This is a genomic window from Polynucleobacter sp. (genome assembly GCF_030693775.1).
In the GTDB taxonomy this organism is placed as follows: Bacteria; Pseudomonadota; Gammaproteobacteria; order Burkholderiales; family Burkholderiaceae; genus Polynucleobacter.
In genome coordinates, this window is record NZ_JAUXZY010000004.1 from 112,782 (window position 1) to 168,637 (window position 55,856).

59 protein-coding genes and 2 pseudogenes (2 of these 61 cut by a window edge) are annotated in these 55,856 nt (G+C 49.9%); 40 read left to right on the forward strand and 21 right to left on the reverse strand.

Annotated features, from left to right (window positions below):
• Positions 1-520, forward strand: the 3' portion of a protein-coding gene (locus Q8M75_RS03330) for a complex I NDUFA9 subunit family protein (RefSeq protein WP_305486155.1). 392 nt of this gene lie to the left of the window's left edge; 520 of the gene's 912 nt are visible here — the last part of the coding sequence; its start codon lies beyond the left edge, outside the window; the stop codon is at positions 518-520.
• Positions 517-1,650 carry a polynucleotide adenylyltransferase gene (locus tag Q8M75_RS03335; RefSeq protein ID WP_305486158.1) on the forward strand — a complete coding sequence of 378 codons (1,134 nt, stop codon included), beginning with the start codon at positions 517-519 and terminating at the stop codon, positions 1,648-1,650. The genes Q8M75_RS03330 and Q8M75_RS03335 overlap by 4 nt, the downstream gene beginning before the upstream one ends.
• On the opposite strand, the gene Q8M75_RS03340 is transcribed toward Q8M75_RS03335, so the two are convergent.
• Entirely contained in the window at positions 1,618-2,790 is a 1,173-nt protein-coding gene (locus Q8M75_RS03340) for a class I SAM-dependent methyltransferase (RefSeq protein ID WP_305486160.1), read from the reverse strand. The genes Q8M75_RS03335 and Q8M75_RS03340 overlap by 33 nt on opposite strands.
• A gap of 36 nt (positions 2,791-2,826) precedes the next feature.
• On the opposite strand from Q8M75_RS03340, the gene Q8M75_RS03345 reads away from it, so the two are divergent.
• The 8 genes from Q8M75_RS03345 (at position 2,827) to Q8M75_RS03380 (ending at position 14,321) form a co-directional block, all read left to right on the forward strand.
• The gene (locus Q8M75_RS03345; RefSeq protein ID WP_305486163.1) at positions 2,827-3,648 is read left to right on the forward strand and encodes an SDR family oxidoreductase; all 822 of its coding nucleotides are present in this window, start codon (positions 2,827-2,829) and stop codon (positions 3,646-3,648) included.
• A gap of 10 nt (positions 3,649-3,658) precedes the next feature.
• Positions 3,659-4,060, forward strand: a complete 402-nt coding sequence (locus Q8M75_RS03350; protein WP_108469872.1) for a dihydroneopterin aldolase — start codon at positions 3,659-3,661, stop codon at positions 4,058-4,060.
• 9 nt (positions 4,061-4,069) lie between these two features.
• Positions 4,070-4,981, forward strand: coding sequence for a tRNA 2-thiocytidine(32) synthetase TtcA (ttcA, locus tag Q8M75_RS03355; RefSeq protein ID WP_305486166.1), 912 nt, complete (start codon positions 4,070-4,072; stop codon positions 4,979-4,981).
• 4 nt (positions 4,982-4,985) lie between these two features.
• Positions 4,986-6,458 (forward strand): bifunctional UDP-N-acetylglucosamine diphosphorylase/glucosamine-1-phosphate N-acetyltransferase GlmU, encoded by a 1,473-nt coding sequence (gene glmU / locus Q8M75_RS03360; protein WP_305486169.1) that lies wholly within the window; start codon positions 4,986-4,988, stop codon positions 6,456-6,458.
• Complete coding sequence (glmS, locus tag Q8M75_RS03365) at positions 6,458-8,290, forward strand: glutamine--fructose-6-phosphate transaminase (isomerizing) (RefSeq protein WP_305486172.1); 1,833 nt, start codon at positions 6,458-6,460, stop codon at positions 8,288-8,290. The genes glmU and glmS overlap by 1 nt, the downstream gene beginning before the upstream one ends.
• A 119-nt stretch (positions 8,291-8,409) precedes the next feature.
• Positions 8,410-9,948: an efflux transporter outer membrane subunit gene (locus tag Q8M75_RS03370; RefSeq protein ID WP_305486174.1), complete on the forward strand. Its 1,539-nt coding sequence runs from the start codon at positions 8,410-8,412 to the stop codon at positions 9,946-9,948.
• A 164-nt stretch (positions 9,949-10,112) separates the two neighbouring features.
• On the forward strand, positions 10,113-11,264 hold the full coding sequence (locus Q8M75_RS03375) for an efflux RND transporter periplasmic adaptor subunit (protein ID WP_371131768.1): 1,152 nt from the start codon (positions 10,113-10,115) through the stop codon (positions 11,262-11,264).
• Positions 11,265-11,285: 21 nt separating this feature from the next.
• Positions 11,286-14,321, forward strand: coding sequence for an efflux RND transporter permease subunit (locus Q8M75_RS03380; RefSeq protein WP_305486176.1), 3,036 nt, complete (start codon positions 11,286-11,288; stop codon positions 14,319-14,321).
• A gap of 21 nt (positions 14,322-14,342) precedes the next feature.
• On the opposite strand, the gene Q8M75_RS03385 is transcribed toward Q8M75_RS03380, so the two are convergent.
• From Q8M75_RS03385 to Q8M75_RS03395, 3 genes are read right to left on the reverse strand one after another with little or no spacing between them, the layout of a single operon-like run.
• Positions 14,343-14,981 (reverse strand): glutathione S-transferase family protein, encoded by a 639-nt coding sequence (locus Q8M75_RS03385; protein WP_305486178.1) that lies wholly within the window; start codon positions 14,979-14,981, stop codon positions 14,343-14,345.
• Between the two features lie 10 nt (positions 14,982-14,991).
• Entirely contained in the window at positions 14,992-15,495 is a 504-nt protein-coding gene (locus Q8M75_RS03390; RefSeq protein ID WP_305486180.1) for a flavin reductase family protein, read from the reverse strand.
• 20 nt (positions 15,496-15,515) lie between these two features.
• Entirely contained in the window at positions 15,516-15,797 is a 282-nt protein-coding gene (locus Q8M75_RS03395) for a hypothetical protein (RefSeq protein ID WP_305486182.1), read from the reverse strand.
• A 94-nt stretch (positions 15,798-15,891) separates the two neighbouring features.
• On the opposite strand from Q8M75_RS03395, the gene Q8M75_RS03400 reads away from it, so the two are divergent.
• Positions 15,892-16,875 (forward strand): MDR family oxidoreductase, encoded by a 984-nt coding sequence (locus Q8M75_RS03400; protein WP_305486184.1) that lies wholly within the window; start codon positions 15,892-15,894, stop codon positions 16,873-16,875.
• Here Q8M75_RS03400 and Q8M75_RS03405 read toward each other — a convergent pair.
• The gene (locus Q8M75_RS03405; RefSeq protein ID WP_305486185.1) at positions 16,872-17,066 is read right to left on the reverse strand and encodes a DUF1289 domain-containing protein; all 195 of its coding nucleotides are present in this window, start codon (positions 17,064-17,066) and stop codon (positions 16,872-16,874) included. The two genes, Q8M75_RS03400 and Q8M75_RS03405, sit on opposite strands and share 4 nt — an antisense overlap.
• 31 nt (positions 17,067-17,097) lie before the next feature.
• On the opposite strand from Q8M75_RS03405, the gene Q8M75_RS03410 reads away from it, so the two are divergent.
• On the forward strand, positions 17,098-18,189 hold the full coding sequence (locus Q8M75_RS03410; protein WP_305486188.1) for an MBL fold metallo-hydrolase: 1,092 nt from the start codon (positions 17,098-17,100) through the stop codon (positions 18,187-18,189).
• On the opposite strand, the gene Q8M75_RS03415 is transcribed toward Q8M75_RS03410, so the two are convergent.
• Complete coding sequence (locus Q8M75_RS03415; protein WP_305486191.1) at positions 18,113-18,541, reverse strand: PhaM family polyhydroxyalkanoate granule multifunctional regulatory protein; 429 nt, start codon at positions 18,539-18,541, stop codon at positions 18,113-18,115. The two genes, Q8M75_RS03410 and Q8M75_RS03415, sit on opposite strands and share 77 nt — an antisense overlap.
• Before the next feature lie 77 nt (positions 18,542-18,618).
• On the opposite strand from Q8M75_RS03415, the gene Q8M75_RS03420 reads away from it, so the two are divergent.
• Entirely contained in the window at positions 18,619-19,686 is a 1,068-nt protein-coding gene (locus Q8M75_RS03420) for a homocysteine S-methyltransferase family protein (protein WP_305486192.1), read from the forward strand.
• Complete coding sequence (gene metH / locus Q8M75_RS03425; RefSeq protein WP_305486194.1) at positions 19,683-22,424, forward strand: methionine synthase; 2,742 nt, start codon at positions 19,683-19,685, stop codon at positions 22,422-22,424. Before Q8M75_RS03420 ends, metH begins: the two co-directional genes overlap by 4 nt.
• 31 nt (positions 22,425-22,455) lie before the next feature.
• On the opposite strand, the gene Q8M75_RS03430 is transcribed toward metH, so the two are convergent.
• Entirely contained in the window at positions 22,456-22,773 is a 318-nt protein-coding gene (locus Q8M75_RS03430; protein ID WP_305486197.1) for a DUF1840 domain-containing protein, read from the reverse strand.
• Positions 22,774-22,842: 69 nt separating this feature from the next.
• On the opposite strand from Q8M75_RS03430, the gene argS reads away from it, so the two are divergent.
• The 3 genes from argS to Q8M75_RS03445 are packed head-to-tail and all read left to right on the forward strand — an operon-like array spanning position 22,843 to position 25,872.
• Complete coding sequence (gene argS / locus Q8M75_RS03435) at positions 22,843-24,576, forward strand: arginine--tRNA ligase (protein ID WP_305486200.1); 1,734 nt, start codon at positions 22,843-22,845, stop codon at positions 24,574-24,576.
• A 10-nt stretch (positions 24,577-24,586) separates the two neighbouring features.
• A complete protein-coding gene (locus Q8M75_RS03440; RefSeq protein ID WP_305486202.1) occupies positions 24,587-25,216 on the forward strand; it encodes an SPOR domain-containing protein in 630 nt (209 codons plus the stop codon).
• A gap of 11 nt (positions 25,217-25,227) precedes the next feature.
• Entirely contained in the window at positions 25,228-25,872 is a 645-nt protein-coding gene (locus Q8M75_RS03445) for a thiol:disulfide interchange protein DsbA/DsbL (RefSeq protein ID WP_305486204.1), read from the forward strand.
• Between the two features lie 23 nt (positions 25,873-25,895).
• On the opposite strand, the gene Q8M75_RS03450 is transcribed toward Q8M75_RS03445, so the two are convergent.
• From Q8M75_RS03450 to Q8M75_RS03470, 5 genes are read right to left on the reverse strand one after another with little or no spacing between them, the layout of a single operon-like run.
• A complete protein-coding gene (locus Q8M75_RS03450) occupies positions 25,896-26,672 on the reverse strand; it encodes an SDR family oxidoreductase (RefSeq protein ID WP_305486207.1) in 777 nt (258 codons plus the stop codon).
• Positions 26,669-27,937: a cyclopropane-fatty-acyl-phospholipid synthase family protein gene (locus Q8M75_RS03455; protein ID WP_305486209.1), complete on the reverse strand. Its 1,269-nt coding sequence runs from the start codon at positions 27,935-27,937 to the stop codon at positions 26,669-26,671. The genes Q8M75_RS03450 and Q8M75_RS03455 overlap by 4 nt, the downstream gene beginning before the upstream one ends.
• Entirely contained in the window at positions 27,934-28,731 is a 798-nt protein-coding gene (locus Q8M75_RS03460; protein WP_305486211.1) for a DUF1365 domain-containing protein, read from the reverse strand. Before Q8M75_RS03460 ends, Q8M75_RS03455 begins: the two co-directional genes overlap by 4 nt.
• Complete coding sequence (locus Q8M75_RS03465; RefSeq protein ID WP_305486213.1) at positions 28,718-30,112, reverse strand: NAD(P)/FAD-dependent oxidoreductase; 1,395 nt, start codon at positions 30,110-30,112, stop codon at positions 28,718-28,720. The genes Q8M75_RS03460 and Q8M75_RS03465 overlap by 14 nt, the downstream gene beginning before the upstream one ends.
• Positions 30,112-30,681, reverse strand: a complete 570-nt coding sequence (locus Q8M75_RS03470; protein ID WP_305486214.1) for a glutathione peroxidase — start codon at positions 30,679-30,681, stop codon at positions 30,112-30,114. The genes Q8M75_RS03465 and Q8M75_RS03470 overlap by 1 nt, the downstream gene beginning before the upstream one ends.
• A 61-nt stretch (positions 30,682-30,742) precedes the next feature.
• Here Q8M75_RS03470 and Q8M75_RS03475 point away from each other — a divergent pair, with 61 nt between their 5' ends.
• A complete protein-coding gene (locus tag Q8M75_RS03475; RefSeq protein WP_305486216.1) occupies positions 30,743-32,326 on the forward strand; it encodes a cryptochrome/photolyase family protein in 1,584 nt (527 codons plus the stop codon).
• A 17-nt stretch (positions 32,327-32,343) separates the two neighbouring features.
• The gene (rfaE2, locus tag Q8M75_RS03480) at positions 32,344-32,835 is read left to right on the forward strand and encodes a D-glycero-beta-D-manno-heptose 1-phosphate adenylyltransferase (protein ID WP_305486218.1); all 492 of its coding nucleotides are present in this window, start codon (positions 32,344-32,346) and stop codon (positions 32,833-32,835) included.
• Position 32,836: 1 nt separating this feature from the next.
• Here rfaE2 and Q8M75_RS03485 read toward each other — a convergent pair whose 3' ends face one another.
• Both Q8M75_RS03485 and Q8M75_RS03490 read right to left on the reverse strand, forming a co-directional pair.
• Positions 32,837-33,652, reverse strand: a complete 816-nt coding sequence (locus Q8M75_RS03485) for a type III pantothenate kinase (RefSeq protein WP_305486220.1) — start codon at positions 33,650-33,652, stop codon at positions 32,837-32,839.
• Entirely contained in the window at positions 33,649-34,449 is an 801-nt protein-coding gene (locus tag Q8M75_RS03490; RefSeq protein ID WP_305486222.1) for a biotin--[acetyl-CoA-carboxylase] ligase, read from the reverse strand. The genes Q8M75_RS03485 and Q8M75_RS03490 overlap by 4 nt, the downstream gene beginning before the upstream one ends.
• 37 nt (positions 34,450-34,486) lie before the next feature.
• Between Q8M75_RS03490 and Q8M75_RS03495 the strand changes: the two genes are divergently transcribed.
• Genes Q8M75_RS03495 through Q8M75_RS03530 form a run of 8 tightly spaced genes read left to right on the forward strand, consistent with a single transcriptional unit; the run spans position 34,487 to position 40,531 of the window.
• Positions 34,487-35,596: a VanZ family protein gene (locus tag Q8M75_RS03495; protein WP_305486224.1), complete on the forward strand. Its 1,110-nt coding sequence runs from the start codon at positions 34,487-34,489 to the stop codon at positions 35,594-35,596.
• Positions 35,597-35,603: 7 nt separating this feature from the next.
• Positions 35,604-35,912 carry a ferredoxin gene (locus Q8M75_RS03500; protein ID WP_305486226.1) on the forward strand — a complete coding sequence of 103 codons (309 nt, stop codon included), beginning with the start codon at positions 35,604-35,606 and terminating at the stop codon, positions 35,910-35,912.
• 27 nt (positions 35,913-35,939) lie between these two features.
• Positions 35,940-36,659: an alpha/beta hydrolase gene (locus Q8M75_RS03505; RefSeq protein WP_305486228.1), complete on the forward strand. Its 720-nt coding sequence runs from the start codon at positions 35,940-35,942 to the stop codon at positions 36,657-36,659.
• Positions 36,660-36,664: 5 nt separating this feature from the next.
• On the forward strand, positions 36,665-36,928 hold the full coding sequence (locus Q8M75_RS03510) for a DUF493 family protein (protein ID WP_305486229.1): 264 nt from the start codon (positions 36,665-36,667) through the stop codon (positions 36,926-36,928).
• A gap of 10 nt (positions 36,929-36,938) precedes the next feature.
• Positions 36,939-37,586 carry a lipoyl(octanoyl) transferase LipB gene (lipB, locus tag Q8M75_RS03515; protein WP_305486231.1) on the forward strand — a complete coding sequence of 216 codons (648 nt, stop codon included), beginning with the start codon at positions 36,939-36,941 and terminating at the stop codon, positions 37,584-37,586.
• 22 nt (positions 37,587-37,608) lie between these two features.
• A complete protein-coding gene (lipA, locus tag Q8M75_RS03520; RefSeq protein WP_305486233.1) occupies positions 37,609-38,607 on the forward strand; it encodes a lipoyl synthase in 999 nt (332 codons plus the stop codon).
• Complete coding sequence (locus Q8M75_RS03525; RefSeq protein ID WP_305486236.1) at positions 38,600-39,223, forward strand: hypothetical protein; 624 nt, start codon at positions 38,600-38,602, stop codon at positions 39,221-39,223. The genes lipA and Q8M75_RS03525 overlap by 8 nt, the downstream gene beginning before the upstream one ends.
• Positions 39,224-40,531, forward strand: a complete 1,308-nt coding sequence (locus Q8M75_RS03530; RefSeq protein WP_305486238.1) for an MFS transporter — start codon at positions 39,224-39,226, stop codon at positions 40,529-40,531.
• Positions 40,532-40,533: 2 nt separating this feature from the next.
• Here Q8M75_RS03530 and Q8M75_RS03535 read toward each other — a convergent pair whose 3' ends face one another.
• Positions 40,534-40,794, reverse strand: coding sequence for an accessory factor UbiK family protein (locus Q8M75_RS03535; protein ID WP_305486240.1), 261 nt, complete (start codon positions 40,792-40,794; stop codon positions 40,534-40,536).
• A 287-nt stretch (positions 40,795-41,081) separates the two neighbouring features.
• Between Q8M75_RS03535 and Q8M75_RS03540 the strand changes: the two genes are divergently transcribed.
• The 6 genes and pseudogenes from Q8M75_RS03540 to Q8M75_RS03565 form a co-directional block, all read left to right on the forward strand.
• Complete coding sequence (locus Q8M75_RS03540; RefSeq protein ID WP_305486242.1) at positions 41,082-41,912, forward strand: TorF family putative porin; 831 nt, start codon at positions 41,082-41,084, stop codon at positions 41,910-41,912.
• 24 nt (positions 41,913-41,936) lie between these two features.
• Positions 41,937-42,275 carry a P-II family nitrogen regulator gene (locus Q8M75_RS03545; protein ID WP_305486245.1) on the forward strand — a complete coding sequence of 113 codons (339 nt, stop codon included), beginning with the start codon at positions 41,937-41,939 and terminating at the stop codon, positions 42,273-42,275.
• Positions 42,276-42,288: 13 nt separating this feature from the next.
• Positions 42,289-43,740, forward strand: a complete 1,452-nt coding sequence (locus Q8M75_RS03550) for an ammonium transporter (RefSeq protein ID WP_305486247.1) — start codon at positions 42,289-42,291, stop codon at positions 43,738-43,740.
• A 105-nt stretch (positions 43,741-43,845) separates the two neighbouring features.
• Positions 43,846-45,144 (forward strand): glutamate--cysteine ligase, encoded by a 1,299-nt coding sequence (gene gshA, locus Q8M75_RS03555; protein WP_305486248.1) that lies wholly within the window; start codon positions 43,846-43,848, stop codon positions 45,142-45,144.
• Between the two features lie 22 nt (positions 45,145-45,166).
• A complete protein-coding gene (gene gshB / locus Q8M75_RS03560) occupies positions 45,167-46,108 on the forward strand; it encodes a glutathione synthase (RefSeq protein WP_305486250.1) in 942 nt (313 codons plus the stop codon).
• Position 46,109: 1 nt separating this feature from the next.
• Positions 46,110-46,442: pseudogene (locus tag Q8M75_RS03565) on the forward strand (PTS sugar transporter subunit IIA); the annotation flags it as partial.
• Here Q8M75_RS03565 and Q8M75_RS10110 read toward each other — a convergent pair.
• Positions 46,434-46,490 (reverse strand): annotated as a pseudogene (locus tag Q8M75_RS10110) (hypothetical protein); the annotation flags it as partial. The pseudogenes Q8M75_RS03565 and Q8M75_RS10110 sit on opposite strands and share 9 nt — an antisense overlap.
• Positions 46,491-46,552: 62 nt before the next feature.
• On the opposite strand from Q8M75_RS10110, the gene Q8M75_RS03570 reads away from it, so the two are divergent.
• Together Q8M75_RS03570 and ptsP are read left to right on the forward strand one after the other, a co-directional pair.
• Positions 46,553-46,822, forward strand: a complete 270-nt coding sequence (locus Q8M75_RS03570; RefSeq protein ID WP_305486254.1) for an HPr family phosphocarrier protein — start codon at positions 46,553-46,555, stop codon at positions 46,820-46,822.
• A 3-nt stretch (positions 46,823-46,825) separates the two neighbouring features.
• Positions 46,826-48,580 carry a phosphoenolpyruvate--protein phosphotransferase gene (gene ptsP, locus Q8M75_RS03575; protein WP_305486256.1) on the forward strand — a complete coding sequence of 585 codons (1,755 nt, stop codon included), beginning with the start codon at positions 46,826-46,828 and terminating at the stop codon, positions 48,578-48,580.
• Positions 48,581-48,592: 12 nt separating this feature from the next.
• Here ptsP and Q8M75_RS03580 read toward each other — a convergent pair whose 3' ends face one another.
• From Q8M75_RS03580 to gpmA, 3 genes are read right to left on the reverse strand one after another with little or no spacing between them, the layout of a single operon-like run.
• Positions 48,593-49,351 carry a HesA/MoeB/ThiF family protein gene (locus tag Q8M75_RS03580; RefSeq protein WP_305486259.1) on the reverse strand — a complete coding sequence of 253 codons (759 nt, stop codon included), beginning with the start codon at positions 49,349-49,351 and terminating at the stop codon, positions 48,593-48,595.
• Positions 49,352-49,360: 9 nt separating this feature from the next.
• Positions 49,361-50,797 carry a S41 family peptidase gene (locus Q8M75_RS03585; protein WP_305486260.1) on the reverse strand — a complete coding sequence of 479 codons (1,437 nt, stop codon included), beginning with the start codon at positions 50,795-50,797 and terminating at the stop codon, positions 49,361-49,363.
• Between the two features lie 53 nt (positions 50,798-50,850).
• Entirely contained in the window at positions 50,851-51,540 is a 690-nt protein-coding gene (gene gpmA / locus Q8M75_RS03590; RefSeq protein ID WP_305486262.1) for a 2,3-diphosphoglycerate-dependent phosphoglycerate mutase, read from the reverse strand.
• Positions 51,541-51,562: 22 nt separating this feature from the next.
• Here gpmA and Q8M75_RS03595 point away from each other — a divergent pair, with 22 nt between their 5' ends.
• Genes Q8M75_RS03595 through Q8M75_RS03610 form a run of 4 tightly spaced genes read left to right on the forward strand, consistent with a single transcriptional unit; the run spans position 51,563 to position 53,837 of the window.
• Positions 51,563-51,979, forward strand: coding sequence for a rhodanese-like domain-containing protein (locus Q8M75_RS03595; RefSeq protein ID WP_305486263.1), 417 nt, complete (start codon positions 51,563-51,565; stop codon positions 51,977-51,979).
• Between the two features lie 3 nt (positions 51,980-51,982).
• Entirely contained in the window at positions 51,983-52,246 is a 264-nt protein-coding gene (grxC, locus tag Q8M75_RS03600; RefSeq protein ID WP_305486265.1) for a glutaredoxin 3, read from the forward strand.
• A gap of 22 nt (positions 52,247-52,268) precedes the next feature.
• Positions 52,269-52,793, forward strand: a complete 525-nt coding sequence (gene secB, locus Q8M75_RS03605; RefSeq protein ID WP_305486268.1) for a protein-export chaperone SecB — start codon at positions 52,269-52,271, stop codon at positions 52,791-52,793.
• A 21-nt stretch (positions 52,794-52,814) separates the two neighbouring features.
• Positions 52,815-53,837, forward strand: a complete 1,023-nt coding sequence (locus tag Q8M75_RS03610) for an NAD(P)H-dependent glycerol-3-phosphate dehydrogenase (protein WP_305486270.1) — start codon at positions 52,815-52,817, stop codon at positions 53,835-53,837.
• 9 nt (positions 53,838-53,846) lie between these two features.
• Here Q8M75_RS03610 and trmL read toward each other — a convergent pair whose 3' ends face one another.
• Positions 53,847-54,317, reverse strand: a complete 471-nt coding sequence (gene trmL / locus Q8M75_RS03615) for a tRNA (uridine(34)/cytosine(34)/5-carboxymethylaminomethyluridine(34)-2'-O)-methyltransferase TrmL (RefSeq protein ID WP_305486273.1) — start codon at positions 54,315-54,317, stop codon at positions 53,847-53,849.
• Positions 54,318-54,319: 2 nt separating this feature from the next.
• Positions 54,320-55,075 carry a ComF family protein gene (locus Q8M75_RS03620; RefSeq protein WP_305486275.1) on the reverse strand — a complete coding sequence of 252 codons (756 nt, stop codon included), beginning with the start codon at positions 55,073-55,075 and terminating at the stop codon, positions 54,320-54,322.
• A 23-nt stretch (positions 55,076-55,098) separates the two neighbouring features.
• On the opposite strand from Q8M75_RS03620, the gene Q8M75_RS03625 reads away from it, so the two are divergent.
• Positions 55,099-55,856, forward strand: the 5' portion of a protein-coding gene (locus Q8M75_RS03625) for a class I SAM-dependent methyltransferase (protein ID WP_305486278.1). It continues 40 nt past the right edge of the window; the window shows 758 of its 798 coding nt (coding positions 1-758); its start codon is at positions 55,099-55,101; its stop codon lies beyond the right edge, outside the window.

A 55,856-nucleotide genomic window follows, 5' to 3' on the forward strand; every position in this document is an offset into this window, starting at 1 on the left:
GTACCAACGCAGCAAAGGCGATGGTGAAGCTGCTGTCCGGGCCAGCGGATTGGATTGGACTATTTTTAGACCTTCGGTTATTTTTGGACAAGAGGATCAATTCATCAATCTGTTTGCTAACCTAGCAAAAGTGTTTCCAGTGATTCCCTTGGCAAATTCGCAGGCGCTGTTTCAGCCGGTGAGTGTGAATGATGTGGCTGCTGCCTTTGTTGCCTCCATCACGATGAAGCAAACCATTCACCAAACCTATTCTTTGGTTGGACCTGAAGTGCTTAGCATGGCAGAGCTGGTTCGTTTTGCCGCCTTAAAAGCACAAACCACGACGCGGGTTATTCCAATGCCAGCCATCGTTGGTTATCTACAGGCGTTGATGTTCGAATTCTTGCCCGTGCCCACCTTGATGTCGCGAGACAACATTGCATCCATGCAGTTACCCAATGTATTGCCGCCGACAGCAGCAGATGATCTGATCACGACCTTTGGCATATCGCGCCAATCCATTCGGAGTCTGTTGGCTTGAACATATACGCCGTTGGCGGAGCAATACGGGATGCGGTAATGGGTATCCCGGTGAACGACATTGATTATGTGGTGGTTGGAAGCAGTGCAGAGGAAATGATTGCGCTGGGCTACCAGCCGGTTGGCAAAGACTTCCCTGTCTTTTTACATCCCCAGACCCATGCCGAATATGCCTTGGCTCGGACCGAACGAAAGACAGGCATCGGTTACCAGGGATTTCATTTTTATGCCGACCCTTCGGTCACCTTAGAACAAGATTTACAACGGCGCGACCTCACCATTAATGCCATGGCCCAGCGCGTCGATGACACTGGCGCGGGAGTAGGCCCCATCATCGATCCCTATGGCGGTCAAAAGGATATTCAAGCCAAGGTATTCCGCCATGTTTCCGCTGCATTTGCAGAAGACCCGCTGCGTTTATTGCGCATTGCTCGGTTTGCTGCGCGCTTTCCAAACTTTACGATTGCAGCTGAAACACAAGAGGCGCTGCGCGCCATTGTGCAGTCGGGTGAGTTGTCGGCTCTATCACTGGAGCGGGTATGGCAAGAACTCGATCGCGGTATGCGTTCAGCTGAGCCGCTGCGCATGCTTGAAGTGCTTTTGGAGACCGGCGCTGCAGAGCAATTCTTGCCGCAGCCCTTGATTGCAGTTTGCAAGAGTCCACAACTCAAAAAACAATTGGCGAATGACTTTGATTTGTTAGCAGCAAACAAAGTAGCAGACGTCGATTCCGTTTGTGCCGTGCTATTGGCCGATCTCAGTGAAGACGCTATTCGGCAATGGTCCGAAACCACCCGTATGCCACATGGCACCCGCGATTTTGCTGAGCTATTCTCAGCGCTGAAAAAACGCGTGACACAACAAGACTATAGCGCAGGTGACATTATGGCTTGGTTTAACCGAGCCGATGCGTGGCGTAAGCCCGAGCGTGCAGAAAAATTAATCGCACTGGCTGGTGTTTTGGGTTTTCAGGTACAGCGGATTAAAGCTGGCCTAGGAGCAGCGCTGGCCATCGATAGCCAAGCTGTTATTCAGCGCCTTTCGGCAACAGAGCAACAACAAGGTGAACGCATTCGCTCCGCAATTGATGCCGCACGATTACAGGCTGTGGAAGCGATTACGGCCACCTAACCCTGGAAGCATATCTAGCGAGAGTCCGAGCAGATTTTTTTTGAATGCAAAGACTTTAAATAGCTCACCCATCTCTGCTTCTGATAACAATTTTTGTAAGGCATTGGAGACCGGTAAAAAAGCAGTCGCGTTAGCCGGATCCATTTTTTCTAAAACTAAATCACCAATACCTGCTTCTAATAAGAAGTTACCTTGATTGTTGAAATAGATTTCGTCCGCTCCAGCAGTAAGGGCTGCGCTCGAAATGGATGACCACTCCACATGACTCGTTAGGTCGCATAGACCCGGCATATAGAGTGGATCTGTAATGGTATGGTGGCGGTGGTGGGCCATCAATGTCCCTTGCTCACGCTGCGGGTGAAAAAACTCGCTCGCCGGAAATCCGTAATCCAGCGTAATAAAGAGACCACTCCTTAGCGTCTGCGTTAAGGCCCTAATCCAAGCCACACTTTGTGGGTTGATTTCGGTGGTGTAGCCTTCAGCGAAGGGGTGGGTCAGGAGATAGTCTGGTAATAATTGCCGATCGACTACGGACCCGATCTCTAAAGCAAGGGCGCCATTACTAATGACTACCCCTTGTTGGTGCCATTCTCCGTTTTGGTAAACAATGCGTTCGCACGGTATTGCATCAAGCACTTCATTTGCAATGATGACGCCCTCAAATTCACTTGGAAGGGCGCTGAGCCAGTCGATTGCGGTTAAGCACTGCAGATCGTTTTTTGTTTCTTCTAACAAGGTGCGCTGGCGCTGCGCTAAATCGGGAGCGATTTCGAGAATGCCATAGTGGTCCAAGGGAAATTCGAGCTCACTTAGGCGACCAAGGATGGACGCAGCCAACTTCCCTGTTCCGGCGCCAAACTCAAGAATGCGGGTTGGCTTGCCTTGAGATCGGAAGGCCTCTAAGACCGGAAGGATGGCATTCGTCAGGGCCATGCCAAAAAAAGGACTGATTTCTGGGGCGGTAGTGAAGTCCCCACCACTTCCCAATTTATGGGCGCCAGCACTGTAGTAGCCACTGCCCGCTTGGTAAAGGGCCATCTCCATGTAGCGCGAAAAAGGCAAGTAACCCCCATGGGATGCGACTTCTAGGGCAATTTCTGCGCTCAAGCGCGCACTATGCGCTTTTTCAGTGTCGGTCAAGGTAATATCCATAACTCGCTAGTCTAAGAGAAAAACGTGAATTCAAGTTCTGCCTCCGCACCCAAGATCAAAAAATGCGTTTTGGTCACCGGCGCTGCAAAGCGCGTGGGGCAGGCTATTGCCATTCATTTTGCAGAACAAGGCTGGGATGTGGCCGTTCACTATGGGCAGTCAAAAACAGAAGCCGATGAAACGGTTGCCGCGATTCAGAAATTAGGCTCAAGGGCAATGGCGTTTCAAGCTGATTTAGCCAGCGAGTCAGAAATTACCACTCTGTTTCATACTGTTACAGCCAATATGGGCGCGCTGGATTGCATCGTCAATAGCGCATCACAATTTGAGTACGACCGAGCTAGTGCAGAGCCGCAGCTGATTAACACGGCTTTTTTTCAGAAGATGATGCAAGTGAACGTCTTGGCGCCAGTCTTATTAGCGCAGCTGCTCTACCGACAGCAAAAATCCAAGGCAGCGGATCCTTCTTCTACTGGCGATATTCCAGCGGTGATCCAGTTGCTCGATCAAAAGCTCATTAATCTCAATCCCGATTATTTTTCATACACCCTATCGAAGGGCGCGCTCGAGTGTGCGAGTCAGATGATGGCAATCGACTTTGCCCCGTATCTGCGCGTGGTTGGATTGGCGCCCGGCATTTCCTTGCCATCCGGACCGCAGTCCGAGGATGGCTTTAAGGCCGCCCATACAATGACGCCATTAAAGCGCTCATCCACGCCAATCGATATTGCAAAGACGGCTGTTTTTATTGCAGAGTCAAATGCGATTACGGGTACAACGATTTACGTCGATGGAGGCCAGCATTTAATGCCATCATCACGCGATGTTATGTTTAAAACTGAATAGGCTTTACAGAATGCTTGATGCAATGCAGCACCCCTCCTTACTCGATTGCCGCCGCTTGTTTCTGCGGGATTATGAGATTTATATCAATATCGGCGTACATGACTTTGAGAAAAAAGCAGAGCAACGCGTCATTCTGAATATTGATCTGTACATCCCGTTTACGCTCAACACGCCAACAAAAGATACCTTGGATGAAGTGCTCGATTACGACTTCATGCGCGAGACCATTCGGACCCGAGCCCAGAAAGGCCACATCCATTTACAAGAAACCCTCTGCGACGACATTGTTGCTGCCATGCTGGCGCACCCCAATGTGAAAGCAGCCCGCGTCTCAACCGCTAAGCCAGATGTCTATTCCGACTGTCACTCGGTGGGCGTCGAGGTATTTCGTATTAAAGATTCCTTACGCTAAGGTAAGTCAGTGAACGATCCACGTAAAGCCGCTTTTGAAGAAAACAAACTCGAGAAAAAACTGTCTCGCTTAGTTGGTCAGGCGATTGGTGACTTTGGCATGATCGAGGATGGTGACAAAGTGATGGTCTGCGTCTCCGGTGGAAAAGACAGCTACGCTATGCTCGATATTTTGCTAAAGCTGCGCGAGCGGGCACCCATTCAGTTTGATATCGTTGCAGTGAATTTGGATCAGAAGCAACCCAACTTTCCAGCAGAAACATTGCCGAATTATTTAAGCTCTTTGGGTGTGCCATTTCACATTGAAGAGCAAGATACCTACAGTATTGTGAAGCGCGTGATCCCGGAGGGTAAGACAACCTGCGGCTTATGCTCCCGTTTACGGCGCGGTATTTTGTACCGGGTTGCCGATGAATTGGGAGCAACCAAAATTGCCCTTGGCCATCATCGCGACGATATTCTCGAAACCCTATTGCTCAATCTATTTTATGCCGGCAAATTAAAGGGTATGCCACCTAAGTTGCGATCCGATGACGGCAAGCACATCGTGATTCGGCCACTCGCCTATGTTCCTGAAAAATTACTCGAGCGGTATGCCGAAGACATGCAGTTCCCCATCATTCCATGCGATTTGTGTGGCAGCCAGCCCAACCTGCAGCGCGGCGCGATGAAGCAAATGCTGCGCGACTGGGAAAAGAAACACCCAGGCCGGGTAGAAAATCTCTTTCGGGCGATGCACCACATTGTGCCGTCCCATTTAATGGACCGCGAGGCATTTGATTTCACCAATTTAGAGATCGACGGCAGTAATGGTGGAGCCCTTGGTAATTTAGGAGCCAGATCCCCGGGTGATCGCGGAATTGATGAGTCTGAACTGGATGAATTAGCCTGCGGAACCCTGATTCGCGGCGTTTATAATTAATAGCATGAATATTGTCATACTGGCTGCAGGACAGGGAAAGCGGATGAAATCCGCTTTGCCGAAGGTCTTGCAAACTCTCGCCGGTAAACCCTTACTAGAGCATGTTCTCGTCACCGCCAATCAGCTCGTCGGTAAGGCTAAAACAAAACCCTTCGTTGTGATTGGTCATGGCGCAAGTGCCATCACTGCTTACTTAGAGCAGATTCAAAAAAATCATCCAGGACTTGCGGATGCTGTGACGGTGATGCAAAAAGAGCAAAAAGGTACAGGTCATGCCTTGTTGCAAGCGCTGCCTAAGCTCGATCTAGATGAGCCTACTTTAGTTCTTTATGGTGATGTTCCCTTAATTTCCAAAAAAACCCTGATGCGTTTAGTAACCTTAGCCGATGGTAAGCGTGGAAGTGATTCCGCGCTTGCCTTGCTGACGCAGCAAATGGATAACCCAACAGGGTATGGCCGCATCCTGCGTAACGCTGAAGGTGCTGTCATAGGTATTGTTGAGGAAAAGGATGCGGATCGCCACCAAAAAAACATCTCCGAAATTAATACCGGCATCATGGTGTTGCCAAGTGGCCACTTAAAGAAATGGCTGAAATCATTGCGGGCAAGTAATGCGCAAGGCGAGTATTACTTAACGGATGTGATTGTAATGGCTGCGCGAGACAATGTTCCTATTCGCACAGCCCAGGCGGATTTTGAGTGGGAAACCACTGGTGTGAATAGCCGCGATCAATTGGCATCCTTGGAGCGAACCCATCAGCACGTGATTGCGATGCAGTTAATGGAGGCGGGCGTTTCCTTGCTCGATCCGGCTCGCATCGATGTTCGTGGAACCTTGAGTTGCGGCTCGGATGTGGTCATCGATGTGGGATGTGTTTTTGAGGGCGATGTCACACTAGACTCCGGCACATGCGTCGGACCCTATTGCATCGTCCGCAATAGCGCAATTGGCAAACACGTTACGATCCAGGCATTTAGCCATTTAGATGGGGCCGTGGTTGGAACCAATTCCATTATTGGACCCTATGCCCGCTTACGTCCTGGCGCTGATTTAGCAAATGACGTCCACATTGGCAATTTTGTCGAGGTTAAGAACAGTAAGATTAATTCCAATAGCAAAGCAAATCATTTGGCATATGTTGGCGATTCCCTGGTGGGCGCACGCGTCAATATTGGCGCTGGCACCATTACCTGCAATTACGATGGCGTTAATAAACACCAAACCATTATTGAGGACGATGTCTTTATTGGTTCCGATACACAGCTTGTTGCCCCGGTGCGAGTTGGGCGTGGAGCAACTTTAGGTGCGGGTACAACCCTAACTAAAGATGCGCCTGCTAATCAGTTAACGGTATCGCGCGCCAAGCAATTATCGATCCAGTGGCAGCGCCCAGTGAAGCAGGAAAAGAAGACAGTCAGCAAAAAAGCAGCTACCAAAAAAGTAGCCGTTAAAAAAACGGCAAAGGCTAAAAAATAATGTGCGGCATTGTTGGGGCGGCATCACGCAAGAATATTGTTCCTATCCTCATTGAGGGTTTACGTCGCCTCGAGTACCGTGGCTATGACTCCTGCGGATTTGCTGTGATTGATGCGGCAAGTACAAAGCACCCGATTGAGCGGGCGCGGACAACCGCACGGGTTTCTGAGTTGGCTGAGCAAGGCAATCAGTTTCAGGGCACCTTGGGGATCGCCCATACACGCTGGGCAACGCACGGCAAGCCCGATACCCACAATGCCCATCCCCACATATCCAATCAGTTAATTGCAGTGGTGCACAACGGCATTATTGAAAACTACGATGTACTGCGTACCGAGCTGATAGCCGCAGGCTATGCATTTGAGTCAGAAACTGATACCGAAGTCATTGCCCATTTAATTCATCAAACCTATGTTGCGCAATCCACTCGCAACATTGCGCTTGCAGTGCGTGCGGTATTACCGCGTCTGCACGGCGCTTATGCCATTGGCGTGATTGCACAAGATTGCCCTGATGCTTTAATTGGTGCGCGTGTTGGCTCTCCGCTGGTTGTTGCCTTTGGCGAAAATGAAAACTTTATTGCGTCCGATGCCTTAGCGCTGGCAGGTCATGCAAAGACCATGCTGTATTTAGAAGAAGGTGATGTTGCCGTCTTAAAGGCTGATCAGGTCAGTATTAGCGATGGCAATGGTCAACTGGTTCAGCGCGTGCAAAAACCCATGCCAGCACAGGCTGACTCCGTTGATTTGGGCCCATATCAGCATTACATGCAAAAAGAAATTTTTGAGCAGCCCACAGCGATTGCCAATACCCTTGCCAATATCACGCATTTTGGTCCGGATCTCTTTGGTGCGGATCCTAAGGCGTGGCAGGGGTTTGACCAGCTTTTAATTTTGGCGTGTGGCACCAGCTATTACTCGGCTTGCGTTGCAAAGTATTGGCTTGAAGCCATCGCAGGAATGCCGACGCAGGTTGAGATAGCAAGTGAGTATCGCTACCGCACTTCAGTGCCTAATCCCAACACTCTGATTGTGGTGGTGTCGCAGTCGGGCGAGACAGCCGATACCTTGGCCGCCTTACGTCATGCCAAAACACTTGGCCACACCATGACCTTAGCGATTTGTAATGTGGCTAGCAGTGCGATGATTCGTGAAACGAATTGGCGCTTTTTAACGAAGGCCGGCACTGAAATTGGGGTTGCTTCAACCAAAGCGTTTACGACTCAATTGCTTGCCCTCTACTTATTGGCTATGTCCATTGCCAAACGCCAGGGTCGCATTAGTGAATCAGAAGAAAAAAATGCACTAAAGGCTTTGCGGCACTTGCCTAAGGCCTTAATTGCCGTGTTGGCCTTAGAGCCGCAAATCATTGCCTGGAGTGCAGCCTTTGCGCAGTGTGAAAATGCCCTTTTCTTGGGCCGGGGTCTGCACTACCCGATTGCCCTTGAGGGCGCTTTAAAGCTCAAAGAGATTTCTTATATTCATGCAGAAGCCTACCCTGCTGGTGAGTTAAAGCATGGCCCATTGGCATTGGTCACAGAAAAAATGCCAGTAGTGACAGTAGCGCCAAATGATGCCTTGCTTGAAAAACTCAAATCCAATATGCAAGAAGTGAAGGCCCGTGGTGGCCGCTTGTATGTATTTGCAGACCAAGATACTGAAATCGTCAGTAGCGATGGCATTGCCGTGATTCGTTTGCCTGAATACTACGGGGATTTATCGCCCATTTTGCATGTGGTGCCACTGCAATTGCTGGCTTATCACACGGCATGCGCTCGCGAAACCGATGTGGATAAGCCAAGAAATTTAGCAAAAAGCGTGACCGTCGAATAAGCCCGTACGCTTTGCGCAGTTGGATTACCTCTAAGCCGTTGCCATTCAAGCTGTAATGCCTTCGGATAGGCCTAGAGCGCCGAATAAAGCCCCTTATCTGTGTTCAAATAAGGGTTGCCATGAGCGAATCAATACTTAGCCCATCACCCTGCATTCAAAGACGCGTGTACTTAGCTCAGCGTGCATTCGTTGCGCTCTTAGCGGCTAGCCTGGTCGCGTGTGCAGCAGGCCCGGATTTCAAGCAGCCAGATGCTCCAAAAGTAGCTCGCTTTACTGAAAAGCCGACGGCTACTACATTGGCTACTGCGCCGAACGTAGCTGGAGGAACTGAGCAGCAGATTATTCCAGATACCGATATTCCGGCAGAGTGGTGGACCTTATTTAAATCACCTCAGCTGGATAAGTTGATTAAAACCGCCTTGGAGCAAAATCCCAATTTGGCTGCCGCAGATGCAGCTCTGCGGGTTGCTCAGGAAAATGTGAACGCACAAATTGGTGGGCAGTATTTTCCAAGCATTGGCCTAGGTGGTAACGCAACGCGCCAACAACAATCCTTAGCCACATTTGGCCTGCCCGGTCAAAATATTTATAACGTATACAACACCTCGATTAATTTAGGATATCGTGTAGATGTATTTGGCGCTGCGAGACGAGCCGTGGAGAGCGCGCGTGCGCAAGCAGAGATTAGTCAATTCCAACTCGAAGGCGCATACCTTGCTTTAACGGCCAATATCGTGACAGCGGCCGTTCGCGAAGCCGCACTGCGCGCGCAGTACGCTGCCACATCCGAGATTCTAAAAGCCCAACAAAATTTTGCAGACGTAACCGAGCGTCAGCTTGCCATCGGCACTGTATCGCGGGTAGACCTGACCTCCCAGCAAACCTTAGTGGCGAACTCCCAGGTCGATTTATTGACTTATGAACGTAATCTCGCTTTTGCACGCAATCAGCTTGCCGTCTATACCGGCGCATTTCCTAGCAATGCGCAGATCGCTGAATTCGAGTTAGCCAATTTACATTTACCCGATAAGCTCCCACTGTCTCTGCCATCGAACTTGGTGCGGCAGCGCCCCGATATTCGGGCGGCTGAGGCCTTACTGAAATCAACCAACGCCTTAGTGGGCGTGGCTACCGCCAATCTTTTGCCACAAATTAATCTGAGTGCTAGCGTCGGCTCAGTGGCGCTATCCTCAGGCGCCTTATTTGGACCTTCGGCAGCAATTTGGAGTGTTGCTGGCGGGGTGTTTCAACCCTTGTTTCAGGGCGGACAGCTGCTAGCGCAGCGGCGTGGTGCGATTGCGGGTTACGAACAGGCAGTATTTCAGTACCAGGCTACTGTCCTTACCGCCTTTCAAGAGGTAGCCGATGCCCTACGTGCGCTAGAGACGGGTGCCCAGTCTTTAAAGGCCGCTGCCGATGCCGAGCGCTACTCAAAAGAAACCTTGGATTTAGTGCAAGAACAATACAAGCTTGGAACTAGTAGCTATTTAGCTGTGCTGTATTACCAAAACCTGTATCAGCAGGCCAAGGTGAAATTTGTGCAGGCGCAGGCGGTACGCTTTGCAGATACAGCCGCGCTGTTTGCTGCCCTAGGCGGAGGCTGGTGGAATCGAGATGGTCCGGCATACCAACCGAATGTTGCAAGGAATGCGCAATGAAATCATTGCAGGAATTTATTCAAACACTGAAGTCTAAAGTACATGAGTGGAAACTAATGGAATACGTCAGCAAGGCATGGACTGCAATAAGTCATTTATTTAGTCGCATTGGCAATACGCTGCGTTTGCGTGAGCGCTTCAAGGGTACAAAAACCTATGCCAAGCTGATGGCGATGACGCCGTTGCGCCGCCGCATGATCGTCATGCTGGTCTCTGTCTGCATACTGCTTGGATTGCTAGTTGGTTTCAATACACTGAAAACCGCATTAATCACCTACTTTATCTCCAGTATGGGCTTGCCCCCTGCAACGGTATCGACGATGGTGGTAGAGGAAGATGAGTGGCAGCCAACCTTAAGTAGTGTGGGTAATATTCGCGCGTTTCGCGGCGTTGACTTAAGTGCCGAGACTGGCGGAGCCGTCTTAAATGTGTCGGTTAAATCCGGGATGGATGTGAAGAAGGGCGATTTGTTAATTCAGCTCAATGACGCAGCAGACATTGCTCAGCTCAACTCCTTTAAAGCAATGGCTGATTTAGCGAAGGTGATTAACGAGCGCGATAAACAACAGCTGGCCATTCAAGCGATTAGTAAAAATGTCTTCGATACAAGCGCGGCAGACGCTAAGTCAAAAGCAGCGCAGGTTGAGCAGCAGGCTGCGCTGGTTGCAAAGAAGAGTATCAAAGCTCCGTTTAGCGGCCGCGTCGGCATCATTGCGATTAACCCAGGCCAATATGTCAATGCAGGCGATAAGATGCTGACCTTGCAAACACTTGATCCCATTTTTGTGGACTTCACCTTGCCGCAAAGTACGGCAGGCATGATTCAAGTAGGACAAGAGATTGAAATGAAGACCGATGCATTTAAGGATGCTGGGTTCAAAGGCAAGATTACGGCCGTGAGCCCAAAGGTTGAGCTCAATACGCGCAATATGCAAATTGAGGCAATGGTGAGTAATCCCGATAAAAAGGTATTGCCAGGCATGTTTGCAAACGTCACCATCAACTTGGGCGATCGTGTCAAATACCTCACCCTGCCTCAAACAGCCATTACCTACAATCCCTACGGTAGCACTGTCTTCATTGCTCGCAAAACCGATCGCATGGATAAGCAAGGCAAGCCGCTGATTGAAGCCGAGCAGGTATTTGTGACAACAGGCCTCACCCGGGGTGATCAAGTCGCGATTGTCAAAGGCCTTGAGCCAGGCGTGATGGTAGTCACCAGCGGACAACTCAAATTAAAAAATGGCACGCCATTGATTATTAATAATAAAGTCCAGCCCAGCTTTAATCCCAATCCAAAGCCACAAGAACAATAAATCGAGCGAACTGACTAATTTATGAAGTGGACTGATCTATTTATTCGCAGACCGGTATTGGCGCTGGTGGTGAGTGCGCTCATTCTGGTGTTTGGACTGAAGTCTGCTAGCACCTTACCAGTCAATCAGTACCCGCAAACTCAAAATGCCATCGTTACCATCACGACCGCATATTTTGGAGCAGATCCTGAAACGATTGCTGGCTTCATTACCCAACCCTTAGAGGCGGCGATTGCACAGGCCCAGGGCATTGATTACCTCTCGTCAACCAGCATTAGCGGCATCTCCACCATTATTGCAACCTTGCAGCTAAATTACGATGCTAATAAAGCGCTGACACAAATCAACACGCAAATTAGCTCCGTTCGCAATCAATTGCCACCGCAGGCCCAGCAGCCTGTCCTAACCGTGCAGGTTGGTCAATCCACTGCAGCAATGTATTTGGGTTTTTACAGTGACGTTATTCCCAATAACAGCACAACCGATTACCTGTTGCGCGTCGTAAAGCCAAAGCTTGACTCGGTCGCTGGCGTTCAAAATGCCGAGATTTTAGGTGGTCGTAAGTTTGCCCTGCGCGCTTGGCTGGATCGTGATCGCATGGCTGGTGTGGGCGTAGGAGCAGATGACGTCTATAACGCGCTTGCCGCCAATAATTACCTCTCTGCCGTTGGCAGCACGAAGGGTGAAATGGTGGCGGTAGATTTAGTGGCTGGAACTGATCTACATACCTTGGATGAATTCCGTAAATTGGTAGTTAAGCGCAATGGCGCGGACATTGTTTACTTAGATCAAGTGGCAACAGTAAGCCTGGGATCGGATGACTACAACACCAATGTGGCATTTAGCGGTAAGCAGTCGGTGTTTATTGGTATCAAAGTGGCACCCGATGCGAATTTGCTTGATGTTGCAGAGCGGGTGCGCGCGGTCTTGCCCGATATTCAGAGGCAGTTGCCAACCGGCTTAGTTGGCAACATTGTCTATGACTCAACGAAATTCATCACCACCTCCATTGACGAGGTGGTAGCTACTTTACTTGAGGCCCTCCTCATTGTGACCGTGGTGATCTTCTTATTCTTGGGAAGCTTCCGAGCAGTCGCCGTGCCTGTCATTGCGATGCCACTATCGCTCATCGGCACATTCTTCTTAATGCAGGTCTTGGGTTATTCCATTAATTTGCTTACCCTGCTTGCCTTGGTTTTGGCGATTGGCTTGGTCGTGGATGACGCCATCATTGTGGTGGAGAACGTCGATCGCCATATGAAAGAGGGTAAATCGCCACTCGAAGCATCCTTGATTGCGGCGCGGGAACTCGGCAATCCGATTCTGGCAATGACCGTAGTACTCATCGCTGTTTATATTCCGATTGGCTTTCAGGGCGGCCTTACCGGGGCGTTATTCACCGAATTTGCATTTACCTTAGCCAGTGCGGTAGCAGTTTCTGGAGTGGTAGCGTTGACGCTGTCGCCCATGATGTGCTCCCGCATTTTTACCGAAGGGCAAGAGACTACTCCCTTTGTGAAAAAAATTGATGCGATTTTTGATCGCGTGCATCACCGCTATCAGACTTTGTTACGTGACCTATTAAGTACCTGGCAGGTCATTATCGTGATGGGCGTATTTTTGCTGGGCGGAGTTGCGTACCTGTATGCAACTGCCCATTCGGAGTTAGCACCCATTGAAGACCAAGGCATTGTGCTGATGCAGGCCTCTGGCCCGCCTAATGCCACGGTCAATCAAATGCAAACCTATGCTGATCAGATTCAAAAAATCGCTGCTGCCGAGCCGGAATATTTGCAGATGTTCCAAATTACGAGTGCGACCAGCAGTTTTGGTGGCGTACTGATGAAGGATTGGAATGAGCGTAGCCGCAGTGCGTCGGCTTTTCAGCAAGACATGCAGAATAAGTGGAATAGCATTGCCGGCGTCCGAGTTGCCGCCTTCCAGTTTCCTGCTTTGCCAGGGGCCCAGGGCTTACCGGTACAGGTGGTTATTAATACCACCGAGTCATACGAGAACCTCAATGAGGTATCTCAGGCCGTGCTCGACAAAGCGCGTAAGAGCGGTATGTTTTTCTTTGTGGATAGCGACTTAAAGATTGATAAACCACAAAACGTCTTAGAGATTGACCGCGAAAAAGTCGCCGCATTGGGCATGACCCAGCGCGACGTAGGCAATGCACTTTCAGCTGCGCTTGGCGGAGGCTTTGTAAATTACTTTTCAGTTTCTGGCAGATCGTATCGGGTGATTCCACAGGTGAAGCAGGTCGATCGACTCAATCCAGATCAAATATTGGATTACTATATTCGCACTCCCAGCGGTGAGATGATTCAGGCGCGGACCATTGCCAGCATTAAGCAGCGCGTCGTTCCACAATCCATCAATCATTTCCAGCAGCTGAATTCCGCTACGATTATTGGTGTGAGTACACCATTCGTATCCCAAGAAGAGGTCCTCAAGTTTATTGCGCAGTCATTAAAAGAAGTAGCGCCTAATGGTTACTCCATTGATTACGCCGGACCATCACGGCAGTTCATGAATGAGTCTGGTGGCTTCCTAGTCACCATGTTCTTTGCGATTTTGATCGTCTTCTTAGTATTAGCCGCTCAGTTTGAGAGTTTCCGTGACCCGATTGTGATTTTGGTTTCGGTGCCGCTGGCTTTATTTGGTGCACTGATCTTTATTAATCTCGGTTTCACCACACTAAATGTCTACACCCAGGTTGGCCTTGTGACGCTCATGGGGCTCATTAGTAAGCACGGTATTTTGATTGTGGAGTTTGCTAATGAGTTGCAGGCGGCAGGGCGTAGCAAGCTTGATGCGATTGTCGAAGCCAGTAGCGTTCGTTTGCGCCCCATTCTCATGACGACAGCAGCGATGGTCTTGGGTGTGATCCCCTTGGTGATTGCATCGGGCGCTGGTGCTGCGGGGCGCCAATCCATGGGGATTGTGATCTTTACTGGCCTCTCGATCGGTACTTTATTTACCCTGTTTGTGGTGCCTGCGATGTACCTCTTTATTGGCGCTGATCACCAAGCCAAGAAATTCAAGCAAGCTTAGGGCGTTCCCGCCCTAAGCTGTTTAGGCTACGGTGAGATAGGCGGTTTCGCTTTCTAAACGTTTCATCCACGCCTCAATACCTGGGTAGGAAGTGCGCTCACCCACTCGCTCAGGAAACTTCTCGGCCAACATGATCCAGCGGTTGACGCAGAGGCCTAAAGCAATATCGGCGAGGCTAAAGCGGTTGCCGGCGCAATACAGATGGGATTCCAAGGCTTGATTGAGGATCTTCAGTTGGCCGCTGGCCGTTGCATAGTCCTTGCGAATCAAATCATAGTTCCGTTCATTTTCAGGGGTTCGTGTCAGACCTAAAAATGCTGGCCGCATGGCTGGCCAGAACGTAGTGAGTTGCCAATCCATCCACTTGTCAGCAGAGGCTTGGCTATTAATGTCAGCCGGGTAGCGTCCGTTCTGGTCATACTTGCGAGCGAGGTAACGCAAAATGGAATTGGATTCCCACAGTACGAAGGATTCATCTTGCAGTGTCGGCACTAAGCCGTTCGGATTTAATGCCAAGAATTCAGGGGTATTGACCACACCAAATTGCAGACCAGCATCGATGCGTTCATAGTCTACGCCTTCTTTAAGCCCAAGCTCATTTAGGCACCATAGAATTTTTTGGACGTTGATTGACGTGGTTCTACCCCAAAGACGCATCATGAAAAATCCTTTATTCGATTGGGGCGCGCTCAGGTAAACGCAGGCCCATAAATTGACTACGTGAAAATACTAGTGGATCTCGTGCTTCATGGTGTTGCATGTTCACGATGCGCGCCACAATAATACGGTGATCACCGCCTGGATGAGCGGCAATGGTTTCGCACTCAAAGTAGGCGACACAATCGGGCAGCATTGCTAGGCCAGAAGGGGTGGTGACAAGGTCGACGCCCGCAAATTGATCGCTAGTACTTTTGGCAAAGCGCATGGCGATATCTTCTTGTGATCGCTCTAAAACATGAATCAATTGTTTTTTGCCAACTGCAAACGCATCCATCAATACGGAACGCTCAGACAGACTCCAAAGCACGAGGGGCGGATCTAAGGAAACGGTATTAAATGAACTAATCGTGACGCCAACAGCTTGACTGTTGTTTCCAATGCCAGTGATGACCGTTACGCCAGTAGCGAAACTAGAAAATGCCTTACGTAATTCGGTGGGTGAAGCTGAACTCATGAAGGGCTTTATCTTTAAACTTATTTGGTTGGCGTAATGCTGGTGCCAGGAATGGGTGTCAGTATTTCATTTTCTTCTGCACGAACGCACTTGAAGCGATATTCATTCGATGCTTTGGAGATAAAGCTGGCGCCCATGTAAAAGTCAGACTGACAGGCTTTCGTAGCAAAATTCATGACGTCTTGTGGCGCCGCAGAAGACTGAATGAGGCGCATATTCCCCATCGACATCTTGATGTCAGTGGAAGAGCAGCCGGCGATAAGGAGGGTAAGCAGCCCAAGAGGGAGTAGAATTTTTTTCATGGAACGCTCCATAATTCGTAATGCTTGTTAGGATAAACGGTTTACGGTCTGCGAGTGAAAATTAGCGGTATGGCTTTGTATTGAAAGGAAAACGATGTTTAAGGCAATTGTTATAAATAAAGACGACAAAGGCTACCGTGCTGAGCTGGGCCAGCTTGAGGAATCAGCGCTTCCAGCGGGGGATGTGCGTGTTCGCGTGCAGTATTCCACGCTGAATTACAAAGATGGCTTGGCAATTACAGGTAAAGGCCCGGTGGTTAGAAGCTTTCCAATGGTTCCTGGGATTGATTTTGCAGGGGAGGTGCTGGAAAGTACATCGCCTGAATTTAAGGTCGGTGATGCCGTTTTGCTCAATGGCTGGGGTGTAGGCGAGGGCCACTGGGGTGGTTTAGCCCAGCAGGCAAGGGTTAAGGCGGACTGGCTTATTCCATTGCCAAAGGGCTTTACCGCTAAACAGGCCTTAGCGATTGGAACTGCTGGATATACCGCCATGCTGTGTGTCATGGCATTACAAAAACATGGCGTCAAGCCAGCTGACGGTGAAGTGCTGGTTACTGGCGCTGCGGGCGGAGTTGGTAGTTTTGCAATAGCCCTGCTGAGCAAGCTTGGTTTTACGGTAGTTGCTAGTAGCGGTCGCCCCCAAGAGACGGAGTACCTTCGGTCTTTGGGTGCAACTGAAGTGATTGATCGGAGTAGCTTATCGGAGCCGGGTAAGCCTTTGGCCCGCGAGCGCTGGGCTGCCGTGGTCGATAGCGTAGGCAGTCACACCTTAGTCAATGCATGCGCAGCAACGAAGAGTGAAGGCGCGGTAGCTGCCTGTGGCCTTGCGCAAGGCATGGATTTTCCAGGTACGGTAGCACCCTTCATTTTGCGTGGCGTTACCCTTTATGGCATCAATAGCGTGACCGTGCCTAAAGCCAAGCGCATTGCAGCGTATGAACAGCTGAGCGCCTTGGTAGACCTAAAGACATTGGATGCCATTTCCCATGAAATTAGTTTGGGTGAGGCAATTGAGTATGCCGACGCCTTAATGAAAGGCAATGTTCGGGGCCGGGTGATTGTGGACGTGAATCGTTAAGGCAGTGGGCTTAATGATGGATCATCGCCTTGCAGTGTTTGACGTAGCGGAAGCTGAAGATTAATCGCACCTTGTTCGTCCTCAGATAAAGAGGACCAGCGTGCGATTTCATCCAGCGTGCGAAAGCAACCCAGGCAATAACCGGTTTGCGGATGCATTTCACACCAATTGACGCAAGGCGATTTGACCACTGAACTATCCTTTTATAAAACCAAGTAAGCAATGAAAACGCCACCGATTACAAACGCAGCTGACCTGAATTCAATTCAATATCCCTGGGGCGATCAATTGCCTGAGAAGGGGATTCCATTCGAATTGCTACCCGGAGTACGCTGGATCAGAATGCCTCTGCCCTTCGCCTTGGATCATATCAATCTCTGGTTAATTCGGGATGACTTTAATGGCAGGGCGGGCTGGACCATTGTTGACTGCGGTATTGCAAATGACGAGACCCGGGCCATTTGGGAAGAGATTGAGCGAACCCAGCTGGAAGGACTGCCCGTGCTGCGGGTCATTGTGACCCATATGCACCCAGATCACGTTGGCCTAGCGCAATGGCTGTGTGAGCGCTGGCAAGTGCCATTGTGGATGTCGATGTCCGATTACCTCACTGCACAGTGGCTAAGCCATGATCAAGGCGGCGCTGCCATTGGCGCCACTCCTGGCAGTGGCGGTGCTGCAGACCATTTTCAACGGCACGGCCTTGCCAGCAGCGACGATCTCGAGAAACTCCGTGGCCGAGCAGACTATTACAAGCGTATGGTGCCTGGTGTGCCAAAGCGCTACCGCCGCATCATGGAGGGCGAGCAGATTGAGATGGGTGGACATCAATGGCAGGTCATCATGGGTTATGGTCATGCCCCGGAACACGCCAGTCTTTACTGTGCTGCATTGGGCTGTTTCATTTCGGGGGATATGGTGTTGCCGCGCATCTCGACCAATGTGAGCGTCTACGATGCCGAGCCTGACGCCGATCCACTTGGCTTGTATTTGGATTCTTTACTAAAGTACACAGCATTGCCAAAAGATACCGTGGTGCTGCCCTCGCATGGCAAACCCTTTAGGGGCCTGCATTACCGCATCAAGCAGCTACAAGAACACCACGTCGACCGCTTGGCTGAAACCTTGGGTGCATGCAGCGTTCCGCACCATGCCCGCGATATTGTTCCGGTGCTATTTAAGCGTAGCCTGGATACCCATCAAATGAGTTTTGCCATGGGCGAAGCGATTGCCCACCTCAATCACCTGTGGCGTCAAGGAAAGTTGCGCCGCGAGCTTTCTTCCGACGGGGTGTGGATGTTTTGCGCGGTTTAGTTGTAGCGGTTTTTTTGCTGGAGTCAGCACTTTCGTCGGACTTAGGCGTCATGGCCTCCCCAAAGGACTTCAGTGCCAATAGGGTTGCATGCTGGACCTCGAGACCCTGAATCGTCGTTTTCAGGATGCTGTGGTTCATGGAAAGCCAGTTTTCAACGCTTTTTAAGTCCTTAATTCGCTTTTCAAGCTCATCAATATCCACCCCTGGAAAGCCAGCAAATCCAGCAGGGCCTTTTGATGGGTCGGCCGTAAACGGAAACTGTCCTGGATTTTGGCCGGCAGCAACCCCTTGCCCCCACATAGTCTTGAGCATTTCCATGCTTTGATTGAATTCAGGAATGGTTCCAAACATACGGCCTCCAAGTCGGCTTGATGCCGATAAAGTCATTAGAATAGTGGGTTACTAAGATTAACCCCTCTATTTAAACAATGCAATCAAACGGTTCCAATTTGGTATTTACCCGCGGTAGCGAATTACCAGCGCTGCTAAACGACCGCATCCTGATCTTGGACGGCGCCATGGGAACCATGATTCAGCAATACAAGTTGAGCGAAGCCGATTACCGTGGCCTGCCGGGCAATACCCGTTTTGCTGATCATCCGGGGGATCTGAAGGGGAACAATGAGCTTTTGGTGTTAACGCAGCCCCACATCATCCAAAAAATCCATGAAGACTATTTGGAGGCGGGCGCGGACATCATTGAAACCAATACCTTTGGCGCGACTTCGGTGGCGCAAGAGGACTACAAAATGCCAGGTTTGGCACGCGAGATGAATGAGGCGGCTGCACGTTTAGCGCATGATGCTTGTGCCAAATTCAGCACACCTGAAAAACCGCGTTTTGTTGCCGGTGCCATTGGCCCCACGCCAAAGACTGCCAGTATCTCGCCAGACGTCAATGATCCAGGCGCGCGCAACATTAGCTTTGATGCCTTACGTGATACCTACCGCGAGCAAATTGAAGGTTTGTATGCGGGTGGCGTTGACCTTTTCTTAGTCGAAACCATTTTTGATACCTTAAATGCGAAAGCGGCGATGTTTGCTCTCGATGAATTTTTTGAGGATACCGGCGTGAAGTTGCCCGTCATGGTTTCTGGAACAGTGACCGATGCGTCAGGACGAATTTTGTCTGGGCAAACCGTCGAAGCGTTTTGGAATAGCTTGCGCCACATCAAGCCACTCACATTTGGTTTGAATTGCGCGCTCGGAGCAGCCTTGATGCGCCCCTACATTGCTGAGCTGGCCCGCATCTGCAATACCGCGGTCTCGTGTTACCCCAATGCAGGCCTGCCAAACCCCATGAGTGATACCGGCTTTGATGAGACGCCGGAAATTACTTCTGCGCTGGTGGATGGTTTTGCGAAAGATGGATTAGTCAATCTGGTGGGTGGCTGCTGTGGAACCACTCCAGATCACATCCGCGCGATTGCCAATGCAGTTGCGAAGCGCAAGCCAAGGGTCTTTTACCGTGAGCCCCAAGCAGAGGTAGCAGAATGAGCAAGCGCGTGATTGCCCCAATGCGTTTGTCTGGCCTCGAGTCGTATAACGTCAGTCCAGTGGTTGGCTTCGTCAATATTGGTGAGCGCACCAACGTGACGGGATCAAAAGCCTTCTCGCGCATGATTTTAAATAATCAATTTGATGAAGCCTTGGCCGTAGCACGGCAGCAAGTTGAAAGTGGCGCGCAGATTATTGACATCAATATGGATGAGGCCATGCTCGATTCAGAGGCAGCCATGGTGCGCTTTCTGAATCTGATTGCATCTGAGCCCGATATTGCGCGTGTGCCTATCATGATCGACTCATCGAAGTGGAGCATCATCGAGGCCGGCTTGAAATGTGTCCAAGGTAAGCCCATCGTCAATTCGATTTCTTTAAAAGAAGGTGAAGAAGCATTTCGGCATCAAGCTAAGCTGATCCGTCGCTATGGAGCCGCCACAGTAGTCATGGCATTTGATGAAAAAGGGCAGGCTGATACCTATCAACGTAAAACAGAAATTTGCCAGCGTTCGTATCAAATTTTGGTAGACGAAATTGGATTTCCTGCGGAAGACATTATTTTTGATCCCAATATTTTTGCGATTGCAACCGGGATTGAAGAGCACGATAACTACGCGGTTGATTTTATCAATGCAACGCGCTGGATTAAAGAAAATCTACCGGGCGCGAAAGTCAGCGGCGGTGTTTCCAATGTGAGCTTTTCCTTCCGCGGCAATGATCGTGTTCGTGAAGCTATTCATACCGTATTTTTGTACCATGCGATTCAGGCAGGCATGGACATGGGCATTGTGAATGCCGGACAGCTTGGGGTCTATGCCGACTTAGATCCAGAGTTGCGCGAGCGGGTGGAAGACATTGTGCTCAACCGCTTTAAAGAAAAGGATGGCCAAACTCCAACCGAGCGCTTATTGGCAATCGCGGATCAATTTAAGGGCGACGGTATCAAGCAAGTCGAGAATCTCGTATGGCGTGAAGCGCCGGTACGGGATCGCTTAACGCACGCCTTGGTGCACGGCATTACCAACTTTATTTTGGACGACACCGAAGAGTTGCGCGCGGATATCATGGGTTCCGGCGGCCGTCCGATTGAAGTGATTGAGGGCCCCCTCATGGATGGCATGAACGTGGTCGGCGATTTGTTCGGTGAAGGCAAAATGTTTTTGCCGCAAGTCGTAAAAAGTGCGCGTGTCATGAAGCAGGCCGTAGCGCACCTTATTCCCTATATTGAAGAAGAAAAACGCTTGCACGTTGCTGCAGGCGGGGAAGCCAAAGCCAAGGGCAAGATTGTGATGGCAACTGTTAAGGGCGATGTCCATGACATTGGCAAAAACATTGTGACCGTTGTTCTTCAATGCAATAACTTTGAAGTAGTCAATATGGGTGTGATGGTGCCTTGTGCTGAGATTCTGAAGGTAGCCAAGGAAGAGAAGGCCGATATTGTCGGGCTATCTGGTTTGATTACTCCTTCGCTTGAGGAGATGACCTACGTTGCCCAAGAAATGCAGCGTGATCCGTATTTCCGTGACCAGCAGTTGCCTTTGATGATTGGTGGGGCGACTACATCCCGCGTTCATACTGCAGTCAAGATTGCGCCGCACTATGACGGTCCGGTGGTGTATGTACCGGATGCGTCACGCTCCGTCTCGGTTGCATCCAGCTTGCTCTCAGATGAGAGTGCCAGTAAGTTTATTCAAGACTTGCGCGATGACTATGATCGCATCCGCTTACAGCATGCCAATCGTAAAGCAGTGCCAACCATTTCACTGGAAGCGGCACGCCAAAATCGAGAGAAAATCGATTGGACTACCTACACGCCAGAGAAGCCTAAATTTATTGGTCGCCGCGTCTTCAAAAACTTTGCCCTCAGTGAAATTGCCAAGTTCATTGACTGGACCCCGTTTTTTCAAACCTGGGATTTGGCGGGCAAGTTCCCGGCCATCCTCGAGGATGAGGTGGTTGGCGTTGAGGCCAAAAAAGTATTCGCTGATGCCCAGGCTCTATTAGAGAAGCTCGTAAAAGGACAATGGCTGCAGGCAGATGGCGTAGTTGCGTTTTATCCTGCTAACACCATTGGCGATGACATTGTGTTGTATAGCGATGAAACGCGTGAGCATCCCCTATTTGTCTGGCATAACTTACGCCAGCAGTCAGAGCGGCCAGTGGTCGATGGAGTAAAGCGACCCAATCGCTGCCTTGCAGACTACGTTGCGCCGCGGGATTCTGGAGTGGCGGATTACGTCGGCTGTTTTGCTGTTACAACCGGACACGGCGTTGAAAAGAAAGTCGCTGAATTTCAGGCAAAAAACGACGATTACAACGCCATCATGCTCAAGGCCTTAGCAGATCGCCTAGCGGAGGCCTTTGCTGAACTCATGCACCACCGCGTGCGTACTGATCTGTGGGGTTATGCCAGCGATGAGTCCCTAACAAATGAGGCCATGATCGATGAGCAATATCGCGGCATTCGGCCGGCACCCGGTTATCCAGCCTGCCCGGCCCATGAGGTCAAGCGCGATATGTTGCGCATCGTTGGCGCGGAAGACATTGGCATGACCCTAACCGAGTCTTTTGCAATGGATCCCGCCTCCAGTGTGAGCGGATTTTATTTGGCGCACCCCAATGCGCAGTATTTCAACGTTGGTAAGGTGGCAGCAGATCAAGTCGAGGATTTAGCCAAGCGCCGTGATGAATCAGTTGAAACCGTGCGCCGGTCTCTATCAAGCTCTTTGGAGTGATTCCCTGCCTTTGTATAGCAAAGGCTTGTCTTTAGACGCCCCAGACGATGGGTTCATTTGCAGCCCGAGATTGCTTCATGAGTTCTAGAAAGGGGAAGGCCCGCTGCCCTAGACGATCGGCAGTCGGCTTTTCTTGGTCAGAGTCTGAGGGTGTGTCGGGAGCGCTACTTTTGGAGGCTACATCGGCCGCAATGGCGGATTCAAGGCGAGCAATAAACTCCGGCAAACGCTCTGCGACCAAAATGCCCCGTTTCTCTAGGGGGTGCTCAATGATGTCAAAAATGCGTTGGCTCAAATCCGAGAGCATGATGACATCGGGGCCTGCTTTGGAGTGAAATTGGTAGATCATAATTTAGCTTACCACCTTTAAGAAGCCCCTATTCATAATCGGCCACTACGCCTGATAAACTCCCCTTCTATGCTGTTAAATCACAAAACCCAGTTAATTGAATTGCTACGCCGCGCCTTGAGCGCCGTTGCAAATAGTCGCGGTATTGCACAGGATGTGCCGATTGAGCCACGGCTTGAGCGACCCAAATCAGTGGACCATGGCGATGTCGCTTGCAACATTGCATTGCAAATCGCCAAAGCATGGAAGATGAATCCCCGTGAGTTGGCCCAGGCTATCGTGGATTCCTTAGGGTCAGATCCGAGTTATGCAAGGCTGATTGCATCGAGTGAGATTGCAGGCCCTGGATTTATTAATTTCCGCTTAAGCAATGCAGCTAAAACCGAAGTGGTTGCAGCAGTGCTCGATCAGAAAAAAACATTCGGTAAGCGTGCGGGCGATGGGGTGTCACGGGCAATGGTGGAGTTTGTTTCTGCCAATCCAACCGGCCCCTTGCACGTTGGCCATGGCCGGCAAGCAGCGCTCGGCGATGCTATTGCCAATCTGCTGGATACCCAAGGAATTTCCGTGCACCGAGAGTTTTATTACAACGATGCTGGAGTGCAGATTACGAATTTAGCGGCATCCGTGCATGCCCGCCTGAGCGGACTCAAGCCGGGTGATGCAAGCTGGCCAGAGCAGGCTTACAACGGCGATTACATTGCGGAGATTGCAGAGGCGTACAAGGCTTCTCCTGAATGCAAGGGCGCCGATGACTTGGCAGCGATTCAGCAGTTTGCGGTTGCTTACCTACGCAATGAGCAGGATATTGATTTACGTACGTTTGGCGTTCAGTTTGATTGTTACTACCTCGAATCCTCTTTGTATACCGACGGCAGTGTGGCTCAGATCGTTGCTGACCTGGGATCGGTAGGTAAAACATATGAAGCCGACGGCGCATTGTGGCTTAGGACCACAGAAGATGGCGATGACAAGGACCGCGTCATGCGCAAGTCAGACGGCACATACACCTATTTTGTGCCAGATGTGGCTTACCATGCGAGCAAGTGGCAGCGCGGCTTTACTAAAGTAATTAATGTTCAAGGCAGTGATCACCATGGCACCATCGCTCGCGTGCGCTCTGGTTTGCAAGGTGTTGCGCAAAAGCGCGGCTGGATTATTCCGGCTGATTACCCCGACTATGTTCTGCACAAGATGGTGACGGTGATGCGGCATGGGCAGGAGGTCAAGATTTCAAAGCGGGCCGGGTCTTATGTGACCGTTCGTGATTTAGTGGAGTGGTCTGGTGGCGTTACCGAGTCGATGAATGTAGAAGAGCGCGAATTAGCTTTGCAGCGTGGGCGTGATGCAGTGCGCTTCTTCTTGATTTCTCGTAAAGCTGATACGGAATTTGTTTTTGATGTGGATTTGGCACTGCAACAGAATGATGAAAACCCAGTGTTCTATGTGCAATATGCCCATGCGCGTATTTGCTCCATCTTGCAGCAATGGAGCGGCACCGATGCAGAGTTACTGAATGCCAATCTGTCACTTTTAGACAGCAAGGCTTCCGATCATTTGTTACGCCGCCTTGCCGAGTACCCTGAGATGCTAACAACAGCCGCCGCCGAGTTATCCCCACACGCAGTTGCGTTTTATCTGCGTGATTTAGCGGGGGATTTCCATACTTTTTACAATGCAGACCGGGTTTTAGTAGACGATGCAAACCTTAAATTAGCTCGGTTGGCTTTATTGTCTGCAAGCCGGCAGGTAATTGAAAATGGATTGGCTTTATTGGGTGTGTCGGCGCCCAGAAAAATGTAAGATAAGGGAAATGATGAACAAAACCAATCAACCTGCCGGATTTCCGTTGCATCCCATTGCCCAAAGCGATAGGGAGTTTGGCGGCACCATTTTGGGTTTGGTGATTGGTTTGGCGATCGGTCTTGGCCTCGCTTTGGCAGTAGCTTTTTATATTTCCAAAACGCCACCGCAAGAGCGGCCTGGTGTCAAAGCCCCCAATCTTCCGTTATCCATTAAGCCAGCTGCGCCAGCGGAGACGGTGGCTAGTGAAGAAGAAAAACCAGCAACGCAAATTGATTTAAATAAGCCACTGCAAGGCAAATCTCCGGCAGTACCCAGTATCAGTGCGGATCCGATTGCTGATATTGCAACTGGTAAAGCTGCAGCAGATGCCGCGGTGAGCGCAAAGGCAGATACGAAGACAGAAGTCGTCTTTTTTGTTCAGACCGGCGCTTTTGCAAGCCAACCTGAGGCAGACGCACAAAAAGCCAGTTTAGCCATGCAGGGAATGCAATCGCAAATTAGCGAAGGAATGGTGGATGGAAAAGCCGTTTGGCGGGTTCGTATCGGTCCTTTTGCGAATGTCGATGACAGCGGTATTGTGCGCAGTAAGTTAACCGGCATGGGCATTAAGCCGGCCGTTATTAAGGTCAACAAATAATGAAATCATTTATGCGATCACTGCAACTCGCGCTAGGTGCCGTATTTGCCCTGATTTTTTTAATGCCCCTTGCGCATGCTCAAGGCCCTGCAAAGATAGAGCCTGGATTTGATTACCGTATCCTGCCAGTAGCTCAGCCGCTCGATACCAAAGGCAAAGTAGAGGTCATTGAATTCTTTTGGTACGGATGCCCGCATTGTTTTGATTTCGATCCCGAAATCATGGCATGGGAAAAGCGCCAAGCGAAAGACGTCGTATTTCGTCAGGTACCGATTGCCTTCCGTGAGGAGTTGATGCCGCACAGCCAATTGTTTTATGCGCTTGAGGCTTTAGGCAAGAGCAATCTCAATTCCAAGGTGATGTTTGCTATGCATCGGGAGAACAAGCGTCTTCTCAATGAGAATGACATCGCAGACTGGGTTGCAAGCCAGGGCGTAGATCGCAATGCATTCTTGGCCGCATACCGTTCATTTGCGGTTGTTTCAAAAGCAAGGGCTGCACGGCAGATGGGTGAGGCGTATCGTATTGACGGCGTTCCGACTGTCGCAATTCAAGGAAAGTACATTACTTCACCTTCGATTGCCGGTACCCGTGCAAAAGCCATCGCAGTGATGGATCACTTGGTCGATAAAGTCAGAAAAGAAAATTACAAGTAATTGAGGCGGTACTGCCTACGACGTTAAATTTTGACGAAACGCCGTAGTATCCAGAAGTAAATGGGATAGGGCAGTAGGCGTAAAAACTTTAAGAATCCAGAAAACCGTTTCGGAAAATGGATGTCAAACTCACCCTCACGTATGCCATCCAAAATATGTTTGGCCGCCTCTTCAGAGCTAATTAAGGCGGGCATTTCAAAGTCATTTTGCGCAGTAGCCTCGGTCTTTACAAAGCCTGGAGAAATCATGTGCACCCCAATACCTTTCGGCTGCAAATCATAAAAGAGGGTTTCACAAAAGTTAATCATGGCCGCTTTACTGGGGCCATACGCTAAAGCCTTGGGTAGACCGCTGTAGCCAGCGACGCTGCCTACAATGGCGATATGGCCGCTGTGACGCTCTAGCATATTCGGCAAGACCGCAGCAACGGCGCGCATCGGCCCAAATACATTGGCATTGATGGTTTTCTCGGCCGACTCCATCTCAAAGTTATCGGCACGTAGCGGTATGTAAATCCCAGAAACAAACAACAGTAGATCGAGCTGCCCCCATTCCTGCATGAGCTTTTGGTAGGCCTCCTGAATTGCCGGAGGCTCGGTGACATCTAAGGGCAATATCAAACTTTGATTCGGCTTGCCATGCTGCGCAACCGCTTGAAGATTTTGCACTCGACGGCCAGAGAGTGCGACCAATGCGCCGGCTGCGAATAGCGCGATTGCACAAGCTTCCCCAATACCGCTACTGGCACCAATCACCCATACGCGTTTTCCGGCGAAGTCCTGCATGCCAATTTGTTTCATGGGCGTAGGCTATCTCCGCTAATGTGATCGTGAACCAGAGTGAATTGCACGACATCGATATTGCGCTCTGAAAAGCCAGCAGCGCAGTACATCAGGTAAAAATTCCAGAGTCGGACGAAGGCCTCATCAAAGCCGAGTTGGCGCACTTGGTCCAGCTGCTCATTAAACGATTCATACCAAATACACAGTGTTTTTGCATAATCAGTACCAAATGCAAATTCGTCATCAACCCGCAAACCAGCCCGAGCCGCATACTCTTTAAAAGCAGACTTGGATGGCAACATGCCACCTGGGAAAACGTACTGCTGAATAAAGTCCGTGCTGCTTCGGTAGCGCTCAAACAATTCTTCGGCAATCACAATGGTCTGAATGCAAGCTTTACCGCCGGACTTAAGGGAGGATGCAATCGTCTTGAAATACTGTTCCCAATGGTTTTCACCGACCGCCTCAAACATTTCGATGGAAGCAATGCCATCAAATTGATCTTTGCAATCGCGATAGTCCTGAAAGCGAATCTCAGAATTAAGACCTTGCTCTGCAAGACGTGCTTCGGCAAATTTCTGCTGTTCTCGCGATAAAGTAAGTCCAGTCACATGACAGCCTGCAAGCGCCGCTTCTTCAATAAAGCCGCCCCAGCCACAACCAATCTCCAGAATGCGTTTTCCTGGAGCGGCATCGATGGCGGACAAAATACGCCGGTACTTATTGGATTGCGCCTGAGCCAATGGGAGCTGGAGATCACCACTAAACCATGCGCTGGAATAGGTCATGCTGGGATCAAGCCATAAAGAGTAGAAGGGGTTGCCTAAGTCATAGTGCGCATGAATGTTTTTACGGCTACCCGATTTCGAATTGTTGCGCATCCGATGTTTGATGCGGTAGAACAGGGAGCCAAACCAACTGCCATAGATTGCTTTTTCCAGCAGGGTGCGATTACGGATCGCTATCTCTAATATGGCTTTTAAGTTAGACGTATTCCATTGGCCGCGAATGTAGCTCTCGGCAAAACCAATATCACCATGCTTTAGAACGTCTTTAAAAACGTCCCAGTCCAGGATATGTAAATCAGCATGCAAATCGTCGCTGCTGCTGCCAAAGTATTCGGTTCTACCATCCGGCAAGGTGAGCGCTAAATGCCCAGATTTAACGTTACTCAGCAAGGCTAGAAAGGTTCTTGCTGCCAGCGGAATTGATTGGGCTGTCTGACGATCAGCAGAGCGTGAAAAACTTAATCGCGATAGAAGGGATTGTCCAGGTCGATTCATCTACTAACTTCAAAGTCCGGCGGTTTTGGTTTGGAGTGGAACGGGACGCCTTTGGCCCACAGCTTCAGTGCCTGCCAATGAATACGTCCAATTACCCCAATGCTCATGAGAGGATATCGCAATATCGATAAATACAGGGAAGTACGCGTCAGCGGGTGTGCTTCACCGCTGATACTGGTATGAATTAAGGGCTGCCCATCCTCATGAAGCTCAATGCGGTTGACGGTGTTGCGTCCGGACTGGCTTTCTTGGGGAAAGAGGAAGCGGAAGCGGTATTCGCCGCTGACATCGCAAAAAGGGGATACATGAAAGACCTTGTTGGTTGTCAGGGTTTCTCCCGAATGCAGTGATTCGCCGGAATCTTTACTTAAGAGATAGCAGTGACGCTCCCCAAACGTATTGTTGACCTCAGCGATGACGGCGCGGACCTCCCCGTTGGGTTTGGTGCAAATCCAAAAACTCACAGGATTAAAGACGTAGGCCAAAACCCGTGGAAAGGTTTGTAACCAGATTTCACCATCGGGATGCGCAATGCCATTCGAGGCTAAGAGTTGTTCGGCCCAGGCCAAACTATCTGCATCGCCGCGACCATGGTCCTTATCAAAAAAGGAAAAGAAGCGAAATTGATTGTCACCTAAGCCATGCTGACGCAGTAAGACTGAATTGCGCCGCCGCTCACGCATGGGAATACTGATCGTAAACACCGAATATGCGAATGCATTTTTTGCAGGACGGAAGCGGCGGTGTTGAACGACTCCGAAATTCAGTTTCGGACTTAAATCAATTGGCAACATTGACCTCTGCCAGAGAAGTGAGAATGCTAGCGGGATGCTTGCTGCGCTCCAAAATGGCTTCAGCTACCGTCTCTCCAGAGCGCAACCCATCTTCATGAAATCCGTACCCAGTCCATGCGCCGCAGTACCAAACCGATGACTTGCCCTGGATTAGAGGTAAGCCCGCTTGCGCATCGGTAGCGCGCATATCAAATACAGGGTGCGCATACCGAATCTCCTGAAATACCTTGCTGGGGTCAGGCTCACGCAGTGGATTAAGGGTGACGATAATCGGAATATCTTTCAGTGCTGCAGGCAAGGGCTGAAGGAGGTTGATCAGATAACTGACGCTAACCGTATCTTCAGGCACGTCATCACTCTTCGCTTGCGCCGTGTAATTCCAGGCGGCCCAGCAGCGCTTACGCTCTGGCAAAAAGGAGGCATCGGTATGCAAGATCGCCCGATTAGCCTGATACGGAATTGCGCTCAGAATGGATTGACTTGCTGAATCAATGCCATGGAGCAGATCAAGGCTTTGGTCGCTATGGCAGGCCATCACAATCTCATCAAACTGGGCGGTACCACTAGCGCTAATAACTTCAATTGCCTGCTGTTTGCTATTGGCGGGGACATGAACCGCTGTAACTGCTTCACGAACCCAATGAACGCCATGCTGATCAAGGGCGCCAACTACGCGTTTCACGTATTCCCTCGAACCGCCTTGCACCGTCAGCCACTGTGGTCGATCTTGTATTTTCAGGAGGCCATGGTTATGGCAAAAGCGCGCCATGGTTTTAATCGGAAATTCCAGCATTTGATCGACAGAGCATGACCAAATTGCGCCAATCATGGGCAAGAAATACCAATCCCGAAAAGGCTTGCTAAAGGCATGGCGATCTAGAAAATCGGCAATGCTTTCTTCTTGGCTTGATGCCTTCGTTAGGCCTGTGTCGCCTGACTCTTCGCTTAAAGCCAGCGCAGTGGCAAGCGCGTTAAAGCGCATGATGTCACGCGCCATCTTCCAAAAAGAAGGGCGGACTAAATTGCGCCGTTGACCAAAAAATGAATTGAGGCCATTACCAGCCCACTCCAGTGGTGGAGTCGATTCTAGCTTGACGGAAAAGGACATCTCGGAAGGAAAAATAGGTACAGCCAATTCTTCAAATAGGCGAACGAGGCGAGGATAGGTGCGGCGATTAAAGACCAAGAACCCAGTGTCAACCCCATGCTGAACAGGTCCGCTTGGCGTATCAAGAGTGATATCAACGGTATTGCTGTGACCACCAATGTGTTTTCCTGCTTCGTAAATCGTGATCTCAAAATCAGGATGCTGACGTAGGCGGTAAGCACAGCCTAAGCCAGAGATGCCCGCACCAATAATGGCAATTCGCTTTTTAGCCATCACTGCTTTCCTTGCAATAACTTCTCAATCTGGGACGTTATTGTTCTGCCGCTGGGGTTCGAGAGGCTGCCATATGCCTCCACCACATTCCCATTGCGATCAATCAGGTATTTGTAAAAATTCCACTTCGGTGTGGTGCCTGTTTTTTCAATTAACATTTTGAATAAGGGATTTGGATTTTTTCCGGAGACGCTCGATTTGGTAAACATCGGAAACTTGACGTCATAGGTGTTTTTACAAAAGTCCGCAATTTGCTTATTGGTGCCGGGCTCTTGCTGACCAAAGTCATTTGATGGAAAGCCTAAAACGATAAATCCTTTTTGTTGGTACTTGGAATAAATTTTTTCAAGGTCATCGTATTGTCCAGTAAAGCCACAGTAACTGGCAGTATTGACCACCATGATTACCTTCCCTTGGTACTGGCATAAGTTTTGTGGAACTTCATCTTGCAGGCGCAAAAAAGTATGGGAAAGAAGTGGGCTACAGGCAGGGGCGGCGGTCTGAGCGATGGCCGGAGCGCCGAAGGAAAGTCCCAGCCAACAGGCCGCCACAAGGAAGAAATACCGCATAAATGAATCAAGCAAAAAAGGAACAGGACTCCAGTCTAAGTCATTCCAGTTAAGATGTTTTATGAGCAAAAAAATCCCAACGGCCAAAAGTACCAAGGGCAGTCAAACGACCCGTAATCTGATCTTGGTTTTGGGCGATCAGCTTAATCTGGATAGCCCTGTACTCCAAAATGCCGATTGGCAGCAGGATGCGGTATTGATGATTGAATCTGCCGGGGAGGCTGCCTGGGTTTGGAGCCACAAGGCACGAATTGCCTTGTTTTTATCCGCAATGCGCCATTTTGCTGCTGCCTTAAATAAAGCGGGTGCACGCGTCTACTATCAATCCATGGAGAGCAATCCAGATATCACGCTGGGGGACGCTTTAAAAGAGGCTATTCAGCACTACAAGCCAGCCTCAGTCCATTGCGTTGAACCAGGCGAATGGCGCGTTTGGGGCGACATTACAGCGGCGTGTACAGCGATGGATGTCCCGCTACACATTGCCAGCGATACGCACTTTTTATGCGATATAGAGGAGTTCAAGCTGTGGGCGGGCGCAAAGAAAGAATTGCGGATGGAATTCTTTTACCGGCAGATGCGCAAAAAGCACGGCGTTCTGATGGATAAGGCGGGCGAGCCGGAGGGTGGTCAATGGAATTACGACGCAGAAAACCGATCCAGCTATCCCAAAAAAGGCCCCGGCTTAATTGATCCACCCGAGTTTTTTGAGCCCGATGCCATCACAAAAGATGTGCTTACCTTAGTTGGCGCGCGCTTTAAAGAACACCCTGGCAGCCTGAAGCAGTTTTTGTGGCCAGTCACCCGTCAGCAAGCCCTATTGGCCTTGGACCGTTTCATTGATGCCAGGCTCGTGCATTTTGGTCAATACGAAGATGCGATGTGGACCGATACCCCTTTTGGTTGGCATTCCGTCTTATCCTCCAGCCTCAATCTAAAGCTCATTAATCCACGAGAGGTCATTGAGCGGGTAGAGGCGGCATGGCGCGCGGGTGAGGCTAACCTTGCGGCAGCAGAGGGCTTGATTCGGCAAATTCTGGGTTGGCGTGAATTTATTCGCGGGGTCTATTGGCTTGATATGCCTAAGATGGGAACTGCCAACTACTTTGGTTATAAACGCGAGTTACCAGCATGGTATTGGACCGGTAAAACGAAAATGGCGTGTATGGCCGATGCTATTGATCAAACACTCGAATATGGTTATGCGCATCACATCCAGCGATTGATGGTGATGGGAAACTTTTCCCTCTTGGCGGGTCTTTCGCCTCAGGCAGTGAGCAGCTGGTTTTTGGCGGTCTATGTGGATGCCGTAGAGTGGGCTGAATTGCCCAACGTCGCTGGTATGGCTTTGTTTGCCAATGGCGGACGTTTCACCAGTAAGCCGTATATTTCTAGTGGTGCTTACATTAAGCGCATGAGTAACTACTGTGGTCATTGCCCATATAAGCCCGATGTGCGCGTGGGCGATGAGGCATGCCCGTTCACTACTTTGTATTGGAATTTCTTAATGAACCACCAGTCTGAGTTTGAAAAAAATCCACGTACTCGTCTAATGACTGCAAACTTAAAGCGGATCGACGATGTTGAGAAGAAACAGATTCAGCAACATGCCATCACTTTATTAGAAAATATTGAAACCATTTAAGTTGATAATAGAGCGCTATGACTATTCCAAGCAAACCCAGTTTTGAGTCAAAAATATGCCACGCAGACAACCTAGCTGCGGCGCTAGCTATCCTTCCGCGCCCGATCGTGTTTACGAATGGTGTCTTTGATATTTTGCATCGCGGTCATGCCAGTTATTTAGATCAAGCACGCAAGCTGGGTGGCAGTCTGGTGGTGGGTGTGAACGCCGACGCTTCAGTCAAGATGCTGGGGAAGGGCGATGATAGGCCGATCAACTCTGAGGCAGATCGGCAGGCGCTGTTGGCCGCATTGGCGAGCGTTGATTTGGTAGTGCTATTTTCAGAAAAAACGCCAGTCGCATTGCTCGAACGAGTTCGACCTGACATCTATGTCAAAGGTGGCGATTATGCGATCGATACACTAGAGGAAACCCGGTTAGTTAAAAGCTGGGGCGGAACTGCGATTGCCATTCCGTTTATTTACGAGCGCTCCACCACGAGTCTGCTTGGGCGCATTCGGAGCGAATGAGTTAGCGTAATTCGTGGCGTATCCAAGACCAAAGTCCGCGCAGCACAAGGCCATTGATGGCCTCAATGGAAATGGCCTGAGAAAGGCTGTGCTGCTTTAGTTCGGCAGCAATATTTTTTGCATTCCCGCCATCAATCCAAATGCGATCAATCGGCTGGTGCATTTCTTTAGCGACGTGCAATGCTTCATGAATTGCACCCACTTGGGCGGCAAGGCAGCCCTTATAAATGGCCGCATCCGTCGATAATCCAAAGCCATCAACTCGCTCCGCCTCGCTGGTGGCTGGCAGCTTTGCAGTATGTAAAGCTAAGCTCGATTGCATCAAGCCTAAGCCGGGAATAATCCAGCCCCCCTGATGAATACCGTTAGCTCCTAAGAAATCAATCGTAGTAGCGGTGCCGGCATTAACAATGATGCTATTGCCACTTGATAGAGTGCGCCCAGCAATTAGACCAGCCCACCGATCTGCACCAAGCTGTGCAGCTTCGGTATAGCGTGAGCGAAGACCTTCAACAGGGGAGTTCCCACGTAGGCGAAACCAGGCGACATCTTGCCACTGTGCAAACAATTGCTTGAGATTGACGGCGCATTCTTCTGCAGCAACGCAGCACACCCCAATGGCATCAGGCCTTGGGATGGTTTGCAAAATGTAATGCGCTAACTCAGCACAGTGTTCTGGGGAAAGCAGTAATTGGGTATCGATTGCCCCGGAGTAAAGCCAAAGCTTTTTATTGCGATCGATCGGATTTTGCTGCGACTCAACCGCCGCCCATTTCAGGCGGGTATTGCCAACATCAAACAGGAGGTACAGGCTCATGCTTGCCTGCGCAGCGATACATCACCGGCATGAACCGCAACGAGCGCATGGTCCGTTTGAATTTGATACGCCCCAGTATGGTCAATGCCGGATGCTACGCCCTCAATATTTTTCTCTCCGCGCATGCTTGTAAAAACAGGCTCTCCTTGAAAGGCATCCCAATCCGACCACCGCTCTATAAAAGGCTCAAAGCCATATTGATCAAACTCAGTGCATAGGCGCTCAAACGCATTAACTAGATTAAGCCAGATGTAATCTTGATCCGGTAGCGCCTGTCCCTGCATTAACAGTTGATCTAGTCCGCCAATGGGGCCGGAGTGAATCGCTTTTAATTCAGCGGCTTCGCTAATGTGGGAATGCATATTAAGGCCAACTCCAATAATCATCCAGCTTGGCTCAGCGGGTGCGGTTTGTCCGCCCTCAATTAAGATGCCACCCAGCTTTGCATGACCAATCACAATGTCATTAGGCCATTTCAATCGGAGTCCTTGCTGATAGAGAGCGCGTTCACTTGTATTGAGTGCACCGCAGATACCCTCAATGACCGCTAACCCTGCAACTAAGCTAAGACCACTTAAAGTGCCAAGGCTTTTGTGAAAAGGGAATGCCAAGGAGAAAGACAGTGAGTCCTCGGCATTGGCATACCAGGTTCTGCCAGCACGTCCTTTGCCATGGGTCTGTTTTTTACTCAGGCGGGCAACTGGATCGATCAGCGTACCAGCACGCCACCGCGCCATGAGGTCATCGTTGGTTGACCGTGTTTGGGCGACGCGCTCGAGGATGCAGTTTCCGTTCATTTCACTATTGTAGAAAGGTCTGACCTAAAATTGCAGGATGTCAGCAGAATCAGGGCAAAATCCCCGTCCGCGTAAATTGGTATGGCCATTACAGGCTATGCCGCTGGCGCGAGCCATGGCCTTAATCTATGGTTTGTTGATTATTTACACCAGCCTTAATCCATTTGATTTTTATTTTCAAAATGGGGTGAAGGGGACTGCTTGGATTTCAGCCCCATTGCCGCGTTTCATTCCCTTATTTGATGTGGTGGCCAATGTATTGGCATACATCCCCTTGGGGTTTTTGTTAGTGTGTGTTGTCTTTCCACGCTGGCGCCGTTTTGTCGCCTTGTCGATTGCGCTGATTTGCTGCGCGCTACTTGCCGCGGGCGTAGAAAGTTTACAAACCTGGCTACCTACCCGAATCCCTAGTCAAACCGACTGGTGGGCCAATGTTCTGGGTGGTTTTATTGGCGCCCTATTGGCGGTTCCGCTAGGGCCTCAATGGCTTTCTGGCAGTGCCCTGCGGCGGCAATTTGATGTGTGGTTTGGGCTCAACTGGGGCGCGGCAACCTTGTTTATTCTGTTTCCGTGGGCGCAGATTTATCCCCAAAGTGCATGGCTTGGCATGGGAGCATGGCGACAACTCGTTGGCGCAGCAGATTGGGGAACCTTAGTCATGAATCAAATGCTACGCGAGGGCCTGATTACCGCCAGCTGCTGGCTTGGGGTTGGGTTAATCCTCTCCCTCGGAATGCGAGCTACAGCCCCGCAATGGCGATTACTCATGAGTTTACTGGGCGCTTCGGTGTTAATTAAGAGCCTCTTCACTGGTTTGCAGTTTGGTGGAGAATTTAGCCTAGCCTGGCTGACTACAGGTGCCATTTGGGGCATGTTGATAGGGAGTGCTTTACTACTGTGGGCCATTCGCTGGGGCAGCAACTACCGCTTATGGGTCGGCTTAGGTTGTTTAGCAGCCATGCTCTTGCTGGTTAACTTATTTCCTGATAATCCCTACTTTGCCTTGACTCTAAAGGCATGGTTTCAGGGTCGCCTCCTTCATTTTAATGATCTGATGAAATGGGCCTCTTTCCTTTGGCTACCATTTGCAATGGCTTGGGTGTTACAAAATCAGTTCGCTACCCGAATAACGAAACGACCGATATAATTTTTATATGCCATTCAAACACCACCTCTTCTTTTGTCTCAATGAGCGCACCAATGGCGAGAATTGCTGCGCTCAGCACAATGCATTTGAGTTGTTCAAGTACGCCAAAAGTCGCATAAAAGAGCTGGGGCTTGCTGGGTCAGGCAAGATTCGCGTTAATAAAGCGGGCTGCTTAGATGCATGCAACCTCGGTCCAGTTATGGTGGTCTACCCAGAGGGGACGTGGTATACCTTTATTGATGCGGATGATATTGAAGAGATCATTCAATCCCATTTGATTAACGGCAAGCCCGTTGAACGTTTGCTAGCAGCTTAATCTTTCTTCTTCTAAAAAGACGCGCGCATGAATAGCCGTACCCAAGTGATTTCAATTGATGGCATCGTTGGCCCAATTGAAATGTCAATTGACTTACCTGATTTGCTCAAAAGTGATCCCGGATTTATGGTGCGTGGCCTTGCTTTGGTTGCCCATCCACATCCTTTGCTGGGCGGCACCATGGATAACAAGGTTGCGCAAACGATTGCTCGGGCGTTTAATCAATTGGGTTATGTCAGCGTGCGCCCCAATTTTCGCGGTGTTGGCGGTACAGCAGGCGTTCATGATGAGGGCGTTGGTGAATTGGCTGACTTACTGCATGTATCGGATTGGATGCGTCATCCCCATACCTGGATGAATAATGAATTAACTGAGCAGTACATTTGGACCAATTCAATTGTGAACTTGCCGCTGGTAGTTGCAGGCTTCTCGTTTGGTAGTTTTGTCGGCAGCCATTTAATTAAGGCTTTGGCTGATTTAGGGCGCCCTGCAGAACGCTTTGTCATGGTGGGCAGTGCCGCAGGTAAATGGGAATTGCTGGATGTGCCCAAAGATACGATCATGATTCATGGCGAGCTGGATGAGACGATTCCCTTGGCGAACGTATTTGATTGGGCTAGGCCACAAGAGTTAACCATCCAAGTGGTCCCCGGCGCAGACCATTTTTTTCACCGTAAATTGCACTGCATTCGGAATATTATTTTGGGCGAGTGGCTAGGTCAGCCCGCTTGGCCAAACCAAGGGTAAGGACCATGGAAGAAAAATCACTGATTGAATATCCCTCTATTTTTCCGATTAAGGTCATGGGGAAAGATGCCCCTGAATTTTTACCGGCCATGGTGCACATTGCGAAACAGTTTGATCCGGTTTTCGACGAGCAAACCGTCGAGCAGCGGCCGTCGCAGAATGGGAAGTATATGGGGCTGACGCTCTGCATCAATGCAACCAGTCGCGAGCAGCTCGATGAGCTCTATCGCACCTTATCAACCCACCCTCTCGTTAGTATTGTTCTCTAGTTGAGATGGAATGACCATAGCCATTCGACAGCTTGGCGTAGTGGATTATGTAACAACGTATGAAGCTATGCGTTCCTTTACAAAAGAACGCACTGCATCGACCCTAGACGAAATCTGGGTCCTAGAGCACCCCCCCGTTTTTACGCTGGGACTTGCAGGTGATCCTGCCAACTTGCACGCTGCAGATGGAACCATTCCTTTGGTTCAGGTAGATCGGGGCGGGCAAATTACGTATCACGGCCCCGGTCAGCTTGTTGTCTATTTATTGTTAGATCTTCGCCGGTATGGCTTGCATGTCAAAGAGTTTGTTTATCGGATTGAGCAGGCGGTCATGGATACCTTGGCTGAGTATGGATTGCCAGCAGTTCGTGAGGCGGGAGCTCCCGGTATCTACATCGCATCATCGTTTCAGGGCCAATCCGGGTGGCATGGCGCCAAGATTGCTGCATTAGGCTTAAAAGTAACGCGGCATTGTTCGTACCATGGCCTTTCCCTCAATGTGAGTATGGATTTGGCAGCATTCGAGCAAATCCACCCTTGTGGCTATGCGGGATTACGTACGGTAGATATGAGAACATTGGGGATCGAAGACAATATGGCATCGGTCGCTAAGCGCCTGGTCAGTCAGCTGCAGCAGCAGTTAACCCCAATTGCGTGATGTGCAGTACATATAGGAAACCATGACAGTAGATAAATCCAGTATTCAGGTGCAATCCACCCCAGAGTACGATCCCTTGCGAAAGCAGAAGTCGGCCGAAAAGACGGCGCGCATTCCGATCAAGATTGTGCCGATTGAAGAAGTGTTAAAGAAGCCCGATTGGATTCGGGTTAAGGCGGCATCGAATAATTCCCGCTTTGCTGAAATCAAAAAAATCCTCCGCGAGAATGAATTAGTCACGGTTTGCGAGGAAGCCAGTTGCCCAAATATTGGCGAATGTTTCGGTAGTGGCACAGCTACCTTCATGATCATGGGTGATAAGTGCACGCGCCGATGCCCTTTCTGCGATGTGGGCCATGGCCGCCCCGATCCTCTGGATACGAATGAGCCGCACAATTTAGCGCGCACGATAGCTGCCCTTAAATTGAATTACGTGGTGATCACCAGTGTCGATCGCGATGATTTACGTGATGGCGGCGCGCAGCATTTTGTAGACTGCATTTCGCAATCACGCAGCTTATCGCCAAAAACACGCATCGAAGTATTGGTACCCGACTTTCGGGGTCGTTTAGAAAAGGCATTGGATGTGTTTTCTGCTAATACTACGATGGGTTTGCCTGATGTCATGAACCACAATCTCGAAACGGTGCCCCGGCTATACAAGCAAGCTCGGCCCGGCGCAGATTATGCTCACTCATTGTTATTGCTGAAAGACTTCAAGGAGCGCTTTCCTTCGATTCCAACCAAGAGCGGACTCATGGTGGGCTTGGGCGAAACCGATGAAGAAATTCTAGAGGTGATGCGCGATATGCGTGCACACAACATTGATATGCTGACCATTGGTCAGTACTTGGCGCCATCAGGTCATCATTTGCCGGTGCAGCGTTATGTTCATCCTGATGTGTTTAAGGAGTTCGAGCGCGAAGCCTATGCTATGGGCTTTACCCATGCAGCGGTCGGCGCGATGGTACGTTCAAGTTACCATGCTGACCAGCAGGCCCATGGAGCGGGGGTTGTTTAGTCTTAGGATGTTCAATCGAGCAATGCAGTCGCTAGGCTCGGTAAAGGCAGTCGGAATCATGTTGGTGGGCGCGGCCATTCTGAGTTGTAGTCCTAAGTTGGATTGGCGCACCGTGAATACCGAGCGCCTCGGCTACACCGCGCTCTTTCCTGAAAAGCCAAAACAAGCAGAGCGGAACCTGCCCTATGCTGGGCTCGAGTTACAGCAAACACTGGAAGTGGTGCAGATTGATGATGCGATCATGTCGATCACTACGATTGCGGTGCCGTCGAGCATCAACGCCCAAGCAGGCGCCTTACTAGAACAAGTACAAAAAGCCATCTTGCAGTCGGCCAATGCACTTCAAACTCAGCCAATGAAACACCCATCCCAGTATGTGATTGCAGGGCCGAGTCGTAGCAAAGGATTGGCTGAAGACTATTTGTTTGAAATCCAAAATCCAAGCGGTAAGCGCTGGATGCGTGTACGCTGGATTATGCGCCCCGATGGTGAGGGTGGCAGTCGCATCTATCAACAATCGCTGTTGATCTTAGCGCCTGCGAATGCGAAGGTGTTTCAGTCTGAACTTACTGCAGAAAAGTGGGATCCATTTTTTGACGAGTTCCGGGTGCAATAAATGAATTTGCATTGGTATCGTCATCCGCAGCAGGCGATACAGTTGCCACTGCAGGGAAGCTGCGCATTGCGCGTGTTTATGACCTTTGCCTTGGCTTACATCATCTCGTATGCCTTCCGTTCTATTAATGCCGTTATTTCTCCTGAGCTCATTCGTGATCTACATTTGAGTCACACCGAGCTGGGCTTTTTATCTTCAGCCTACTTTATTGGCTTTGGTATGACACAAATCCCAGTGGGATTAGCGCTTGATCGTTTTGGGCCACGCGCAACTGAAATGGTATTAATGAGCTTTGCCATTATTGGCGCCCTGATTTTTGCTGTCGCCGATCAATTTTTGACCTTGGTGATCGGACGGGTTTGCATCGGAATTGGCGTTTCAGCATGTTTGATGTCCGCTTTCTCGGCTTTTCGGACTTGGTTTCCAGCAGAGCAGCAACCCCAGTTAGTCTCTGCCATGTTGGTGTTTGGTACCTTTGGCGCCTTAATGACGAGCTGGCCAGTGCATGAAGTGCTGCCTTTTATTGGATGGCGGGGCGTATTTGTTGCGATGGCTGTTTTATCTGCTCTTGCCATATTTGTTTTGTATATCGGCTTACCAGTTAAAGCGCGAACGCAGCCAGACTCTCTGGGCGATGAAATCGATTCGGATGAAAAAGCTAGCCTCTCGTGGAAAAGCTATCGCCCGATTATGACGAATGCTTTTTTTTGGCGGATCCTGCCACTCGGTATTTTTTGCTACGGTGGATTTATTGCGATTCAAACCCTGTGGTTTGGTCCATGGTTAATTCAAGTGATGGATTACAGCGCCACTACTACTGCACAAATCTTATTTGGCTTTAATGCAGTATTGCTCTGCGCCTATTTAACAAATGCGTGGATCTTGCCGAAACTGGCTAACATTGGCATCGATACTATGCGCTACATGACGTGGATGGTAGGCACATCGATCGTGTTGCAAGCCTGCGCATTTTATTGGCGCGGTCCGTGGGGATGGGCTTGGTGGTATTTAGTGGCGGTTGCATGTGCTTCCTATGTGCTGGCACAAAGCTTAATCGTCACTTATTTTCCAAAGGCGTACTCGGGACGCGTTAGCACGACATACAACTTATCCCTGTTTATTGGGGCATTTATTGTGCAGTGGGGTATTGGCTATTTAGTCGATTTAGGAATTGCTGCGGGCTGGTCGCATGCCGGCGCATTTGATGTTGCACTGGGCGTTTTTTTGATTGCACAAGCAATTGCATTTACTTGGTTCTTGCTGTCGCCGAAATACTTTCCGGCGACCATCGTTGCGGATGAGCTTTAAAACTAGACGCGGTGCTTTTCCATTTCAGCCACTTTTAATTCGAGCGCTTCTAATTTCTCACGCGTTTTAGAGAGCACCTTGGCTTGCAATTCAAATTCATCGCGGGTGACCAAATCCATTTTCTGAAAGCCTTGGTTCATCATGGCCCGCACATTCTTCTCAATCTCTTGCGCAGGTGAATTACGAATGGCATCACCCACTTTGCTTTGCATCTCTTCAGCGATACGCTGAATTTGCTCGAGGATTTGGCCTGGCTTTTGCATGAATGATGTCCATTTAGTGTGAGTGAATGCTTCATTTTAGGAGTTCCCAGAAATTCAGGGGCCTCAAAATCCTAAAAAATAAGGGCAAATTGCCCCTAAAACAGGGTTATGGTCCAAAGCAGTGCCATTTTATGATCCATTTTGGTGCATATGCCTTAAAAGGGGGAAAAGTCCGAATTTGGAAACAGTCGCACGGATCACTATGAGATCCATGAGCCGCCACAGATGGGTTCAAACGATTCAAGCAACAACCAAATCGAACTTTTTAACCTAAACAGGAGTATTCCATGAACACACTACAAAAAACCGCGATTGCTGCTGCAATTTCTGGGCTCTTCGCTCCAGCGGCATTTGCACAAGCTACCCCAACAGTAGAGGTGAGCCCAGTTACGGCCAACGTTTCCTTGGTCAGCGACTATCGTTTCCGTGGTATCACACAGTCAAATTATCAGCCTGCAATTCAGGGTGGTTTTGATTACGCCCATGAGAGCGGACTGTATATCGGTAACTGGAATAGTACGATTAACTGGGTCAATAACACAACTTATGGTGCAGTTAATGCACCGCTTGAAATGAACTTTTATGGTGGATTTAAAAAGGAACTTATCGCACCTGGATTTGCATCCGACTTTGGTGTATTGCAGTATTACTATCCACAAAGTGGCGGCCCCTATCCCGATGCTTCAATGCTGAATCCAAATACCACTGAACTTTATGCTGCACAAAACTACACATTTGGACCGGTAACTGGTTTTGGTAAGGTAAGTTATGGCTTAACTAATATCTTTGGTATTCCTAACAGCACGGGTTCCTACTATTTAGACTTAACTTCAAATGTTGATACTGGCTTTTGGGGTATTAGTCTAAACGGCCACATTGGCTATCAATATGTTGCAGGCCAGCCAGCTACAGCATCAGGATGGACTGCCAGCACTCCTAACAACATTAGTTATACCGATTGGAAGCTGGGCGCTACAAAAGATTTCGGTGGCGGTTTAGCGTTGTCAGCCTCATATGTATCGACAAATGCAAATCCAAATTGGTGGAACACATATAACGGCAATAAAGGTGGCGCTGGCCGCGGCGGTGCTGTAGTTGCGCTCACAAAGACTTTCTAATCACCCTTCCTAACGGAGAAACGTATGAAATTAATAACCGCAATCATCAAGCCCTTCAAGCTTGACGAAGTGCGCGAGGCGCTCTCGGAAGTGGGTGTCTCGGGCATTACTGTTACAGAAGTGAAGGGCTTTGGACGACAAAAGGGCCATACCGAGCTGTACCGTGGTGCAGAGTACGTGGTCGACTTTTTACCTAAGGTAAAGATCGAGGCTGCAGTAGACGACGGTATTTTGGAGCGCGCGATTGAGGCAATTGAAAAATCAGCACGCACGGGCAAGATCGGTGACGGCAAAATTTTTGTCTCACCCGTTGAGCACGTCATTCGTATCCGTACCGGTGAGACCGGCGCGGCGGCACTTTAAAGAGGGGTTCAAAATGCTTACTTGGATGAAACAATTCATTTCGGGAGGCGCCAAGGCTGTGGCTTTAGGCGCAACCGGCATGTTGGCGATGGTGCCTGCTTACGCAGCAGATGTAGCTGCTGCAGCACCCGCAGCGGCAGCTGCTGTTGCGGCAGTTCCAAATAAAGGCGATACAGTTTGGATTATGGTGTCCACAGCATTGGTTGTGCTGATGACGCTGCCTGGCCTTGCCTTGTTTTATGGCGGCTTAACGCGCAGTAAAAACGTACTGTCGATCTTGGTGCAGTGTATGGTGGTGTTCTCGCTGATTGCAGTGTTGTGGACCATTTATGGTTACAGCTTTGCGTTCACCGAAGGCAGTGCATTTTTTGGTGGGTTGGATCGATTGTTCTTAGCTGGAGTGACGCCAGACAGTGTGGCAGCTACTTTTAGCAAGGGCGTTGTCATTCCTGAATTTACCTTCATTGGATTTCAGGCGGCGTTTGCAACCATTACCTGCTGCTTAATCGTTGGCGCCTTTGCAGAACGTGCTAAGTTTGCTGCGATCTTGGCCTTTACGGTTCTGTGGTTTACCTTCGCATACTTACCAGTAGCGCACATGGTTTGGTTCTGGCCTGGTCCGGATGACATCAAAGATGCAGCGTCACTGGAAGCCATTACTGCCAAAGCAGGTTGGTTATGGCAGAAGGGCGTTCTTGACTTTGCTGGCGGTACCGTAGTGCACATCAATGCAGCGATTGCTGGTTTGGTTGGTTCCTACATGGTGGGCAAGCGCATCGGTTTTGGTAAAGAAGCAATGAAGCCCCATAACTTGGTTTACACCATGATTGGTGCATCACTCTTGTGGTTTGGTTGGTTTGGATTTAATGCCGGCTCGGCATTAGAAGCAAACGGCACTGCTGCATTGGCATTCTTCAATACCTTAGTGGCGACTGCTGCTGCTGTATTGGGATGGACATTGGCGGAGTGGATTACCAAAGGGAAGCCTTCCATGCTGGGCGGTGCATCGGGTTGCGTTGCTGGTTTAGTTGCGATTACTCCAGCTGCTGGTTTTGTTGGCCCAATGGGCGCGATCGCTATCGGCCTTGTTGCTGGCGTACTTTGCTTGTGGGGCGTATCGGGCCTCAAGCGCATGCTTGGAGCAGACGATAGCCTGGACGTATTTGGAGTCCATGGCGTTGGCGGCATCATTGGCGCAATCTTGACCGGTGTATTTGCCGATCCCGCATTGGGCGGCTCTGGAATCTGGGACTATGTTGCGAATGCAGCATCAGCCGAGTATTCCATGGGTAGCCAAGTTTGGCTACAGGCTCAGGGTGTTATTACTACCGTCATTTGGTCTGGTGTAGTCTCCGTTGTTGCATTCAAATTAGTCGATATCGTGATTGGTTTGCGTGTGAAGGAAGAGGAAGAGCGTGAAGGCTTGGACATTGCTTCCCACGGTGAAACAGCCTACGAATCCTAATTAGGCCTGTTCTTAAAGCTAAATAGGCCGTAGTGGCCTATTTAGCCTTTTTATTGGGTTCTTTAGATCCAATGCCTTTTTTATAAAAAAACTTACAATAGTGAGATGGTTCCACATCTCATTACTGCCCTTAGCGGCCCCTTGCTCGAACTCGAGACTAAGGTATTAGAAGCAACCCCTGCCATCGAGCGTTGGTTTCGACTGGAATGGCAAGAGCACACCCCTCCTTTTTATTGCTCCGTTGACTTACGCAACTCGGGTTTTAAGCTAGCACCCGTTGATACCAATTTATTTCCGGGCGGTTTTAATAACCTTTCCCCAGAAATGCTGCCGCTTGCAGTGCAAGCAGCAATGGCTGCGATTGAGAAGATTTGCCCCGAAGCAAAAAATTTACTCTTGATACCGGAGCGCCATACTCGGAACACCTTTTATTTACAGAACATTGCGCGCCTCTCATCGATTCTGCGCCAGGCGGGACTCAATGTGCGCCTTGGCAGTTTGTCGGAAGATATTAAGAAGCCTACTTGGATTGACTTACCAGACGGCAATCGCTTGTTGCTTGAGCCGCTCGCGCGACTAGGCCTAAAAAAGCAACGCCTTGGCATTAAAGATTTTGATCCCTGCTCCATTCTGCTAAACAACGATTTGTCTGCAGGCATTCCACCCATTTTAGAAAACATCTACGAGCAATACTTATTGCCGGGATTGCATGCGGGTTGGCATATTCGCCGCAAGTCAAATCACTTTGAAGCTTACGATGAAGTGGCTAAGAAGTTTGCCAAGCTCGTGAATATTGATCCATGGATGATCAATCCCTATTTCACCAGCTGCAGCAATATCAACTTCCATGAGCGTCAGGGCGAAGACGAATTGCAAGCAGCGGTAGAGCAAGTATTAAAAAAGACGGCTAAAAAATACCGTGAATACGGTATTAAAGAAAAGCCTTATGTCGTCGTCAAGGCTGATGCTGGTACCTATGGCATGGGTGTGATGGTAGTCAATGATGCAAGCCAGCTTAAAAATCTCAATCGCCGCGAACGCAATAAGATGAGCATTGTCAAAGAAGGCCTTGAGGTTAGTGATGTGCTTATTCAGGAGGGTGTATATACCTTCGAAAAAGTGAATGAGGCCGTTGCTGAGCCTGTGGTCTATATGATTGACCGCTATGTGGTTGGCGGCTTTTATCGCGTGCATACAGACCGAGGTCCCGATGAGAATCTCAATGCACCTGGTATGCATTTTGTACCCTTGGCCTTCGAACAAAATGCGATGCCAGACCACCATGCCAAACCTGGCAGCGCAGCTCCTAATCGATTCTATTTATACGGCGTAGTAGCCCGCCTTGCTTTATTAGCGTCATCGCTCGAGTTGGAGCGCACCGACCCCAATGCAGAAGTGGCGTAAGTAAAACTACCGAGACATTCCTTTGGATTTTTTATTCATTGCCGACCCCTTGGATTCCTTCTCGATAAAGAAGGATTCAACGCTAGCAATGATGCGTGCAGCGCAAGGGGCAGGGCATCGCCTGTGGTTTGTAGAGACGCGGGACATTGTTTGGAAAGACAATAACGTCGTCGCTGACTGTCGGCCGCTGGCGATTAAGCCTAGCAGTACATCCTGGTTTGAGGTGGGCGCAATCGAGCCCCGCCGAGTGGCTGATTTTTCTGCGGTATTAATGCGCAAAGACCCGCCTTTCGATATTGAGTACCTCAATACCACCTGGCTTCTTTCTGCTGCTGTTCGTCAGGGCGCCCGGGTATTTAATCAGCCTGATGCCATTCGGGAGCACTCCGAGAAACTCTCCATTACGGAGTACCCTGAGTTGATTCCCCCTACCTTAGTCACGCGAGATCTTGCTGAGGTGGAGGCATTTCATGCAACGCATTCGGATATTGTGATTAAGCCCCTGGATGGTATGGGTGGTATGGGCGTCTTTCGGGTGGGAAGCGATGGCCTCAATTTAGCTAGCATTGTTGAAACCCTCGGTGAGAATGGCGCGCGTACATTAATGATTCAACGCTATTTGCCGGAGATTACGCAAGGCGATAAGCGCGTTTTGCTGATCGCTGGTGAGGTCGTTCCCTATGCCTTGGCACGCATTCCCCAGGGTACAGAGATTCGCGGTAACTTAGCTGCCGGTGGCAAGGGTGTGGCGATGCCGTTGACCCCCCAAGAAATGAAGGTAGCGCAATACTTGGCGCCGCTCCTTTGGCAAAAAGGACTTTTCTTGGTAGGCTTAGACTTAATTGGCGGCTATCTAACGGAAATCAATGTGACCAGCCCAACGTGTTTTGTGGAAATTACCGAGCAGACCGATTGCGATGTTGCTGCTATTTGGCTGCGCGCTTTAGAAAAAGCCTTGCACTAATATGGCCGGAATTCTGATCATTGCCCACACACCCATAGCCAGCGCCATGCTGAGTTTTGCTGAGCATGTGTATGGTTCTGTACCAGAACACATTCAGGCAGTCGATATCCCAGCGCATGAGGATGCCAAAATGAGTTTCGAGCGGGTATTGGCCGCTGCCAAGGCAGTTGAGAGGCATGGCGAGCTCTTAGTCTTAACGGATGTGATGGGCGCAACTCCAGCGAACGTTGCTTCACGCCTGGTGACGCAGCAAAATAATTCGGGCATGAAATTTAAAGTTCAAATTTTGGCCGGACTGAATCTGCCGATGCTGATGCGCGCAGTCTCCTATAAAGACGACGCGCTCGATGCCTTGACGCAAAAAACACTGCAGGGCGGACAAAACGGCATCCTGCGTTTAGGCGGTATTGCCAATCTACAAACTACGGAAGTGCAGGATTAATCATGCCAGTTGCTGAAATAACCATCATCAATAAACTTGGGCTTCATGCTAGGGCATCAGCCAAGCTATCGCAACTCGCTGCGCAATTTCAGTGCGAAGTGCTGCTCAGTAAAGGCAGCCGTCAAATTAATGCCAAGAGCATTATGGGTGTGATGATGCTGGCGGCAGGTATTGGCAGTACTGTGACTCTAGAAACCATCGGTACGGATTCAGAAGAGGCTATGCAGGCCATTACTGCGTTGATTAATGATCGTTTCGGTGAGGGCGAGTAAGCCGTGACCTTTTCATTGCACGGCATTCCGGTATCCAAGGGCATTGCGATTGGCCGAGCTGTACTGATCTCGAGGGCCGCTCTAGAGGTGAGCCACCACCTCATCGATCCTGGGCAAGAGGATGCAGAAGCCAGGCGATTGCTAGCAGCGTTTAAACAAGTTCAGTCCGAGTTAACTACCCTGCGCGCGGGCTTACCGAAAGATGCGCCCCAAGAAATGGCAGCGTTTTTGGATGTACACAGCATGATTTTGGCCGATCCTACTTTGGCTGAAAAACCCTTGCGCTTGATTCGGACCGAGCGCCTGAATGCGGCTTGGGCGTTGACAACCGAGCTCAACGATTTGCTAGAGCAATTTGCCGAAATCGAAGACCCTTACCTAAAAGAGCGTGCCCACGACATTCGGCAGGTAGCAGAGCGGGTTTTGAAGGCGCTGCACTCGCAACACAAAGAAGGTTTATCCCAGCCTGATTTTTTAGCGCCGACTGATGCAGGAGTCGATGCCATCATTGTGGCGCACGACATTGCACCACACGACATGTTGCGCTTTAAGGACTATGCATTTAAAGGCTTTGTGACCGACCTTGGTGGTCGCACCTCGCATACTGCGATTGTGGCCCGTAGTATGGAAATACCCGCAGTTGTGGGTGCACGCCATGCTAGCGAGATTATTCGCCACGGCGACTGGCTGGTGTTGGATGGTGATCGCGGCGTAGTAGTGGTCTCTCCCAGCAATCGCTTATTGGCAGATTACCGCGCCTTACAGCAGGCTGAACTGGCTGAAGCGCAGAAGTTACAGCAAATTAAGTATTCCGATACGAAGACGCGTGATGGCGTTCAAATTGAACTCTTGGCCAATATTGAGTTGCCGGAAGATGCGAATCAGGCAGTCGAGTTTGGTGCGGTCGGCGTTGGTTTATTTCGTTCCGAATTTCTCTTTATGAATCGCAAAGAAGCTCTTCCAGGAGAAGAGCAGCAGTATTTAGAATATCGCCGCGTGATTGAAGCTATGCATGGCTTACCGGTCAATATTCGAACCATTGATGTCGGCGCCGATAAAGCCTTAGGTTCGAGCAGCGACTTATCGCAAACCGGAACGTCGCCGCTTGGATTGCGTGCAATTCGATGGTCCCTGACAGAGCCGGAGATATTCTTGACCCAGCTGAGGGCAATTTTGCGGGCCTCTGCCCATGGTCAAGTGCGCATCATGATTCCAATGCTGGCGCATGCAAAAGAAATTAGCGAGACCCTGCGTTTGCTTGAAAAAGCCAAGGCCCAGTTGCAACAGCGCAATCAATTGTTTAACCCCAATATTCAAATTGGGGCGATGATCGAGATTCCGGCAGCAGCCTTGGTATTGCCTTTATTCATTCGGCACTTTGATTTCTTATCGATTGGCACGAATGATTTGATTCAGTACACATTGGCGATTGATCGCGCAGATCATGCAGTAGCCCATTTGTATGACCCCTACCATCCTGCGATCCTTAACTTGTTAGCGAATATTATTAGACAAGCAAATCAGGCAGGTATTCCGATTGCAGTGTGCGGTGAGATGGCAGGTGATCCAAGCTTAACTAAACTCTTGCTAGGTATGGGCTTAACGGATTTCTCGATGCACTTTAGTCAGCTGCTATTAGTTAAGCGCGAAATCCTCAAGGCCGATGTCAGCAAATTAAGGGCGCCAACAGCTGCTGTACTGAGTGCAATTGATCCTGCTGAGCAGGCGGATGCACTGGCGGCACTCGCTGCAGCCTAATTACGAATTGATTTATGCTGGGTGACGTTGGCTGCAGACGGAGCAGTCCGGATTGCGGCTAATTTGAATGGTTTCAATTTGAGTATTGCGCGCATTCCACAACAACAAGCGTCCGATCAAGGGACTGCCAAAACCAATCAGCACTTGCAGAGCTTGCGCAGCCTGCATCGTCCCGATAATCCCAACCAAAGGCGAAAAAACACCCATGGTGGCGCAATTGATTTCTTCTGGGACTTCGTCAGGCGAAAAAATACAGGCATAGCAAGGTGAGTTTGGGTGTTTCACATCAAATACGCTCAGTTGGCCATCAAGGCGCAGTGCCGAACCAGACACTAGGGCCACACGATGCTGGGCGCAGGCCGAATTAATTAACTGACGGGTAGCAAAGTTGTCGGTGCAATCTAAAACCACATCGATGGTGGGCAAAAGCGCCTCTAGGTTCTTGGCAGTGGCGCGCTCTTGCAGCGCGGTAACGCGAACAGTTGGATTTAGGGCCTCAAGAAAACGCTTACCCGAATCCACCTTACTGCTACCAACGCTATTTTGCGTGTGCATGATTTGGCGCTGCAGATTGGTTAATTCAACGGCATCAAAGTCCATGAGGGTGATGGTGCCAATACCGGCTGCTGCCAAGTAGGGCGCGGCAGCGGAGCCTAAACCGCCAGCCCCAATGACTAGGACGTGGGACTTGAGTAGTTTTTCTTGTCCCGCTAGGTCAATTTCATCCAGCAGTAAGTGCCTGGAGTAGCGCAGTAACTGCTCGTCGTTCATGGACTTCGATTATTCGAGCTTGGAGGCTGAACGCTGTACTTCTTTGCCGTCGATGAAAGCAACCGCTTGCTGCAGCATGAAGTCGTCCGGACCGCCTAATTCAACGGGCTTTTTGGACTTGTCTTTTTCACGCTCTTCTGGAGTCTTGCTGGCATTCTTTTCTTCAATGCGCTGCAATTCTTCAATCCGGCGTTTTTGACGATCCAAGATTAATTTTTCTTCCGATGACTGCTTATTGCGCAGGTGTTTCTCACTGTCAATTTCACGCGTGATTAATACGTCATCCGGATCGCCATCTTTATTTTGATCTACTGCGATATCAGGCTTAATACCGAAAGCCTGAATCGATCGACCTTTGGGTGTGTAGTAGTAGGCCGTTGTAATCTTGAGAGCAGAGTCATTTGATAGAGGGCGAACGGTTTGCACCGAGCCTTTACCGAAGGTGGTCTTACCAATAATGGTGGCGCGCTTGTAATCTTGGAGTGCTCCAGCAACGATCTCCGAGGCAGAGGCGGAGAATGCGTTAACCAAAACCACCATCGGGATCTTTTTAAACAATGGAGGCACTGATGCCAGTGGATCACCTGCTTCGCTGAGGCGATACATCGCAGGCGTTGCATTGAAGATCTGCGTGGAATCAGGCGCCTGTCCCTTGGTTGAAACAATCACGGCATTGGCTGGCAGAAATGCCGCCGCAACTCCAACAGCCCCTTGCAGTAGGCCGCCGCCGTTGTTCCGCAAATCCAAGATAAGCCCTTTGAGATTGGGATTTTTCTCCGCAATTTCGCTGAGCTTCTTTGCTAAGTCAGGGACGGTGCGTTCTTGAAAACTGGTAATCCGAACCCACGCAATATCCTGATCGACAATTTTAGTTTTGATCGACTGCACTTTGATTTCAGCGCGGGTGATCGTCACTGGAAAACTACGCTCTTCACTTTTTCTAAAAATGGTCAGCGTAATTTTTGTTCCTGGTTTACCGCGCATGGTACGCACTGCTTTGTCCAATGACATGCCGCGAACAGGCTTGTCGTCAAGCCTTGTTATTAAGTCACCCGCTTGAAGGCCAGCACGAGCAGCAGGACTGTCTTCAATTGGATTAAGCACTTTTACTAAACCATCTTCGGAGGTAATTTCAATACCAAGACCGGCAAACTTACCTGCGGTCTGCTCTTGCATTTCTGAAAAGTCTTTCTTATCCAAATACGAAGAATGTGGGTCCAAACTACTGACCATGCCTTTCACGGCATCGGTCAATAATTGCTTATCTTCGATTGGCTCAACATACTCCCGCTTGATTTGAGAAAACACATTCGATAATGTACGTAGTTCATCCAGCGGTAGCGTCGTGGCGCCTTGTTGCGCTGTTGCAGAAAATTGGATCGTTGCGGCAACGCCGGCGATAAGGCCAACGGAAACAAGAGCAAGGCTTTTAAATAAATGGCGCATGTGGGCGATCGGGTGTGTTTTGGTACTGGATTAAGTATGCTGCCTATTTTGCTCTAGTCTAGGTAAAAATGCTGTTTCGGCTTTAAATCTTCGTCCAATTCATACACCAGGGGTTTCCCGTTGGGCACATTGACCTCCATGATGTCGGTTTCGGAGATTCCGTCCAGGTATTTAATCAATGAACGGATGCTATTGCCGTGGGCAACTAAGACAACCCGTTTGCCTAGCTTAAGCGCAGGTGCAATGGACTCGTTCCACAGGGGCATTACCCGATCAATCGTATCTTTCAGGCACTCACCCAAGGGAATATCACCCTGTTCTAGCTTGGTGTAGCGGCGATCACCGTGGCTGTTACGCTCATCGCTCGTGTCCAGCAAGGGCGGGCGAACATCAAAGGAGCGACGCCAAATATGCACTTGCTCATCGCCGTACTTAGCTGCGGTTTCGGCCTTATTTAAGCCGGTCAGGGCGCCGTAATGCCGCTCGTTTAAGCGCCAGCTGTGCACCACTGGAATCCACATCAGGTTCATTTCATCTTGAATGTACCAAAGCGTGCGGATGGCACGACGCAAAACCGAGGTGTATGCAATATCAAACTCATATCCCGCTTTTTTCAGGCTTTTGCCTGCTGCGATGGCTTGATCAATGCCTTTTTGGGTTAAATCGACATCGGCCCAGCCGGTAAAGCGGTTTTCAAGGTTCCAGGCAGATTCGCCATGGCGGATAAGGACAAGTTGTTTCATAGAGCCATTCTATAATCTAAAGATGAACTTTCTAATGCAAATCGAAAATATGGCGCTTATTGCGCTCCTATTAGTTACGGGCGTAGCGCTGTTTCTGCCTACATTATCAACGCTAATTATGGGGGGTGGACTGTCGCCAACCGAGGCCACCATGTGGATCAATCGGAAAAAAGCGCAAATTGTAGATATGCGCCCAGAGGCAGATTTTCAGGCTGGCCACTTGCCTAATGCAAAGCGAATTGCGGAGGATCAAATTGCCTCCGGGATCGACAAACTCAAACTGGACCGCAAATTACCCGTGATTGTGGTTTGCCAAAGTAACGTCGCCTCACGTGGACCGATTAAGGCCCTTCAGTCTGCTGGATTTGCAGAGGTAAAAAACCTCGATGGCGGTGTGCAGGCATGGACCACGGCTGGACTCCCATTGGCTAAAGGCTAAGTGATGCCCTCCGTTCTCATGTACAGCACCCGCGTTTGCCCTTACTGTGTGATGGCCGAAAAGCTATTGCAGAAAAAAGGCGTAGCGCAATTGGAAAAAATTCTGATTGATGCCGATCCTGCGCAGCGCGAGGTCATGATGACTCGAACTGGACGTCGTACGGTCCCACAAATTTACATTGGCGATCACCATGTCGGCGGCTATGACGACTTGGCTGCCCTTGATCGTGCGGGTAAGTTAGACGCCTTATTGGCCGACCCGACCTAATTTTTTAACGAGAAAGTCCTGTATGAGCGAGCAAACAGCATCCCCAAAAGACGGAGCCGGCGAAGCACTAGAGCCAAGCTTCAATATTCAACGGATTTACCTCAAGGATCTATCGCTTGAGCAGCCCAATGCCCCTGCTATTTTGTTGGTTCAAGAGGAGCCGCAGATTCAGATGGAGATTGATATTGCCGTGGACCCATTGGCAGAAGGTATTTTTGAGGTTGCCTTGATTGCAACCTTGACTGCGCGTGTCGATAGCAAGGTGCTGTTCTTGGTTGAAGCAAAGCAAGCTGGTATTTTTCACTTTGTTCTCATTCCACCAGAGCAGGTTGATCCCATGCTCGGCGTGACTTGCCCCACCATTTTGTTCCCCTATTTGCGTTCCAATGTGGCCGATATCATCAGTCGTGCTGGCTTTCAGCCGATTCACCTGAGTGAAATTAATTTCCACAGCCTATATCAGCAGCGCTTATTGCAGGCTCAAGGCTCTGCTGGAGGCGATGGCAAGGAATCAACTCAGGAAAGCAAAATCATTTTGCCCAACTAAACTCTGGACGAGTCACGTACGATGAATGTGACACTACTCGGGGCGGGTGCATGGGGCACAGCCATGGCAGCGCAGGCAGCGCAGCATTTGCCACCAGGCTCAGTCAGGCTTTGGGCTCGTAGTGCTGAGCAAGCAACAGCAATGCAGGTGGAGCATCAGAATCAACGTTACCTTCCGGACATTGCCCTGCCAACTGCATTGCAGGTGGAGTCTGATTTAAACCGTACATTAAAGCTCTTGCGCCCAAGCGATTTGCTGGTGATTGCTACGCCGATGTCTGGTCTGTCCGAGACCATTGCTTGTGTTTTACAGCAAGCAGAGCACCCCCTGAATATCGTTTGGTTGTGTAAAGGCTTAGAGCCGATTACGGCGCTCCTGCCACATCAAGTAGTTGAACGCGAGTTAGCCAAACACGGCCGCGGTCTTGCACACGCAGTCGGTGTTTTATCAGGCCCGAGTTTTGCCAATGAAGTAGCGCGTGGTTTGCCATGTGCGTTAACGGTGGCCAGCAAATCACCCGCATTGCGTCAAGCCGTTCAAGCCGCCTTTCATCATGGCAATATGCGCATTTATGCCAGTGATGATTTGATTGGCGTGGAGCTTGGCGGGGCTGTAAAAAATATTATGGCAATTGCCGCTGGTATTGGTGATGGCCTCGGCTTAGGTCTCAATGCACGCGCTGCAGTATTAACACGAGGCCTTGCAGAAATGATGCGGCTGGTGAAGGCTGCTGGTGGAAAGCCCGAGACCTGCATGGGATTGACTGGGGTGGGCGATCTTATTTTGACCGCAACGGGTGATTTATCACGCAATCGCCGTGTCGGTTTATTGCTGGCTGCAGGACAATCTCTACAAACCGTATTGAATAATTTAGGTCATGTCGCAGAGGGCGTTTTGTGCGCAGCTGCAGTAGCTGATTTAGCTAAGCGCCTCAATGTGGATATGCCGATTACTAGTAATATGTGCGACGTTCTCTCGGGTCACATTACCGCGCACCAGGCGGTACAAAAACTGATGGGCCGCGAGCCAAAACCAGAGCATTGAGTTAGGTCTTTAGGCGCCGCCCGCAAAGCCATTTTGTCGCCAGGCCTCATATACCAAGATAGCAACGCTGTTCGATAAGTTAAGACTACGGCTGTTTTCTCGCATCGGTAGTCGAACCCGGTTTTGCTTCGGGATGGCATTGCGTACTTCGTCACTGATCCCTTTGGTTTCTGAACCAAAAACAAAATAGTCGTTTTTAGTAAAGCGCGCCTGTGCAAAGCTGGCCTTACCTTTGGTTGTGAGTGCAAATAAGTGCTTTGGATCTGGCTTGGTTTTGTCTAAAAAATCAGCCCAGTTTTTATAGACCAGGAGGCTGGCGAATTCATGATAGTCAAGGCCAGCCCTGCGCAATTTGGTATCTTCCAGTGGAAAGCCCAAGGGCTCGATGAGGTGTAGCGTTGCTCCGGTGTTGGCACACAAGCGAATGATATTGCCCGTGTTGGGGGGAATTTCCGGTTCGAATAAAACAACATTAAACATCGCTATGGATTCCTTAAATCGATCTGCGTTTGGGGCCTTAAGGTGCGCAATACAACCCAATTGACAACGGAACGTGCACCATTATCCTTCAGTAAGGTGGCGATCTCCTGCAGGGTTGAGCCGGTAGTCATGACGTCATCAAATACGATGATCGATTTATTGTGTATTTTCGGTAGTGCCTCTGGGTGAATGTAAAACGCATGACGTAGTGCAGTCTGTCGATCGAGGCGATTGTTCTCCACTTGATTTGCGTCCGAGTGGTGTCGCCCCAAGGCATTCGCAAGCGGCTCAATTGAGGGCGGTAATCGAATGCGCCTGGCTATTTCCCAGGATTGGTTAAAGCCGCGCTGATTGAGTTTTTGGATGCTGAGCGGCACAGGCAATAACACCGCTGCTTCTGAGGTATTCAGATGCGGAAGTGCCAAGCGGTTCCAGCCAAAGGCAAGGGCATCGGCAATCGCGAGGCGCCGCTGGTATTTAAGCTGATGCATTGCATCCTGCAAGACACCATCGTAGCGATCAAGGCAATGCGTTCGATCAAATGCCGGTGCATGCAGTAGACAGGCCTTGCATTGGTTTTCTTCGGTGCTGCAGTCATCAAGATCAACCCCGCAGCAGATGCAGCAGGGGTAATGAAAGAGCGATTGGCTTTCTAGAAAAGCGAAGCAAGCATGGCACAGCATTTCTGTTTGATGGCGGGTGCACACGATGCATGCGGTGGGCAATAAATGCTGAAAGAGAGTGCGTAAAAAATGCATGGGGCGCTGAGTATACTGAGCGCATGACCCGATCATTAAGATGGCTTAAAGACGATATTGCCTTGCGCATGATGCAAAAGCTCGAGCTGCTCAAACATCAGCCGCGCTCGCTATTGATCATTCCGGATGCGCCTGGAGTGCACGCAAACCGCTTGGCCAAACGATTCCCAAAAGCGGCACTCTCAAGCATTCCTGAGTCAGATCTCAGTTGGGCCGATATGACAAAAATGAAGTTGGCTCGAACGTGCAGCTTTATTGCTAATGGCCTATCGCACTTTCCAGCCATCCGTGAGGGTGGACTTGCTCTTCCAGATCAATCGCAAGATATGGTGTTTAGTAATTTATGGATCCACACCCTAGATCAGCCTAAATGGGTCGTTCAGGAGGCATGGCGGGTCTTGCGCGAGGGCGGTCTCTTTTCCTTCAGCTATCTTGGCCCCGATACCGGTAAAGAGTTGCGTGCCATGCAATGCAATGCCATAGATGGGCCTGCATTAGCAGCTCTCCCTGGAGCATTGGATATGCACGACTTGGGAGACGCGCTGGTGGAAAGCCGATTCTCTGATCCGGTCATGGACATGGAATACCTCTACCTAGAATACGAATCCGATGCCCTTTATCTGCAGGATGCCCTTGCTCTTGGACTCCTGTCGGCGCAGCAAGTGCAGGCAATTTCTGCAGACAAAACCGCAAAATTACCGCAAAAAATGACGCTTGAAGTGGTGTATGGACATGCTTGGGTGGTGGGTAAACACCTGTCTGCAACAAAGGACGCATTCGC

Coding starts and splice junctions, on each gene's coding strand:
- Q8M75_RS03350 (WP_108469872.1), top strand. CDS start 3,659: ATGCTTGATGCAATGCAGCACCCCTCCTTACTCGATTGCCGCCGCTTG.
- glmU (WP_305486169.1), top strand. CDS start 4,986: ATGAATATTGTCATACTGGCTGCAGGACAGGGAAAGCGGATGAAATCC.
- glmS (WP_305486172.1), top strand. CDS start 6,458: ATGTGCGGCATTGTTGGGGCGGCATCACGCAAGAATATTGTTCCTATC.
- Q8M75_RS03370 (WP_305486174.1), top strand. CDS start 8,410: ATGAGCGAATCAATACTTAGCCCATCACCCTGCATTCAAAGACGCGTG.
- Q8M75_RS03380 (WP_305486176.1), top strand. CDS start 11,286: ATGAAGTGGACTGATCTATTTATTCGCAGACCGGTATTGGCGCTGGTG.
- Q8M75_RS03385 (WP_305486178.1), bottom strand. CDS start 14,981: ATGATGCGTCTTTGGGGTAGAACCACGTCAATCAACGTCCAAAAAATT.
- Q8M75_RS03390 (WP_305486180.1), bottom strand. CDS start 15,495: ATGAGTTCAGCTTCACCCACCGAATTACGTAAGGCATTTTCTAGTTTC.
- Q8M75_RS03395 (WP_305486182.1), bottom strand. CDS start 15,797: ATGAAAAAAATTCTACTCCCTCTTGGGCTGCTTACCCTCCTTATCGCC.
- Q8M75_RS03400 (WP_305486184.1), top strand. CDS start 15,892: ATGTTTAAGGCAATTGTTATAAATAAAGACGACAAAGGCTACCGTGCT.
- Q8M75_RS03410 (WP_305486188.1), top strand. CDS start 17,098: ATGAAAACGCCACCGATTACAAACGCAGCTGACCTGAATTCAATTCAA.
- Q8M75_RS03415 (WP_305486191.1), bottom strand. CDS start 18,541: ATGTTTGGAACCATTCCTGAATTCAATCAAAGCATGGAAATGCTCAAG.
- Q8M75_RS03420 (WP_305486192.1), top strand. CDS start 18,619: ATGCAATCAAACGGTTCCAATTTGGTATTTACCCGCGGTAGCGAATTA.
- metH (WP_305486194.1), top strand. CDS start 19,683: ATGAGCAAGCGCGTGATTGCCCCAATGCGTTTGTCTGGCCTCGAGTCG.
- Q8M75_RS03430 (WP_305486197.1), bottom strand. CDS start 22,773: ATGATCTACCAATTTCACTCCAAAGCAGGCCCCGATGTCATCATGCTC.
- argS (WP_305486200.1), top strand. CDS start 22,843: ATGCTGTTAAATCACAAAACCCAGTTAATTGAATTGCTACGCCGCGCC.
- Q8M75_RS03440 (WP_305486202.1), top strand. CDS start 24,587: ATGATGAACAAAACCAATCAACCTGCCGGATTTCCGTTGCATCCCATT.
- Q8M75_RS03445 (WP_305486204.1), top strand. CDS start 25,228: ATGCGATCACTGCAACTCGCGCTAGGTGCCGTATTTGCCCTGATTTTT.
- Q8M75_RS03450 (WP_305486207.1), bottom strand. CDS start 26,672: ATGAAACAAATTGGCATGCAGGACTTCGCCGGAAAACGCGTATGGGTG.
- Q8M75_RS03455 (WP_305486209.1), bottom strand. CDS start 27,937: ATGAATCGACCTGGACAATCCCTTCTATCGCGATTAAGTTTTTCACGC.
- Q8M75_RS03460 (WP_305486211.1), bottom strand. CDS start 28,731: ATGTTGCCAATTGATTTAAGTCCGAAACTGAATTTCGGAGTCGTTCAA.
- Q8M75_RS03465 (WP_305486213.1), bottom strand. CDS start 30,112: ATGGCTAAAAAGCGAATTGCCATTATTGGTGCGGGCATCTCTGGCTTA.
- Q8M75_RS03470 (WP_305486214.1), bottom strand. CDS start 30,681: ATGCGGTATTTCTTCCTTGTGGCGGCCTGTTGGCTGGGACTTTCCTTC.
- Q8M75_RS03475 (WP_305486216.1), top strand. CDS start 30,743: ATGAGCAAAAAAATCCCAACGGCCAAAAGTACCAAGGGCAGTCAAACG.
- rfaE2 (WP_305486218.1), top strand. CDS start 32,344: ATGACTATTCCAAGCAAACCCAGTTTTGAGTCAAAAATATGCCACGCA.
- Q8M75_RS03485 (WP_305486220.1), bottom strand. CDS start 33,652: ATGAGCCTGTACCTCCTGTTTGATGTTGGCAATACCCGCCTGAAATGG.
- Q8M75_RS03490 (WP_305486222.1), bottom strand. CDS start 34,449: ATGAACGGAAACTGCATCCTCGAGCGCGTCGCCCAAACACGGTCAACC.
- Q8M75_RS03495 (WP_305486224.1), top strand. CDS start 34,487: ATGTCAGCAGAATCAGGGCAAAATCCCCGTCCGCGTAAATTGGTATGG.
- Q8M75_RS03500 (WP_305486226.1), top strand. CDS start 35,604: ATGCCATTCAAACACCACCTCTTCTTTTGTCTCAATGAGCGCACCAAT.
- Q8M75_RS03505 (WP_305486228.1), top strand. CDS start 35,940: ATGAATAGCCGTACCCAAGTGATTTCAATTGATGGCATCGTTGGCCCA.
- Q8M75_RS03510 (WP_305486229.1), top strand. CDS start 36,665: ATGGAAGAAAAATCACTGATTGAATATCCCTCTATTTTTCCGATTAAG.
- lipB (WP_305486231.1), top strand. CDS start 36,939: ATGACCATAGCCATTCGACAGCTTGGCGTAGTGGATTATGTAACAACG.
- lipA (WP_305486233.1), top strand. CDS start 37,609: ATGACAGTAGATAAATCCAGTATTCAGGTGCAATCCACCCCAGAGTAC.
- Q8M75_RS03530 (WP_305486238.1), top strand. CDS start 39,224: ATGAATTTGCATTGGTATCGTCATCCGCAGCAGGCGATACAGTTGCCA.
- Q8M75_RS03535 (WP_305486240.1), bottom strand. CDS start 40,794: ATGCAAAAGCCAGGCCAAATCCTCGAGCAAATTCAGCGTATCGCTGAA.
- Q8M75_RS03540 (WP_305486242.1), top strand. CDS start 41,082: ATGAACACACTACAAAAAACCGCGATTGCTGCTGCAATTTCTGGGCTC.
- Q8M75_RS03545 (WP_305486245.1), top strand. CDS start 41,937: ATGAAATTAATAACCGCAATCATCAAGCCCTTCAAGCTTGACGAAGTG.
- Q8M75_RS03550 (WP_305486247.1), top strand. CDS start 42,289: ATGCTTACTTGGATGAAACAATTCATTTCGGGAGGCGCCAAGGCTGTG.
- gshA (WP_305486248.1), top strand. CDS start 43,846: ATGGTTCCACATCTCATTACTGCCCTTAGCGGCCCCTTGCTCGAACTC.
- Q8M75_RS03570 (WP_305486254.1), top strand. CDS start 46,553: ATGCCAGTTGCTGAAATAACCATCATCAATAAACTTGGGCTTCATGCT.
- Q8M75_RS03580 (WP_305486259.1), bottom strand. CDS start 49,351: ATGAACGACGAGCAGTTACTGCGCTACTCCAGGCACTTACTGCTGGAT.
- Q8M75_RS03585 (WP_305486260.1), bottom strand. CDS start 50,797: ATGCGCCATTTATTTAAAAGCCTTGCTCTTGTTTCCGTTGGCCTTATC.
- gpmA (WP_305486262.1), bottom strand. CDS start 51,540: ATGAAACAACTTGTCCTTATCCGCCATGGCGAATCTGCCTGGAACCTT.
- Q8M75_RS03595 (WP_305486263.1), top strand. CDS start 51,563: ATGAACTTTCTAATGCAAATCGAAAATATGGCGCTTATTGCGCTCCTA.
- grxC (WP_305486265.1), top strand. CDS start 51,983: ATGCCCTCCGTTCTCATGTACAGCACCCGCGTTTGCCCTTACTGTGTG.
- secB (WP_305486268.1), top strand. CDS start 52,269: ATGAGCGAGCAAACAGCATCCCCAAAAGACGGAGCCGGCGAAGCACTA.
- Q8M75_RS03610 (WP_305486270.1), top strand. CDS start 52,815: ATGAATGTGACACTACTCGGGGCGGGTGCATGGGGCACAGCCATGGCA.
- trmL (WP_305486273.1), bottom strand. CDS start 54,317: ATGTTTAATGTTGTTTTATTCGAACCGGAAATTCCCCCCAACACGGGC.
- Q8M75_RS03620 (WP_305486275.1), bottom strand. CDS start 55,075: ATGCATTTTTTACGCACTCTCTTTCAGCATTTATTGCCCACCGCATGC.